The organism is Salipiger sp. ABF4_146 (genome assembly GCF_056161345.1).
In genome coordinates this window covers 388,978-444,726 of the sequence record NZ_JBSWYX010000002.1, presented here as the reverse complement: position 1 = coordinate 444,726, position 55,749 = coordinate 388,978, and the positions used below count along the sequence as shown (strand labels likewise).

Sequence of the window (55,749 nt, the reverse complement as noted above, 5' to 3'; positions counted from 1 at the left end):
CGCAAGCGCCAGATCGCGGCGGGCTACAGCATCGAGGAACTGGAGCAGTCGCTGTCGGCGATGGCCGAGGACGGCAAGGAAATGCTCGCCTCGATGGGCGACGACACGCCGTCGGCGGTTCTGTCCAAGAAGTACCGCCCGCTCAGCCACTTCTTCCGGCAGAACTTCAGCCAGGTGACCAACCCGCCGATCGACAGCCTGCGCGAATTCCGGGTGATGTCGCTGAAGACCCGCTTCGGCAACCTCAAGAACGTGCTCGACGAGAGCTCGTCGCAGACCGAGATTCTCGTGCTCGACACGCCTTTCGTCGGCAACGCGCAATTCGACGAGCTGACCCGCCATTTCAACGCCGGGCTGGTCGAGATCGACTGTACCTTCCCCGCCGGTGCCGGCGAAGGCGCGCTGCGTGACGGTCTGGCGCGCATCCGGGCCGAGGCCGAGGACGCGGTGCGCTCGGGCGGTGGCCACATCGTGCTGACCGATCACCATCAGGGCGACGGCAAAGTCGCCATGCCGATGATCCTCGCCACCTCGGCGGTGCACAGCTGGCTGACCAAGAAGGGCCTGCGGACGTTCTGCTCGCTGGGTGTGCGCTCGGCGGAATGCATCGATCCGCATTACTTCGCGGTTCTCGTCGGCTGCGGCGCGACCATCGTGAACCCCTATCTGGCCGAGGACAGCATCGCCGACCGCATCGAGCGTGGCCTGCTGGACGGTTCGCTGACCGAGAACGTCGCGCGCTACCGCGAGGCGATCGATCAGGGCCTGCTGAAGATCATGTCCAAAATGGGTATCTCGGTGATCTCGTCCTACCGCGGCGGTCTCAACTTCGAGGCCGTGGGCCTGTCGCGCGCCATGTGCGCCGAGTATTTCCCCGGCATGCTGTCGCGGATCTCGGGCATCGGTGTGCACGGCATCCAGCAGAAGGCGGAAGAGGTGCACGCGCTTGGCTTCAAGGGCGGCCGCGACGTGCTGCCGATCGGCGGCTTCTACAAGGCCCGCAAGTCGGGTGAGACCCACGCCTGGGGCGCGCAGTCGATGCACCTGATGCAGGCGGCCTGCAACAAGTCGAGCTACGAGCTGTGGAAGACCTACTCCAAGGCGATGCGGGCCAACCCGCCGATCCACCTGCGCGACCTGCTGGACTTCAAGCCGATGGGCAACGCGATCCCGCTCGAAGAGGTGGAAAGCATCACCTCGATCCGCAAGCGCTTTGTCACCCCCGGCATGTCGCTCGGCGCGCTGTCGCCCGAGGCGCACAAGACGCTGAACGTGGCGATGAACCGCATCGGCGCCAAGTCCGACAGCGGTGAGGGCGGCGAGGATCCGGCACACTTCGTGCCCGAGCCCAACGGCGACAACCCCTCGGCGAAGATCAAGCAGGTGGCTTCGGGGCGCTTCGGTGTGACCGCCGAGTATCTGAACCACTGCGAAGAGCTTGAGATCAAGGTCGCCCAAGGCGCCAAGCCCGGCGAGGGCGGCCAGCTGCCCGGCATGAAGGTCACCGACCTGATCGCCAAGCTGCGCCATTCGACCAAGGGTGTGACGCTGATCTCGCCGCCGCCGCACCACGACATCTACTCGATCGAGGATCTGGCGCAGCTGATCTACGACCTCAAGCAGATCAACCCGCGCTGCAAGGTGACGGTGAAGCTGGTGGCCTCCTCGGGCGTCGGCACGATCGCTGCGGGCGTGGCGAAGGCCAAGGCCGACGTGATCCTGATCTCGGGCCACAACGGCGGCACCGGTGCTTCGCCGGCGACCTCGATCAAATACGCGGGTCTGCCGTGGGAAATGGGGCTTACCGAGGCGCATCAGGTTCTGGCGATGAACAAGCTGCGCGGCCGCGTGACGCTGCGCACCGACGGCGGGCTGCGCACCGGGCGTGACATCGTCATGGCCGCGATGCTCGGCGCCGAGGAGTTCGGCATCGGCACCGCCGCGCTGATCGCCATGGGCTGCATCATGGTCCGCCAGTGCCAGTCGAACACCTGCCCGGTGGGCGTCTGTACTCAGGACCCGGAACTGCGCGACAAGTTCACCGGCAACGCCGAGAAGGTGGTGAACCTGATCACCTTCTACGCCACCGAGGTGCGCGAGATTCTCGCCTCCATCGGCGCGCGCTCGCTGAACGATGTGATCGGCCGTGCCGACCTGCTGAGCCAGGTCAGCCGCGGCGCCGAGCATCTCGACGATCTCGACCTCAACCCGCTGCTGATCCGTGTCGATGGCGCGGACGACATCGTCTACGACCGCAACAAGGGCCGCAACGAGGTGCTCGACACGCTCGACGCCGAGATCGTCCGGGACGGCAGCCGCTTCCTCGAGGACGGCGAGAAGATGCAACTGTCCTACGCGGTGCAGAACACGCACCGCACCGTGGGCACGCGCACCTCGAGCCACATCGTCAGCAAGTTCGGCATGCGCAACGCGCTGCAGCCCGACCATCTGCACGTGAAGCTCACCGGCTCGGCTGGCCAGTCTCTGGGGGCCTTCGCGGCGCCGGGGCTGAAGCTGGAAGTGTCGGGCGATGCCAACGACTACGTCGGCAAGGGCCTGTCGGGCGGCACCATCGTGGTGCGTCCGCCGATGATGTCGCCGCTGACCGCGTCCGACAACACGATCATCGGCAACACCGTGCTCTACGGCGCCACCGACGGCTACCTCTTTGCCGCCGGCAAGGCGGGCGAGCGCTTCGCGGTCCGCAACTCGGGCGCGCAGGTGGTGGTCGAGGGCTGCGGCACCAACGGCTGCGAGTATATGACCGGCGGTGTCGCCGTCATCCTCGGCCCGATCGGCGCCAACTTCGGGGCCGGCATGACCGGCGGCATGGCGTATCTCTATGATCCCGAGGGCCTCGCAGGGGACCTGATGAACATGGAGAGCCTCGTGTCCTGCCCGGTGCGCGAAGAGTACTGGGAAGCCGAGATGAAGGGGCTGATCGAGCGCCACGCGCAGGAGACGGGCAGCCGCAAGGCGCTGGATATCCTGCAGAACTGGGAGACCGAGAAAGGCAACTTCCTGCAGGTCTGCCCCAAGGAGATGCTCAACAAGATCGCCCATCCGCTGGGCATCGAGCAGGACATGGCGGTGCCGGCGGAGTAATCCGCAGCCGCCTACCAGAACCGCAGCGCCCGGGCCATAGGCCCGGGCGTTTCCGTTCCAGCACGGCGCGAGATGCTTTCCCGCGCGCGCCGCCACGTGTAAGTCTGGCCTCATGGCGCGAGCAGCAAAAAAGACCACAGGCAAATCGAAGAAAACCGGCAAAACCGCAAAGGCGGGCAGGGCGGCACCGCGGCCCCGGCCGCTGCGCGCGCTGCTGCGGCGGGCGGTGCAGACGGCGCTGCTGCTGGTGGCGCTGGTGGTTCTGGCGGTGTTGAGCTACCGGTTCATCAATCCGCCGGGCACCTTCTACATGTGGAGCGAGGGGCGCCGGCTGGGCGCGCCGGTGGCCTACGATTGGGCCGATGCGGAAGACGTGGCGCCGGTGATGATGCGGGCCCTGGTGGCTGCCGAGGACGCGAATTTCTGCACCCATTGGGGCTTTGACATGCGCGCGATCCGCGCGGCCATCGCCGAGGGGGGCAACCGCGGCGCCTCGACGATCAGCCAGCAGGTGGTGAAGAACGCCTTTCTCTGGCAGGGGCGCAGCTGGCCCCGCAAGGCGCTGGAAGCCTCGATCACCCCGCTGATGGAGGCGCTCTGGCCGAAGCGGCGTATCCTCGAGGTCTATATGAACATCGCCGAGTTCGACGCGGGTGTTTTCGGCGTCGACGCGGCCGCGCGGCATTATTTTGGCGTCGCGCCAGCCGAACTGAGCGCGGCGCAGGCGGCGCGGCTGGCGGCGATCCTGCCCGACCCCAAGGACCGCTCCGCCGCCCGCCCGTCGAACTTCGTCGAGCGCCGCGCCGCGCAGATCCGCGACGGTGCGGCGACCATCGCCCGAGACGGCCGGGCGGGGTGTTTCGAAGACGGCTGAGCCGCGGGCTTCTTCTCTTGGCAAATACGCCGGGGGAGGCGCGCGCAGCGCGGCGGGGGCAGCGCCCCCAAAACCCGCTCGCCGCAGCGCCGCGGAATGTGGCGCGCGGCACGGCTGCTCCGGCCATCACCCGCCCGTGTCCGCATGCCCTGTTGTATCGGCGCCGCTTTCGCGGCAAACAGGCGAGAGATTTCCCACAGCATCCGGAGCCGCATTTCTATATGGCCAAGCTTTACCACGTGCCGCTTTCGCCGTTCTGCCGCAAGGTTCGCCTGAGCCTCGCCGAGAAGAAGATCGAATGCGAGCTGGTCGAGGAACGCTACTGGGAGCAGGACGCGGATTTCCTGCGCCGCAACCCGGCGGCCAAGGTCCCGGTGCTGCGCATCGACGGCAAGACCATGGCCGAAAGCGCCGCGATCTGCGAATGGCTCGAAGAGAAATATCCCGAGCCGGCGCTGCTGCCGCGCTCGCCCGACGCGCGCTACGAAGTGCGCCGGCTGGTCGGCTGGTTCGACGACAAGTTCCACAACGAGGTCACCTCGAAGCTGCTCTACGAGCGGGTGAACAAGAAGATCATGAAGACCGGCTTTCCCGACAGCAAGAACGTCAAGGCCGGGGCGAAGGCGATCAAGTATCACCTCGATTACATGGCGTGGCTGCTCGATCACCGGCGCTGGCTGGCGGGCGATGTGATGACGCTGGCCGATTTTGCCGCCGCCGCGCATCTGTCATCGCTCGATTACATCTCGGATGTGGACTGGAACCGCTCGGCGGTGGTCAAGGACTGGTACGCCAAGATCAAGTCGCGCCCGGCCTTCCGCTCGATCCTCGCCGACCAGATCCCCGGCTTCCCGCAGCCGGCGCATTACGCCGACCTCGACTTCTGAGGCCCGGTACCCGGTTTGGCCGCGGCAGTGGGGGGGCGCTGCCCCCTCGGCGCTGGCGCGCCTCACCCCCGGGATTTTTTCGTCTAGACGAAGAGGGACGCAGGTGGACGATCTGAAGGAGCGCCTGGTGCGCGAAGCCGCGGAGGTGGGCTTTGCCGCCTGCCGTGTCTGCCGCCCATGGGACGTGCCGGAGGCGGCGGGGCGTCTGGCGGCGTTTCTGGAGGCTGGCTACCACGGGCAGATGGGCTGGATGGCAGAGCGCACACAGTGGCGCGGCGATCCCTCTGCGCTCTGGCCCGAGGCGCGCTCGGTGATCATGCTGGCCGAGAACTACGGCCCGGAGCACGACCCTCGCGCGGTGCTGGACCAGCCCGAGCAGGCGGCGATCTCTGTCTATGCGCAGAACCGCGATTATCATGATGTGGTGAAAAAACGGCTGAAGCGGCTGGGGCGCTGGCTGATCGACGCGGCGGGCCGCGAGGGTGACGCGCCGCAGATCAAGGTTTTTGTCGACACGGCGCCGGTGATGGAAAAGCCGCTGGGGCAGGCCGCAGGGCTGGGCTGGCAGGGCAAGCACACCAATCTGGTGAGCCGGGATCTGGGCTCGTGGTTCTTTCTGGGGTCGATCTTCACCACGCTTGAGTTGCCGGTGGACGGCGCGGAGCGCGACCACTGCGGATCGTGCCGCGCCTGCCTCGATGCCTGCCCGACCGCAGCCTTTCCGGCCCCCTATCAACTGGATGCGCGGCGCTGCATTTCCTATCTGACGATCGAACATCACGGCCCGGTCGACGAAGAACTGCGCGCGCTTCTGGGCAACCGCATCTACGGCTGTGACGACTGTCTTGCAGCCTGCCCCTGGAACAAGTTTGCCGAGCGCGCGGCAGAGGTGAAATACCACGCCCGCGACGATCTTCTGGCGCCGCCGCTGGCGGAGCTTGCGGCGCTGGATGATGCGGGGTTCCGGGCGCGGTTCTCGGGCTCGCCGATCAAGCGCATCGGCCGCGACCGTTTCGTGCGCAACGTGCTTTACGCCATCGGCAACTCCGGACGCGGCGATTTGCGCGCCGCGGCGCAGGCGCTCTGCGACGATCCGGACGAGACCGTGCGGGATGCGGCGCGATGGGCGGCGGCCCGTTTGCAGGGCCTCTAGCGAAACCGAGGCGCCGAAACCCGAAGCGCCGGTGCCGAGGGATGGCACCGGCGCCCACGAGGGTCTTGGTTCCGGAGGCTCTGACAGGATAGATACGTGCCTCCTGCCCGAAAAGATGGGCCTGAGGGGGCGCCGCCGCAATGGCGTTCACGCGAAAGCGACAGCGCTGTGCGGCGCCGGTCGGTGCGGGCTGGGATTTGCACGAAAAGGCCCCCCATGCGCTGAGGCATGGAGGGCCGCCGGGAGGTCTGAGGTAAGCCCCGGATCGCGCGCCCTGCGGCGCGGATGGCTGCGATCAGGCGCGGTCGTCGATCAGCAGTTCGAGCGAGCCGGTGCCCGAGGCGTAGATGCCGATCACATCCTCGGGCGACAGCCCTTCGTCTTCCAGCATGCCGCTCAACGTGTCGTTTTCGGCCAGCAGGTCGCGCAGCGCGTTGAGCTCGGGGCCAGCTTCGGCCAGCGCGTCGTCGAGCGCCACCGCGCCCTCGTTGGCCTGCCCTTTGAGCTCGCTGACGTGGGTCATCTTCGCCTCGGTGGCGTTCGACACGGCAGAGGGGTCGGCCATCGACAGATCGGCGTTGCGCAGCGAGGAGATCGCCTGACCGAAGGTCTGCGGCGCGTCCGCGGCGAGATCGGCCGTGGTCATCGAACCGGTGGGGCCGCTGTCGGCGATGCCGGACCCGGCGGCGCCGGTGGTCTCGCTCATCTGCGGCGAGGACATCGGCGCATCGCCGTCGCTGGCGGGGTCGACGCTGGTCCCCATGTCCTGCGCGAAAGCGGCGCCCGAGAGCGAGGCGGCGGTGAGCACGGCAAGGCCGAGCTTGCTGGTCGAACGGAGGGTCATCGGCTGTCTCCTTTGCATCCTATGGTCCGTTTGCTGGTCGGTTTCCGGCGCGGAGTGGTCGCGCCGGTCAGGGAGGTAATGCGCGAGAGGGCGGTTCGGATCCCTGACCGGGGCTTGCCGGCCCGCACCGGCGGCGGATTGCCGGAACGCCCCCTGCCGGGACGGCGGCGAAGCGCCGGTTCCAACGGGCGGCAGGGTGGCAGGGGGGCAGGGCTTTTGCGGCGCTCAGCGCAGCAGCCGGTAGCTGCTTTGGGTGAGGCCGGTGGGAAAGGCGCGGGTGCCGAGGTGCTGAAGGCGGATGTCGCGGGGCAGGTCGCCGAACAAGGGCAGGCCGCGCCCCAGCAGAATTGGGATGCGGCTGAGCACCACATCGTCGATCAGCCCGTCACGCAGGAAAGCGCGGATCACCGCGCCGCCGTCGATGTAGAGCCGCTGCCAGCCGCGTAGCGCGGCGTGATGAAGCACTTCGGCGGGGGTGCCCTGAAACAGATGAACCTTTTCGGGAAGGCTGTCAGGCGGCGCGACGTGCAGGCTGCTGGAGAGCACGAGGACCGGCAGTGTATAGGGCCAGACGCCAAAGCCGCGCACCGCGTCGAACGTGCCACGGCCCATCACGATGGCGTCGATGCCCGCGATGAAATCGGCATAGCCGTAGTCCTCTGCAGGATCGGTCACCAGATCGAGCCAGTCGAGCCCGCCGTCTTCGCGGGCGATGAACCCGTCGAGGCTGGCGGCAATGAAGACGTGACAGCTTGGCATCCGCGTCCTCCCGCGCTTGGGCCAACCGCAACTCCAGCATGCCGTCTGCGCGTGGTCGAGACAAGCACGCTGGGGCTTTGCATTGGCGGCCTGTGGCCCCATCTTAGGGACAAGACCAAGACTGGAGGGTTCCAATGGCGACCTATGAACGCAATCCCGACGTGATCGCGACGCTCGATCCCGAGCAATACCGCGTCACGCAGGAAAACGGCACCGAACGGCCGGGCACCGGCAAGTATCTCGACAACAAGGCGCCCGGCATCTACGTCGACGTCGTCTCGGGCGAGCCGCTGTTCGCCTCGTCGGACAAATACGAAAGCGGTTGCGGCTGGCCCAGCTTCACCAAGCCGATCGAGCCGGCGCATGTGGCGGAGTTGCGCGACACCACCCATGGCATGATCCGCACCGAGGTGCGTTCGACCCATGGCGATTCGCATCTTGGCCATGTCTTCCCGGACGGTCCGGTGGATCGGGGCGGGCTGCGCTATTGCATCAACTCGGCCTCGCTGCGCTTCGTGCATCGTGACGACATGGAGGCCGAAGGCTACGGCGCTTATCTTGATCAGGTGGAGGATGTGGCATGAGCTTGGAACGCGCAGTTCTCGCAGGCGGCTGTTTCTGGGGCATGCAGGATCTGATCCGCAAGCTGCCGGGCGTGGCGGAAACCCGCGTCGGCTATACCGGCGGCGACGTGCCCAACGCCACCTACCGCAACCATGGCACCCACGCCGAGGGCATCGAGATCTGGTTCGACCCGGCGCAGACCTCTTACCGGCGGCTGCTGGAGTTCTTCTTTCAGATCCACGATCCGACCACGCTGAACCGGCAGGGCAATGATCTGGGGATGAGCTATCGCTCGGCGATCTATTATGTCGACGAGGCGCAGAAGGCCGAGGCGCTGGAGACGATCGCCGACGTCGAGGCCTCGGGCATCTGGCCCGGCAAGGTCGTGACAGAGGTTGAGCCGGTGGGGGATTTCTGGGAAGCCGAGCCCGAGCATCAGGATTATCTGGTGCGCTATCCCGGCGGATACACCTGTCACTTCCCGCGCCCCGACTGGGTGCTGCCGCGGCGCGACGCGGCGGAATGAGCGCCTCGCACGAGGCTGGCAGCGTCCGTCCGGGTGGCCCTTGTGGGGAACCCCGGCACGGGCGCTGGCGTTGGCTGCGTGAAGCCATTTTGGAAACAGCTTTGAAGGGCAGCGCAACATGACCAGCAGCGCGGCGCAGGGATCTGCGGCACGGGGCACATCACGGCCGGTGGGCGAAATCGTCGACCGGCTGCAAGAGGCGGCCTCGGGCGACAAGGTGGCGCTGCGCGACCTCGTGCGGAGCTTTGGCGAAAGTTCGTTCCTTCCGGCGCTGATGGTGCCAGCGCTCTTGGTTGTCTCGCCGCTGTCGGGGATCCCGCTGTTCTCGACCTTTTGCGGGCTGCTGATCGCTTTCATTTCCGGCCAGATGCTGGTGTCCCGCCGCTATCTGTGGCTGCCCGACTCGTTGATGAGTCGCAGTTTCGACGGTGAGAAGGCGCGCAACGCGATGGACAAGCTGCGGGTGCTGAGTGACTGGCTCGACAAGCATGCGCGTCGGCGGCTGCGGGCGATGACCTCGGGGCCGATGCGCAAGCTGCTGCAGACGATCTGTGTGGTCTGCGGGCTGGCCATGCCGTTTCTGGAGCTTGTGCCGTTCTCTTCTTCGATCCTTGGTCTGACAGTGCTGTGCTTTGCGACCGCGATGCTGGTGCGCGACGGGCTGTTCGCCACGGTCGGCTGCGTGACGCTGGCGGCGGCGGTGCTGGTGCCGCTGATGGTGGCCGGGGTGATCTGACCTGTGCGCCGTTCATGGCCCCGTCAGGGCGTCGCGGAGGTGTTGAACACGCTGATGATCAGCAACGCCGCCGCGGCGAGCGCACAGAACAGCACGACCGATTTCCAGCCGCGTTTGCGTGTGTCCGGCGTCTCTGGCAGAGGCTCCGGGCGACCTGAAGCGCCGGTGTCACCGGGACCTGCCCGCACCTCTTGGGGATGGGCAATGTCGTGTTCTCGCGTGCTGTCAGACCGGCGCTTGGTCGTATGCTCTGTCATCGGGAACCCTCCTTGCGGTGGCGCGTGTTTTCCCAGTGCTCTTTTTCCCAGTGCTCTTGCAGGTTCAACGCAGCGATGCCGCGGTGGTTCCTGTGGGTCGGGGAGGGCTCAGCCCTCGGCCCGCGCCCAGCCGTATTCGCCAAAGCGGTAGAGGCGCCGCTCGGCCTCGTCAAAATGCCCATGCTGGGCGACCATGCGGCGGATCTCGGCGCTGTGGCTGTCGAGATCGAGAATGGCGAAATCGTTCTCCTGGCCCCGGCGGCGGGTCGACAGCCCGGTTCCCACATGCACCTGCAACACCTGCGCACCATGCTTGCGTGACAGGAACGGTTCGGTGCGCCAGCGGTGCAAATGCCCCGACAGGACCAGATGCGCGCCGCATTCCGACAGCCGCTCGATCGCCTGATCGGCATCTCGCATCAACGACTTGTCGACGTCGGCGTCCTGTTCGAAAGGGTGATGAGCGAGCACGACGTTGATGCCCTTGCTCTCGCCAAAGATGCGGCAGGCATTGCGCATCTGCAGCCAGCGCACCTTGCCGCGTTGCCAGCGGAAGCGGTCGACTGTGTTCAGCCCCACGACGGTAAGCCCCGGCAGGCGCTGCACCGGCATCATGTCGTCACTGATGAAGCGGCGATAGCGGCGGTAAGGGCGGATGAAGCGCAGCCAGAGATTGTCGAGGGAGACGTCGTGATTGCCCGGCACCGCCATCCACGGCGCGGTGAGCTTACGCAGGAAGGCGCGCGCCTCACGGTATTGGCTGCGGCGGGCGCGCTGGGTGAAATCGCCGGTGACCGCCACGAGATCGGGCTTCGCCCGGTTGACCGCGCGAAGCAGCGGATCAAGAAGCTCTGGCGCGTCACGGCCGAAATGCAGATCGGAGATGTGGATCAGTCTGGTCATGCCGCGGATTGCTCAGGGGGCGTGTTCTCGGAAGGCACCACCACGCGTAGCGGCGCGTCGCGGCGACAAAAGCGGATCGGAGTGTCCATGAGTTCCTTTTCGCCGTCGCGGGCGACCAGCGCCCTTGGGCGGCCTGTGTGCAGGGTGATGTCGCGCCCGGTGACGACGCTGAACTCCTCGCCCTTTTGCGCCTTGCCGATGGCGAGGCGATAGGACGCCCGGACCAGATCCCAGCGGCTGTTGCCTTTCGAGGTGAACAGCACAAAATCGCCGTTGCGGATGGCGTCCGCGCCGTCGAGGTTGAACTGCTCAAGCTGGTATGCGCTGTTGGCGACAAAGGCGAGGGGCGTGCGGATGCGGCTCTTGTGGCCATCGACCGTGACGTCCATGCGCAGCGGATGGCGGAACCCGGCAAGTGCAAGGATCACCGACCAATAGGCGGCAACGCGTGACCGGCCCCAGCGCTGGTACACGCCTTCGCGGGTGCGCAGGATCAGCGGGTAGATCCCGAGGCTGGCGTTGTTGAGGAAAACCTCTCCATTCACTTCGCCAAGGCTGATCTCGCGCAGGCGGCCGGTGGCCAGCACCTTTATCGCGCCCTCGGCGTCTTCGGGAATGTCGAGGCCGCGGGCGAAATAGTTGAAGGTGCCCTGAGGGATGACGCCCATGGTGATGCCGGCCTCATGCGCGGCAGCGGCGACCGCACCAATCGTGCCGTCGCCGCCCGCAGCGACGAGAACGCCACAGCCGTTTCCGGCTGCCTTGCGCGCGGTTTCGAGGATTGGCTTTTCGGGTGTGAGGCCGATCAGTTCCGCCTCGAGGCCGTTCTGCTCGAAGAGGTCGGTCAGCTCCTGACGGCGGCTCTTCTTGTCGGGGTGGTCCCCGGAATGTTCGTTCAGAATCACACAGATCTTGCGTTGTTCCGGCACCGGCGCAGCCTCCTTCGGGGTTCATACCTTCAACGCGGTGGCCGTCTGGGTGGTTCCCGGTTTGGTGGCCCGTCTGGTTCCCAGTTTCGTTCCCAGTTTCGTGCGCGATGCGGCGGCATCCAAACGGTCAGCACGCGGGAATGCCCATGGCGATCAATTGCGCGCCGCTGAGGCGCAGCGGCGAGTCACGGGCAAAGCGACCCTTGGACATGAACCAGTGCCGCAGCGCAGGTGGGTAGGTGGCTGCCATTTCGGTGGACCAATGCTCAAACCGGGCGCGCATCATCCTGCCCGACAGATAGTGCGGCCCATGAAAGCCGAAGCTGGTGTGCGGCGTGACGCAGACATTGCCCGCCCCGAGCAACAGGGTGCAGGCAGAGTTGCAGAATTGCCCGCGCAGTTCGACCCGGGTGCCCTGCGCGCGCAACTGGTGCACTTGCTGTAGGCGGGGGCGCAGCGGCCCGCCGGGATCATCCCGGATCACCAAGCGCGGCGTTTGCGGAGCCGTGCGCGGCGTGACCGGCGCTGCGGGGCTGGGCCGCAGGAGGATGGCCGGGCCGAAATCCGGGGTCCGGTCCTGCGCGGCGAGCGGCGTGGCCAGCGGTGAGGCCAATGCGAGGGCGCAGATCAGCCACCCCAGCAAGCGGCGGGCCACCCGGCGCAACCCGTTCGGGCGCAGGCGGGCGGCGCAGAGAGGGGCGGTGGCATGGTCGCTGGCGAGGGCGGTGGCGTCGTCGGGCAAGCGGCAACCTCGGGCTTGGCTGGATGGGTGAGCTATAGGCAGCCCGCCCTAAGGTTCGGTTTATCTGCCACGGCGCGGCGCTCTTTGAGCGGCATCAGCCGGCTGTGGATTGACGTTACGGCGGCTTCTGCGCAGGTTGCACAGATGACCGACAGCACCTCTTCCGCCGATCCCGCGCAGACCGCATCCGCCGCACCCTCCGAGGACGGGCGGCTGCATCTGCGCAATGTCGGGATGCGCGGCTGGCTGCACGCGCTGTGGCGCACGTGGCAGCGCATGGACGAGCGCAACCTTGGCCTGATTGCTGCGGGCGTGGCGTTCTACGCCTTTCTGTCGATCTTCCCGGCGATGGCCGCGGTGATCGCCATCTGGGGGTATTGGGCCGACCCGATCGCCATCGCCGAGCAGATGGAACTGCTCACCGAGATGATTCCCGAGGTCGCCTATCAACTGATCGACACACAGATCACCCAGCTGATCTCGACCAACCGGTCGACCCTGCAGTGGGCCTCGATCCTGTCGATCATTCTTGCGATCTGGTCGGCGCGGGCCTCTGTGGCGGCGCTGATCCGGGGGCTCAACACGGTGACCGAGGCGCCGCACAGAATGAACCCGGTGCGCCGGGTGCTTGTTGCCTACGGGATGACGGCGCTGCTGGTGTTGGTCGCGCTGCTGGCCTTCGCCGCCGTGGTCGTGATTCCCGTGGGGCTGGCGTTTCTCGGGCTGCCGATGTCGATCGAGATCGCGGTCGAGGGGGCGAAATGGATCGTGCTGCTGTGCGTGGTCTACCTTGCGGTGGCGCTGGTCTATCGCTTTGGTCCCAACAAGCGCCACTCGCGCATGCCTTGGCTGACGCCGGGCGCGGCGATCGCGGTGATCGCATGGGCCATGGGGTCTTTCGCGCTGGCCAGCTACCTGCGCAACTTCGATCGGCTGAACGAAGTCTACGGCTCGCTCGGGGCGGTGGTGGCGCTGCTGCTGTGGTTCTACATCAGCGCGCTGGTGACCCTGCTGGGCGCGCAGCTGAACACCGAGCTGCTGCGGGTACTGACGGCGCGCAGAGCCGCCGAGAAAGCGGCCGCCGCAACGCATGCCAAAGACGCCGGGCAGACCCTGGAAGGGCCGCCGGAAGAAAACTGAAGTCTTTGCGGAACCTTTCTTTTCCCGGGGTGTTTGCATCTCAAGGACGCACGATCAGTCCTGTCCCTGTTCCCGGGCTGCCACCTGTCCCGACTTCCCTCATGTGGCCCGGGCCCTACCAAGGCTCCACCTTTCCCCGGGTGGAGCCTTTTCTCTTGTCGTGGCCAGAAATTCTGGAGGCTCAGGGTTGGTCCGCGCTGGCCAGCGCGGCGCTGCCGAGCGCGGCCTCCATTTCGGCGACGGCGGCGACGATGGGGTCCTGACGCACCGTGGTAAAGCCATCCGACGCGCGGGCCAGATCCTCGATGGTGACCAGAACACAGGTCAGAACCAGCGAGAAAACCATCGTTCGCCATGTCAGTTGCCGCCCTTGCAGCGCAGTGCGGTTGCCAAGGATGAAGACGCCGGCGCCCGCCGAGAAAGCCAGCAGTCCCCAGACGCCGGGCGATATAGATTTCGACGCCGCGGCCACACGGCGGCTGTGCGCGTCAAGCACTTCGGTAACGCCGCCGGCGACAAAGGTTTGGACCGGGCCGGGCACTTCCGGGCCGAGCGCGGCTGTGACCGCTGGCCAGAGCTTGGCCTGTGCCTCGGCCGAGCGGGCGAGCACGGCGTCGACCCGTGCGGGCGTTGCGCGGTACCCGGCGGGAATGACGCGCGTGCGAGCGTACTCCAGCAGCGCCTCCTGCAGCGGTCTTCCTGCGCCGTTGGGCAGCAGGTCGGCGCGCAAGAAGGCCGTGCCAAGCGCCGCACCTTCCTCGACAACGGCGCTGGTGCTGTCCTCGCGCCAGCTCAGGGTCGCGCTGAAGGTGAAGCCAAGCAGCAGGCCGAGCAGCGCCAGCAGCGCCCCCAGCGAGGCCTCTCCGGCGAGCGGCGCGCTGGCATCGCCGCTTGCGCGGCGGCGCATCTCGAAGCTGCCGAACCGGAACCCGGCATAGGCGCAGGCCGGCAGGGCCAGCAAAAACAACAGAATGATCAGCCAGAACGGGATGGGATGTGTTGCGATGCTCACCGGAAACACCCGAAATCAATAAGGCCCGCGCAGGATGCACGGGCCTCCGACCGGGGACGCGTCTCCTCCGCCGAATGATGATCCCTCATCCGGCGCATTTCTCAAAGCATTCTTTGCACCTAGCCGATCTGTCGTCGCCGTGGCCCCGCGGCTTTAAGCGCCAGCCGGCGCGGGGATCAGTCGCTGACGCGCCGGGCGGCCATCGTTTTGCGGCCCTCGCCGAGGATGTTGAACAGGTTGAGGACGATCACCGTGGTGGGAATGGCGACGATGCCGCCCAGTGGGCCCCAGAGCCACAGCCAGAACACCAGTGAGACGAAGATCATGAACGGGTTGATCTGGATGTGCTTGCCGACAAGGCCGGGGGTGACAAACTGCGCCTCGCACATGTTGAGCGCAAGGTAGATCGCCGCCGGGGCAAAGCTCATCAGCCCGTCGAAGGCGACCAGCCCGTTCAGCAAGAGCCCCGCGACCATCGCGGCGGGTCCGACATACAGCACGAAGTTCAGCAGCGCCGCGGCGATGCCCCAGATCGGCGCGCCCGACATGCCGATCGCCATCAGCCCACCGGTGACGGCGAAGCCGAGCCCGATATTGATGGCGGTGATGGTGGCGAAATAGCGCGACACGGCGGTTTCAGCAGCGCAGAAGCGGTCCAGCATCACCGCGGTCGTCGTGGTGTCGCCGATGCGGCGGGACATCCAGTTGTAGATGTTCCAGCGCGTCAGCAGGAAGAAGAACAGCCCGCCGAAGAACACCAGAGCCTGCGCCGCGATCACCGGGGCCATGTAGAGCGCATCCGTGACGGTGGGCAGGGCCCCGGCTTCGTCGCTCTGCTCGCGCGCGGCGCCGAGTGCCTGCTCGACCTCGTCGATGCCGCGAATAAGGTCGCGGTATTCGAACAGGAACTTGCGGACCTCGTATTTCACCGTCGGAATGCGGTCGATCGCCGAGGTGATATAGGGCTCGACAAGGAACCCGAGCGCGGCGACCCCGAAGAAGATCAGAAGAATGAGGGCGATGGCCGCGATCCCGCGCGGCAATCCGAGCTTGGCGAGCCGGTCGACCACCGGCGCGAAGATCACGCCGACGGTGATGGCAAGCAGCAGCGGGGCAAAGATGTCTTCGGCGAGTTTGAGCCCCGCGAGAAGAGCGAGGCCGGCGAGGATGGCGGCGCTGACTCGGATAACGGGATCGTGGCTGGGCGCGCGGTTCATGAAATGCTGGGTCTCGAATGTGGCGTCATGCCACTCAACCGCGAGCGACCGCTTTGGTTCCTCGCTTGAGCCCGCACCTATCCATCTTTACGCAAAGGCACCTAGGACCGGGGCGGGGCCCCGGTCCGGCGTCTGCCTTATTCCGCGGCGCGCGCCAGCACGTAACGGTTGCCGGGCTCGGAGATGCCGAGGTTGCCGCGCAGGGTGCTGGCCTCGTACTCGTCCCGGAATAGCCCGCGGCGGCGCAGTTCGGGGACCACCAGCCGGGTGAAATCCTCCAGCGAGGAGGGCAGCGTCGGGAACATCAGGATGAAGCCGTCGGCGGCGCGGGTCTCGAACCATTCTTGCATGAAGTCGGCGATCTGCGTCGGCGTGCCGGTCAGCCCGTTGCCGGTGTGGCGGCGGGCATAATGCGTGATCAGCTCGCGCATCGTGTGGCCTTGGGTGACGAACTCCTTCAGTTCGTCGAACAGCGCCTTCGAGCCTTTGGCCTTCTCTGGCATACGCTCCATCGGGAAGGGCTTGTCGAGATCGACGCCGCGCAGGTCCGCTTCAAGGAACTCCTGCAGCATCAGCAGCCCGACGTCGGGGTGCATCAGGTCGACAAGCTGCTGCTCTTTGGCTTTGGCCTCTTCCTCGGTCTCGCCGACGTTGATGACGATGCCGGGCATGATCTTCAGATCGTCCTCGTGGCGGCCGTATTTGGCCATCCGGCCTTTCACGTTGGCATAGAAGGCGCGGTTCTTTTCAATGTTGGAGGCCAGCGAGAACACCATCTCGGAGGTGCGGGCCGCCAGTTCCATGCCGGGCTCCGATCCACCCGCCTGCGCGATCACCGGGCGGCCCTGAGGGGTGCGCGCGATGTTCAGGGGGCCGCGCACCTGAAAGTGTTTGCCCACGTGGTTCAGTTCGTGAAGCTTGTGCTGGTCGTGGTAGACGCCGTTTTCGCGGTCCAGCAGCAGCGCGTCGGGCTCGTAGCTGTCCCACAGGCCAAAGACCACGTCGACAAACTCCTCGCAGCGCTCGTAGCGCTCGGAGTGCGGCGGCAGGCCTTCGCGGTTGTAGTTGTAGCCGGTCTCGTCGTGGTCCGAGGTCACCACGTTCCAGCACATCCGCCCGCCCGACATGTGGTCGGCCGAGGCGTAGAGCCGGGCGATGTTGTAGGGCTCGTAGTAAGAGGTCGAGGCGGTTGCGACGAAGCCCAGCTTCTCGGTGTGCTGTGACAGCGCGGTGATCGCGGTGATCGGCTCGAAGCGGTTCATCTTGGTGGGCTGGCGGGCGAGGGCGGCGGGATCCCCGATGGCGGCCGCCGGGCTGTCTGCAAAGAACATAAAGTCGAGCTTCGCCGCCTCGGAGATCTGCGCGACCTTCTTGAGATGCGAGAGGTCATTGGCGCCATGCACGTCGCTGCCCGGGTGCAGCCAGGCGGCCGGGTGGAAACCGAAGGTATAGACGAATGTGCCGAGTTTGAGCTGATCGGGGCGCGACATGAGAGATCCTCTGGCAAGCGAAAGATGCAGCGAGAATGTCGCTTGGCGGGGCGCGGGACAAGCAGGGCACGGCTGCGCATTGGTTTAGTTTTTCTAAAGTGAAGGGGTTGAGCGAGGCGCCTGTCCGCCCGGCTCTCCTTGCGCCTGTTAGATAGGCACCTCGGCGCCAGCCTGCGGGTTTTCTCAAGGGCTCGATTGACAGGTGATTTATTGTATAGACATAAAGACGCAACGACCGGGAGAATCGAGATGACAAAGCAACAGGTGCTGCGCGGCGGGACTCTGGTGACGCTGGAAGGGGAGAAGGGCTACGGGCTGCTCGAGGGCGGCGCCGTGGCTATCGACGGCGGGGTCATCGTTTGGATCGGTCCGACGGCCGATCTGCCCGCAGACTACGCAGGCTGGGATGTGACCGAGCTTGAGGGCCGTCTGGTGACGCCCGCGCTCACCGACTGCCACACGCACCTCGTCTACGGCGGCTCGCGCGCCCGCGAGTTCGAGATGCGCCTTGAGGGGGCCAGCTACGAGGAGATCGCCCGCGCCGGAGGTGGCATCGCCTCGACCGTGCGCCATACGCGCGAAACGGACGAGGCGGCGCTGATCGCACAGTCCTTGCCGCGGCTAGAAGCGCTGCTGGCCGAGGGGGTGACCACCGTCGAGATCAAGTCCGGCTACGGGCTCGACCGCGAGACCGAAATGCGGATGCTGCGCGTCGCGCGCAAGCTGGCCGAGCTGCGTCCGGTCAACGTGGTGACCACCTTCCTCGGTGCGCACGCCATGCCGCCGGGGTGGGAGGCGACCAAGGCAGAATACATCGAGCAAATCTGCCTGCCGACCCTGCGCGCGGCTCATGCCGAGGGGCTGGTGGACGCGGTCGACGGGTTCTGCGAGGGCATCGCCTTTTCCGCTGCCGAGATGGAGCCGGTCTTTGCCGAGGCGCAAAAGCTCGGCCTGCCGGTCAAGCTGCACGCCGAGCAGTTGTCGCATCAGGGCGGCATCCAGCTTGCGGCCAAATACGGCGCGCTTTCGGCCGATCACGTGGAATACGCCACCGAGGCCGATGCCAAGGCCATGGCGCAGGCGGATATGGTCGCCGTGCTGCTGCCCGGCGCCTTCTACGCCATTCACGAAACGCAGGCGCCGCCCGTCGCGGCCTTCCGCGAGCACGGCGTGCCCATGGCGCTCTCGACCGACGCCAACCCCGGCACCTCGCCGCTGACCTCGCTGCTGCTGGCGATGAACATGGGCTGCACGCTCTTCCGCATGACGCCGGAAGAGGCGCTGCGCGGGGTGACCGTCAACGCTGCGAAGGCGCTCGGCTTCACTGACCGTGGCCGCATCGCCGCCGGTCAGCGCGCGGACCTGAACATCTGGAACACCGACAGCCCGGCAGAACTGTCCTATCGCATCGGGTTCAACACGCTTCACGCCCGTATCTTTGGAGGCCAAGTATGATCCTCACCCCCGGCGCCGCCACGCTGGCGCAGCTTGAACAGCTTTGGCGGAGCGATGCGCCTGCGCGTCTCGACGCAGCGGCGCGCCCGGCCATCGCCGCTTCGGCCAAGGTGGTCGCCGATGCCGCCGCCGGCTCCGAGGCGATCTATGGCGTCAACACCGGCTTCGGCAAGCTCGCCTCTGTGCGCATCGCGCCCGAGGACACCGCGACGCTGCAGCGCAACCTGATCCTGTCGCATTGCTGCGGCGTCGGCGAGCCGCTGCCGCGCGCCACCACCCGCCTTATGATGGCGCTGAAGCTGCTGAGCCTCGGGCGCGGTGCCTCGGGCGTGCAGGTGCAGACCGTCGATCTGCTGGAGGCGATGCTCGACAAGGGCGTGACCCCGGTGGTGCCCTGTCAGGGCTCGGTCGGCGCCTCGGGTGATCTGGCGCCCTTGGCGCATATGACCGCCGTGCTGCTTGGGGCAGGGCAGGCCGAGGTTGACGGCGAGGTGCATCACGGCGCCGAGGCGCTGGCGCTGGTCGGGCTGGAGCCGGTGGTGCTGGGGCCGAAAGAAGGTCTCGCGCTGATCAACGGCACGCAGTTCTCGACCGCGCTGGCGCTGGTCGGGCTGTTCGAGGGCTGGCGCAACGCGCAAACCTCGATCGTCACCGCCAGCCTCACCACCGACGCGATCATGGGCTCCACCGCACCCACCCGTGCCGAGATCCACACGCTGCGCGGCCACCGCGGGCAGATCGAGGTCGCGGCGGGCATCCGCGAGTTGATGGAAGGCTCGGAGATCCGCGAGAGCCACCGTGAGGGCGACACCCGCGTGCAGGATCCCTATTGCATCCGCTGCCAGCCGCAAGTGGCGGGCGCTGCCATCGACCTGCTGCGCTACGCCGCCACGACGCTGGAGATCGAGGCCAACGCGGTCACCGACAACCCGCTGGTGCTGGGCCAAGACGGGGGACCGGGCAACATCGTCTCGGGCGGCAATTTCCACGCCGAGCCGGTGGCCTTTGCCGCCGATCAGATCGCGCTGGCGCTCTCGGAGATCGGGGCCATCGCGCAGCGTCGCGTGGCACTGATGGTCGATCCGGCGATGAACCACGATCTGCCGCCCTTCCTGACACCCGCGCCGGGGCTGAACTCGGGCTACATGATCGCAGAGGTGACCACCGCCGCGCTGATGTCCGAGAACAAGCACCTCGCCAACCCATGTTCGACCGACAGCACGCCGACCTCGGCCAACCAAGAGGATCACGTGTCGATGGCCGCCCATGGCGCGCGCCGTCTGGGGCTGATGAACCGCAACCTGTCGGTGATCCTTGGGGTCGAGGCGCTTTGTGCCGCGCAGGGCGTCGACTTCCGCGCGCCGCTGAAGACCTCGCAGCGTCTGGCCCGTGTGATCACGAAGATACGCACCCGCGTCGCGCCGCTGGAGAATGATCGCTACCTCGCGCCCGACCTTGAGGAAGGCGCGATCTTGGTGCGCGACGGCGCCCTGCTGGATGCCGCAGGACTGGAGGAAAAACTGTGAGAAACGAGCCCGTCACCGTCACCCGGGGCGACAGCCCCATCGTCCTTGGCCTGCCGCACACCGGCACCTATTTGCCCGACGAGGTCTTTCGCAAACTCACCCCGCGCGGGCAGGAACTGAGCGACACCGACTGGCACATCCACAGGCTCTACGAAGGGCTGCTGCCGGGCGCGACGCTGGTGCGCGCCACCTTCCACCGCTACGTGATCGACGCCAACCGTCCGCCGGATGGCGCAAGCCTCTACCCGGGGCAGAACACCACGGGGTTGGTGCCGCTGACCGATTTCGATGGCACGACGATCTGGCTCGAAGAGCCGGACGAGACGGAGATCGCCGCGCGCCGCGACGCCTTCCACGCGCCCTATCATGCGGCGCTGAAAGCCGAATTGGAGCGGGTGCGGGCACAGCACGGCGTGGCGATCCTTTATGATTGCCACTCGATCCGCTCGCACATCCCGTTCCTCTTCGACGGCAAACTGCCCGATTTCAACATCGGCACCGCTGGCGGCACCACTTGCGCCCCATCGATTGAGGCCGCCGCGGTGGAGGTCTGTGCCGCCGCTGATGGCTATACCTCGGTGCTCAACGGTCGCTTCAAGGGCGGCTGGACGACGCGCAATTACGGCCGCCCCGAAGAGGGGGTCCACGCCATCCAGATGGAGCTGGCGCAGGACACCCACCTCGAAAGCGAGGTGGCCCCCTACGCCTATGACGAACGCAAGGCCGCGAAACTGCGGGTCCACCTTGCCGAGTTGCTGCAGCGGATCGAGGCGCTTGCGCCGGCGCTGACCCGATAAGAGGAGATACCCAGATGACCAACCCCCGCCACAACCTGCGCGATGTCTTCCCCGCGACCGGCACCGAAATCACCGCCAAAAGCTGGCTGACCGAAGCGCCGATGCGGATGCTGATGAACAACCTGCACCCCGACGTCGCCGAGAACCCGCACGAGCTGGTGGTCTACGGCGGCATCGGCCGTGCCGCTCGCACATGGGAGGATTTCGACCGCATCGTCGCGTCTTTGCAAAACCTCGAAGAAGACGAGACGCTGCTGGTGCAATCGGGTAAGCCCGTGGGCGTGTTCCGCACCCATCCCGACGCGCCGCGCGTGCTGATCGCCAACTCCAACCTCGTGCCGCATTGGGCCAACTGGGATCACTTCAACGAGCTCGATAAGAAGGGTCTGGCAATGTACGGCCAGATGACCGCGGGCTCGTGGATCTACATCGGCGCGCAGGGCATCGTGCAGGGCACCTACGAGACCTTCGTCGAGGCGGGCCGCCAGCACTATGACGGCAACCTCAAGGGCAAGTGGATCCTCACCGGCGGCCTTGGCGGCATGGGCGGCGCGCAGCCGCTGGCGGCGGTGATGGCCGGGGCCTGCTGCCTTGCGGTGGAGTGCGACGAGACCCGCGCCGATTTCCGCATCCGCACCCGCTATTGCGACGAGAAGACCCATTCGCTGGACGAGGCGCTGGCGATGATCGACCGCTGGACCAAGGCGGGCGAGGCCAAGTCGGTCGCGCTGATCGCCAACGCCGCCGACGTCTTTCCCGAACTGGTGCGCCGCATGCAGGCGGGCGAGTCGATGCCGAACGGGCGTCCCGACATCGTGACCGACCAGACGTCGGCGCACGACCCGGTGCACGGTTACCTGCCAAAAGGCTGGAGCGTCGCCGAGTGGCGCGAAAAGCAGGAGAGCGATCCCAAGGGCGTGGCAAAGGCCGCCAAGGCCTCGATGCGCGACCATGTCGCGGCGATGGTCGACTTCTGGAACGCAGGTGTGCCGACGCTCGACTATGGCAACAACATCCGCCAGATGGCGCTGGAAGAGGGGCTGGAGAACGCCTTTGCCTTCCCCGGCTTCGTGCCCGCCTACATCCGCCCGCTGTTCTGCCGCGGCGTTGGCCCGTTCCGCTGGGCGGCGCTCTCGGGCGATCCAGAGGACATCTACAAGACCGACCAGAAGGTGAAGGAGCTGATCGACGACCCGCACCTGCACAATTGGCTCGACATGGCGCGCGAGCGCATCGCGTTTCAGGGCCTGCCGGCGCGCATCTGCTGGGTCGGCCTCGGGTTGCGCCATAAGCTGGGCCTCGCGTTCAACGAGATGGTGCGCAACGGCGAGCTGAAAGCGCCGATCGTCATCGGCCGCGACCACCTCGACAGCGGCTCGGTGGCCTCGCCGAACCGCGAGACCGAAGCGATGAAGGATGGCTCGGACGCGGTGTCCGACTGGCCGCTGCTCAACGCGCTGCTCAACACCGCCTCGGGCGCGACATGGGTGTCGCTGCACCACGGCGGCGGCGTCGGCATGGGCTTTTCGCAGCATGCGGGCATGGTGATCTGTTGCGATGGCAGTGAAGCGGCCGACAAGCGTCTGGCGCGTGTGCTCTGGAATGACCCGGCGACAGGCGTTATGCGGCACGCGGATGCGGGCTACGACATCGCGCTTGACTGCGCCCGCGAGCATCAACTCAACCTGCCGGGGATCCTGGGGTGACACAGCACGAGACCGCCTTCGCCGAACTTGAAACTGCCTTTCCGGGCCGGATCGAACGCAGCGAGGCGGTCCGCGCGCAGCATGGGGCAGGGGACAGCTGGCATCCGGCAGCGCTGCCCGACGCTGTGTTCATGGCGCAAAGCACCGAGGAGGTGGCGCAGGTCGTCCGGATCTGCGCGGCCCATGGCTGCCCGATCGTGCCCTTCGGGGCGGGCAGCTGCATCGAGGGACAGGTGAACGCCACCCAAGGCGGTCTTTGCATCGACCTTTCGCAGATGGACAGGGTTCTGCGCGTCAGCCCCGAGGACATGGATTGCACCGTGCAGGCGGGCCTCACCCGGCAGCGCCTCAACGAAGACCTGCGGGCGACGGGCCTGTTCCTGCCCATCGACATCGGTGCGCATGCGACGCTGGGCGGCATGGCCTCCACCCGCGCCTCGGGCACGATGACCGTGCGTCACGGCACCATGGCCGATCTGGTGATGGGGCTGACTGTGGTGCTGCCCGACGGGCAGATCGTGAAGACCGGCGGGCGGGCGCGGAAATCCTCCTCCGGCTATGATCTGACGCATCTGTTCCTAGGGGCAGAGGGCACGCTGGGGATCATCACCGAGCTGACCCTGCGGCTCACGGGTATCCCCGAGGCGTCGAAGGCCGGGCTCTACAGCTTTGCGACCATCGAGGCCGCGACGCAGACCGTCGTCGAGGCGCTGCAGTTCGGGCTCTGCCTGAACCGCATCGAGCTGATGGACGCGCTGCAGGTCAAGGCGATCAATGCCTACAACAAAACCGACCTGCCCGAGCAGCCGACGCTGCTGGTGGATCTCGCAGGGTCCGAGAGCCAAGTCAGCACCGACCGCGACACTTTCGATGCGCTGGCCGAAGAGAACGGGGCCGACCTGCATCTGGTCGACACCCCCGAGCGATACGCCGAGGTCTGGGCGCTGCGGCATTCGGCGCTCTATGCTGCGCGCGGGCTTCGGCCCGGTTGCAGTTCGCTGTCGACCGATGTGTCCGTGCCTGTCTCGGAACTGCCGCGCATCCTGACGGAGATCGAGGCCACGCTGACGGAAGAGGGCATCGTGGCGCCGATGCATGGGCATGTGGGCGACGGTAACTTTCACCTCGTGATGCTCTTCGATCCGGACAGCGAGGAAGAGAAAGCGCGGGTGCAGAAGGTGCATGGCCAGCTGGTCGCCCGTGCCATCGAACTGGGGGGCACCGCCACCGGCGAGCACGGCGTGGGGCTGGGCAAGAAGGGCTACATGGAGGCCGAGCATGGTGCCGCGCTGGCGCTGATGAAGACACTGAAACGCGCGGTGGACCCGGCCAATCTGATGAACCCCGGCAAGATCTTCGATCTGTAAACCGACCGTTTGACGCGGAGTGCGTGCCTGAATTTTGTGCATTTGCACTTGCCTGTCACAAAGCCGCGTGAGAAGGCCGGACAGCAGGGATTGACAGAGGGAACCAGCGTGGTCCCTTTTTGTATAGTCAAAATCGGAACTCGGCCCAGAAACTGGCTGGGACCGACAACAGGGAGACTACTGTACATGCGCAACAAAGTCATCTCCGCCCTCACGGGCGCGGCGCTTCTGATGGGTGGGGCCGTTGCGGCCCAAGCGCAGGACGCGCTTGCCCGGATCCAAGAAGCCGGCGTGATGAAGGTCGGGACCGAGACCGCTTTCGCCCCCTTCGATTATATCGATGCGGGCGAGCACACCGGTCTCAACATGGACATCTTTGCCGCCATTGGTGAAGAGCTTGGCGTCGAGATCGAGTGGATCACCCTCGATTGGGCCGGCGTTCTGCCCGGTCTGGAAGCAGGCCAGTTCGATGTGGTCGCGGGCCCCGCAACCATCACCTCGGCCCGCATGGAGCGCTACCGCTTCACCCCGCCGATCGCGGAGGCCACCGTGGCTCTGCTGAAATCCGCGAACGACGATTCGATCAGCGCCCCCGAAGACATGGCTGGCAAGGTGATCGGTGCTGGTCACGCCACGGCGCAGCTTGCACAGCTCGAAGAGTATGGCGCGACGCTCGACCCGGCACCGGAAACCCGTGACTACGTTTCGTTCAACGAAGCCTATGCCGACCTCGCAGCGGGCCGCATCGCCGGTGTCGCCAACTCGCTGCCGAACATCGCCTTCGTCGCGGCGCAGCGTCCCGAAGTCTTTGAAGTGGTCGCGCCCTTCGGCACCAAGACCTACTTCGGCTTCCCCGGCCTGAAGGACGACGATCACGCCTCGCTGATGGATGCCATCGACGCCGCGATCCTGAAGATGAAGGAAGATGGTCGCCTTGGCGAGCTGCAGCAGAAGTGGTTCGGCCAGACCTTCGACACCCCCGACGCGGTGACCGACCCCAACATCTAAGGCTTTCCCGGCTGGCCCGTTCTACGCGGGCCGGCCCTTTCGGCCTGACCGGCGGAGGGTCATCCGGCCACCGCCGGTCTTTTTCAGCCGGTCTTTCCTAGCCGGTCTTTTTCACCCGCAACAGACGCCAAGCCCGAGGCCCTTCCCGGACAATGAGCTGGAAACTCTTCACCCTGCTGCTCGAAGCCTCGCTGATGACCATCTGGGTCAGCGCGCTGTCGATCGCGATCGGCCTAGCGCTGGCGATCCTGCTGTCGGCGGCGAATCTGTCGGGCATCCGCCCGCTGCAATGGTTCGCGAAATTCTTCATCTCCTTCTTCCGCGGCACGCCGCTGCTGGTGCAGTTGCTGTTGCTTTACAACCTGCTGCCGGTGATCGGGGTGCAGATCCCCTCGCTGGTGACCGCGGTGATCGGCCTGTCGATCTGCACCGCCGCCTATCAGGCCGAGAACCTGCGCGGCGGCTTCGAAGGCGTGCCCACAGGTCTGGTCGAAAGCGCCGACATGGCGGGCTTCACCAAGAGCCAGACCTTCTGGCACATCCGCGTGCCGATCGCGCTGCGGCTGACCCTGCCGGCGCTGATCAACGAGGCGATCCTGATCCTCAAGGCCTCGTCGCTGGTGTCGGTGGTTGGCCTGATCGAATTGACACGCATGGCGCAGAACCTTGTCGCCTCGACCTTCATGCCGCTGGAAATCTACGCCAGCGCCGGGCTGATCTATCTGGTCATCAACCTCGTGGTCGCCACGGCGGGCCGCCAGCTTGAACGTCGCCTGCCGGGCGTGGGAGGCACCTGATGGGGTTCGATTTCGACGTTATCCTGTCGAAGCAGGACGAGCTGCTTTCTGGCATCGCCATGACGATCTTTGTCTGGGTGGTCGGTACGCTGGCCGGAGCTTTGATCGGCTTTCTGGTTGCGACCGCGCGCCGCTATGGCGGCACCTTCGTCGACAAGGCGCTGACCGTGCCGATCGAGGTGATCCGCGGCACGCCCTTCCTAGTGCAGCTGTTCCTGCTCTACTTCGGTGGACCCTACATCGGCCTGTCGCTGGACGCGCTGCCCGCAGGCCTGATCGCGCTGAGCATCTATGGCTCGGCCTATTTCGCCGAGATCTTCCGCGCTGGCTATCAGTCCGTGCCGCCGGGCCATGTGGAAGCGGCGGAGTGCCTGGGTTTCACCCGCTTGCAGGTGATCCGCAACATCCTGCTGCCTGAAATGGCGCTGCTGGTGATTCCGCCGTCGGTGAACATGGCGATCATCTTGCTGAAGGAAACGGCGCTGCTCTCGCTCATCACGGTGCCCGAGATGACGATGACCGCCAGCGCCATCGGCTCGCAGGAATACGCCTTTGTCGAGGCGATGGTCCTGATCGCGCTCGTCTACTGGGTGCTGGTCGAACTGGCGGGCCTGCTTGGGCGGCTCGCGGAAAAGAAACTCTCTAGGTACAGGCTGGCAAAGGCATGAGCGACAACGCGATCTCCGTTCAGCATCTGGTGAAACGCTTCGGCGAGACGACCGTGCTCGACGACATCTCGCTGGAAATCCCGCGCGGGCAGGTGTCCTGCCTGATTGGCCCCTCGGGCTCTGGCAAGTCGACGTTGCTGCGCTGCATGGCTTTTCTTGAGGAGGCCACCGACGGCTCGATCTTCATCGAGGGGGCGCCGCTCGGGTTCGTCTATGATGGCGCCGGCAAGCGCCAGCGCCAGACCTCGAGCGACCTGCGCAAGGTGCGCTCGCAGATCGGCATGGTGTTCCAGCAGTTCAATCTGTGGCCGCATATGACCGCGCTTGGAAACGTGTCGGCGGCGCTGCGCCGCGTGCGCAAGATGAGCCGCGCCGACGCCGAGGAAAAGGCCATGGTGCAGCTGCGCAAGGTGGGGCTGGAAAACCGGGCAGGGCACTACCCCAGCCAGCTTTCCGGTGGCCAGCAGCAGCGCGTGGCCATCGCTCGCTCGCTGGCGCTGGAGCCGAAGATCATGCTGTTCGACGAGCCCACATCGGCGCTCGACCCCGAGCTTACCGGCGAGGTGCTGAACGTGATGCGCGGGCTGGCGGCCGAAGGGATGACCATGGTCGTGGTGACTCACGAGATCGGCTTTGCCGCCACCGTGGGCAATCAGATCAGCTTCCTCGATCAGGGCAAGCTGTTGTTCACCGAGGCGCCGTCCAAGGCCTTTGCCAAGCCGCGCCATCCGCGGCTTGAGCAGTTCCTCGACACCTATCTCGACCGCGGCGCTTCGACGCTGGTCTGACGGGGCAGGGCATGAGCAAGGACACCGCCCCCAGAGCCTCGCTGCACGAGCGCATCCGCAGCGATCTGGAGGGCAAGATCCTCTCCGGCGCGTGGCCGCCCGGCCACCGCGTGCCCACCGAGCAGGAGTTGCGGCTGGAATACGGCTGTTCGCGGATGACCGTGAACAAGGTGATGACCCAGCTCGCCAATGCCGGGCTGGTGCTGCGGCGGCGCAAGACCGGCTCGATCGTCATGCCGCAGCAGAGCCAGAACGCGGTTCTGGAAATCAAGGACATCAAGGACGAGGTCACCGTGCAAGGCGCCGCCTACCGTCACGAGGTGGTGGCCCGGGAACTGCGCGCGGCGAAGGAGGGCGAAGCCGAAGAGCTTGGCGTCGCGCCGGGTGCCAAGGTGCTGGCGCTGACCTGCCTGCATTTTGCCGACGACGCCCCGTTCTGCCTCGAAGACCGGGTGATCAATCTCGAGGTGGCGCCGGATGCCGAGGCCGAGAGTTTCACCGATCTGGCGCCGGGCGTCTGGCTATTGCAGCACATTCCGTGGAGCGAGGCCGAGCACACGATCGCCGCAGTTGGCGCATCGGCGCGGGTGGCCGAGCTTCTCGATCTGTCTCTTGGCGCGCCCTGTCTGGTGATGGAGCGCCGCACGTGGCGGCAGGGCGAGACCGTCACCGAGGTGCGTCTGACCTATCCCGGCGCGGCCAATCGGCTGAGTGCGCGCTTCACCCCCTCGCTGCCCGGCTAGGTTTGGCGCTGGCGGTCAGCGCCGCCGCGCACCATCCAAAAACAGGGTGATGGCCCGATCGCGGCGCGCGGCGCGGGCCTCTGGGGTCGAGCAGTAGCGGGCGGGGTCGAGCAGCTTGTGAATGCCGTTGCCGAAAGCCATGTCCATCAGCATCTCTGCCGCCGGTTCGTAGCATTCGGGGCTGAGTGCCAGGTCCCCCGCGTCCGTGGCGTCGGCCAATTCGCGGGCGATCTGGCCGCGCAAGGCCAGAGCGCCGGTTTCGAGGATACTGCAGGCAAGCTTGGGGTAGGTCGGGGCCGAGGTGATCATCGCGCGCAACAATTCCAAAGGCGCCTCGTTGATGTTGGGCTCCTCGTTGAGCGTCAGCAGATGGCGCAGCCGGTCTTCCAGCGGGGCATCGGCGTGTTGGCTGTCGCGGGTGCGGAACAAACGCGTGCCGATGCGTGCAAAACAGGCACCCAGCAATTCTTCGCGACTCTCGAACATCGTGTAGATGGTGCGCTTGGACATATGCACTTGCCGCGCGATGGCGGCGACCGAAACATCCTCCAGACCACGCTCGGCAATCATCTGAGTCGCCGTCGAAAGAACCAATTCCTCCCGCGTTTTCTGGTCCATCTGCACCGGGCGGCCGCGGCGGCGCGGTGCAGAGTCATCATCGGCGGGGCAACTGGAATTGGTCATTGGTGTCCTTGGGTCACATTGGTCTGTCTAAATAGCAACACTGGCACATCTGGGCGCTTTACAAAACGGTTGAGTTTCCTTATCGCGATTCAGGACCTTTGCGCAAGATGCGCCTTATTTCTTTCCGGAGCCCCTCCATGTCGAACCGCACCGCTTCAAGCCTGCTGCGGCCCCTTGCCCTGCTTGGCGCCCTATTCCTCGCCCCTGCCGTGTCCGCCCAGCAAGAGGGGGAGGCACCGCCGCAGCCGGTCACCGTGGTGACGCTGGAGGCGCAGGACGTAACGCTGACGACCCAACTGCCGGGGCGGGTGCAGGCCTCTGGCGAGGCCGAGGTGCGGCCTCAGGTCGGGGGCATCATCGTCGAGCGCCTGTTCGAAGAGGGCAAAGACGTCAGCCGGGGCGATCCGCTCTACCGCATCGATCCGGCCAGCTACGAGGCAGCCAAAGCCTCTGCCGAGGCGAGCCTCGTACAGGCACAGGCGCAGGCGGCCTCCGCCGAGCGCGAGCTTTCGCGCCAGCAAGAGCTGCGCGAGCGTTCGGTCACCAGCCAGCAGACGCTGGACGACGCGCTTGCCGCACGCGACGTCGCCGAGGCGGCGGTGAAGGTCGCCGAGGCGCAGTTGCTGTCGTCGAACATCGACCTTGAGCGCACCACCATCCGTGCGCCGCTGTCGGGCGTCGTTGGCCTTTCGGATGCGACACAGGGTGCGCTGGTCACCGCTGGCCAAGCGTCGCCGCTGACCACCATCCGCGCGCTCGACTCGGTGAACGTGGACGTGACGCAATCGGCCGCTGAACTGCTGCGCTGGCGCCGTTCGGGGCAGGCCGCCGCCGAAGAAAGCGAGGCGATGGTCAGCCTGCGCCTTGCCGATGGCGAGGTTTATGAGCACACCGGTCGCCTTGCCGCCGCCGAGCCGCATGTGAACGAGCAGACCGGCGTTGTCGTGCTGCGTCTGGAGTTTCCGAACCCTGATCACTTCCTGCTGCCCGGCATGTACGTGCAGGTCGAACTGCCGCAGGGCACCGTCAGCGACGCCGTGCTGGTGCCGCAAGAAGGCGTTACCCGCGACCGCCGCGGTCGTCCGGTTTCCATGGTGGTGAACGCCGACAATCAGGTGGAAAGCCGCCAAATCACCATCCAGCGTGACCTCGACAACACCTGGGTTGTGACCGAGGGCCTGAGCGCCGGGGACCGCGTGATCGTCGCCGGCCTTCAGAAAATCTCTCCCGGACAAACCGTGACCCCGCAGGAGCGCGACGCGACCGAAACCGCCGCCGTCGATCCCGGCGCGGCCTCCGAGTGACCCGCGGACAAGGAGCCCACTGATGGCACGTTTCTTCATTGACCGCCCGGTCTTCGCTTGGGTGATCTCGATCCTCATCATGGGGATCGGGGTGCTCTCGATTATCACTCTTCCTATCGCGCAATATCCCGAGATCGCGCCACCGTCCGTGCGCATCAGCGCGCAATACCCCGGCGCTTCGGCCGAGACCGTGGCCAATACCGTCACGCAGATCGTCGAACAGCAGATGACCGGTCTCGACGGCATGCGCTACATGAACTCTTCGTCGACCTCGGCGGGCACGGCCTCGATCACCCTGACATTCGAGTCGGGCACCGACCCGGACGTGGCGCAGGTACAGGTCCAGAACAAGCTATCACAGGCCACCGCGCTGCTGCCCGAGACGGTGCAGCGGCAAGGGGTCACCGTCGAGAAGGCCTCGTCGTCCTTCATGATGGTGATTGGCCTCATCTCCAACGACGGCAACATGGATCAGGCCGACCTGTCGGATTACCTGAACTCCAATCTGGTTGACGAATTCAGCCGCATCGAAGGTGTCGGCGGGGCGCAGGTCTTTGGCGCGCAATACGCCATGCGCATCTGGCTCGACCCGTCCAAGCTCTCGGCCTTCGAGATGACGCCATCGGACGTGGTCAGCGCGGTTTCGGCGCAGAACGCGCAGATCTCGGCCGGTGCCTTCGGCACGCTGCCGGCGCCCGAGGGCCAGCAGCTCAACGCCACAATCACCGCGCAGTCGCTGCTGAGCACCCCCGAAGATTTCCGCAACATCGTGCTGCGCTCGGAAACCGATGGTGGCCTCGTGCTGCTGCAGGACGTGGCGCGGGTGGAGATCGGTGCCGAAAACTACTCGACCATCGCGCGCTACAACGGCAAGCCCTCGTCGGGCATGGCGCTGCAGCTTGCGTCCGGCGCCAACGCGCTGGAGACCGCCGAACGGGTGAAGGAGCGCATCGAGGAATACGCCGAGTTCTTCCCCGAGGGCGTCAGCTACGTCATTCCCTATGACACCACCCCGTTCATCGAGATCTCGATTCACGAGGTGCAGAAGACGCTGATCGAGGCGATCATTCTGGTGTTCTTCGTGATGCTGCTGTTCCTGCAGAACCTGCGGGCAACGATCATCCCGACGCTGGCCGTGCCAGTGGTTATCCTCGGCACCTTCGCGATCCTTGCGCTTGCGGGCTTCACGATCAACACGCTGACCATGCTGGCCATGGTGCTGGCCATCGGCCTGCTGGTCGACGACGCCATCGTGGTGGTCGAGAACGTCGAGCGTATCATGGAAGAAGAGGGGCTCGGGCCGCGCGAAGCGACCCGCAAGTCGATGGGGCAGATCACCGGCGCGCTGATCGGTATCGCGCTGGTGCTCTCGGCGGTGTTCGTGCCGATGGCCTTCTTCGGCGGCTCTACCGGGATCATCTACCGGCAGTTCTCGATCACCATCGTATCGGCCATGGGCCTGTCGGTCGTCGTCGCGCTGACCCTGACCCCAGCGCTTTGCGCCACCATCCTCAAGCCGAAGAAAGGCCACGGCGCAGGCCGCGGTCCGGGCGCTTGGTTCAACAAGGGCTTTGACAAGCTGACCGGCGGCTACGCCGGCACGGTGGGGCACATCATCAAGCGCCCGCTGCGCATGATGGTGGTTTATGCCGCGCTTGGCTACGGCATGGTGTTCTTGTTCAACAGCACGCCCACGGGCTTTCTGCCGAACGAGGATCAGGGCATCCTGATGACCCTGATCCAAGGGCCGACCGGGGCCACCGCCGAGCGGACGCTCGACGTGGTGGAGCAGGTGCAGGCGCACTTCCTTGAAAACGAGTCCGAAGCGGTGGAATCGGTGTTCGGCGTGGTCGGTTTCTCGTTCGCAGGGCAGGGGCAGAACATGGGTCTGACCTTCGTGCGGATGAAGGACTGGGAGGAACGCCCGAGCCCTGCGCAGAGCGTGCAGGCGGTTGCGGGCCGGGCCTTCCCGGCGTTCATGGGCATCCGCGACGCGCAGGTCTTCCCGATCGTGCCGCCCGCGGTGATCGAACTGGGCAACGTTTCGGGCTTCGACTTCTTCCTGCAGGCGCAGGGCGGGCAGACGCACGAGCAATTGCTGAACGCGCGCAACCAGATGCTGGGGATGGCCGCAGAGAGCGATCTGATCGCATCGGCACGTCCGTCGGGTCTGGAAGACGCAGCGCAGTTCAACCTCGACATCGACTGGCGCGCTGCCGGTGCGATGGGCGTCACCCCGACCAACGTCGGCAATACGCTGTCGATCGCATGGGCCGGTCAGTATGTGAACGACTTCAACGACAACGGCCGGATCAAGCGCGTCTACGTGCAGGGCGAGGCGGACAGCCGCGCCACCCCGTCTGACCTCGAGAAATGGCGGGTGCGCAACGCGTCGGGCGATCTGGTGCCCTTCGCCAACTTCACCACCGAGGATTGGACCTACGGGCCGCAGGGTCTCAACCGCTACAACGGCGTGCCGTCGATGCAAATCCAGGGCTCGCCCGCGCCGGGCGTGACCACGGGTGAGGCGATGGCCGAGATCGAGCGTCTCGCAGGTCAGCTGCCACCGGGCTACCAGATCGCTTGGACCGGCCTGTCGCTGGAAGAGCGCGACTCCGGCGGCTCGGCCCCGCTGCTTTACGGGCTGTCGCTGGCGGCGATCTTCCTGTGCCTCGCGGCGCTCTACGAAAGCTGGAGCATTCCGTTCTCGGTGATGCTGGCCATGCCGATCGGCGTGCTGGGCACCATGGGCGCGGCCTATTGGTTCGGCTTCGAAAACGGCGTGTTCTTCCAGGTCGGTCTGCTGACTGTCATTGGCCTCACAGGCAAGAACGCCATCCTCATCGTGGAGTTCGCCCGAGAACGCTACGAGGAGCACGGCGAGCCGCTGCTGGTCGCGGTGAAAGAGGCGGCGCGTCAGCGCTTCCGTCCGATCATCATGACCTCGCTGGCCTTCTCGCTGGGCGTGGTACCGCTGGTGCTGTCCAGCGGCGCGGGCGCTGGCGGGCGTCAGGCGGTGGGCTCGGCGGTGCTTGGCGGGACCATCACCGGCACCGTGCTGGGCGTGCTCTTCGTACCGCTGTTCTTCGTCGTGGTGGTCAAGATCTTCGGCCGCAAAAAAGAACGGGAACTGGCCGCGAAGCGGGCCGAAATGGCAAGCTGATCGCTGCCGGATGACAATTAGAGAGAGCGGGTCTTCGGGCCCGCTCTTTTGCTTTTGGAGAAAGAGGCGGTCGGCGCAGAGGCGGCACTGAAATGCCGCCTCGCGCTTTACGTTGGCGCGTTGTGGCGCAAGGTTGGAGCCGTTCGCAATCCGGAGCCCTGCTGATGACCGACCACACGCTTGCCGCCACCCCGCAGACTGTCCACTGGGGCCGCTTCTGGTCCGAACTGCCGCCGGTTCTGCACGCCGCGCCGGGCGACCGCGTGACCATTCAGACGTTCTCGGGCCGCAAGGAAGTGCTGCCCAAGGAAGGCTCCGGCATGACCGTCGCGCCCGAGCATCGCGACATCCTCGCGGCCGACATCGCGGGGCAGGCGCATCTGCTCACCGGCCCGGTGGCCATCGAAGGCGCGATGCCGGGGGATGTGCTGAAGGTCGAGATCGAGCGCATCGAGCTGGGCGCCGACTGGGGCTTCAACGCCGTGCGCCCCGCCTCGGGCACGCTGCCGGGAGAGTTTCCGGTCTCGCAGTCCGCGCTTACGCTTATCCCGATCGACCGCGAGGCACGCAGCGCGCGGCTGCCTTGGGGCGCCACGCTGCCACTAGCGCCCTTCTTCGGGGTCATGGGCGTTGCACCGCCGCCGGAATGGGGCGAACTGACCTCGATCCAGCCGCGACTGCATGGCGGCAATATGGACCTCAAGCTGCTGACCGAGGGCACCACGCTTTATCTGCCGGTGCACACCGAGGGCGCGCTCTTTTCCTGTGGCGACGGGCATGGTTGCCAAGGCGATGGCGAGGTCTGCATCACCGCGCTGGAAACGGCGCTTACCGGCACCTTCCGCTTCGATCTGCTCAAGGGAGAAAGCATCGACCTGCCGCGTGCCGAAACCCCGACCGAGCTTATCTCGATGGGGTTTCATGCCAGCCTCGACACGGCGCTGCAGATCGCCCTGCGCCAGATGATCGCGATGATCCGCCAGCGGGTGGAGATCAGCGAGACGGAAGCCTACCAATTGTGCTCGCTGGCCGTCGATTTCGCCATCACCCAGTCGGTGAACCAAGAAAAGGGCGTGCACGGGCGACTGCGCAAGGGGCTGCTGAAAACGGGCTGAGGGGCGTCAGGTCAGGGCGGCCTGCCGCTCGAGGCTGCTGGCGATCAACTCGGGCGTCTCTGGCCAGTCGATGAAGGCGGGCAGCACGGGGCCTTCGAAGCGGGCTTCATCAAGCGCCTCGGGCACGTCTTCGAGCATGTGCCCGGCGTTCAGCGCGAATTGCGGCAGGCAGATCGCCTGACCCAGCCCTTCAGCCTGATCGCGCAGGAACGGCGGCTCTTCGACGTAACCCGCGCGGGCGTCGGCAAACCCTAGCGCGGCATGCAGTGCCGCGGCAAAGTCGCGCGCGCTCTCGGCGCTGGTGCGCGACACGGCGCTGCCATGCGCGGCGACCAGCAGGGTGGTCTGCGCCGCCTGCCAGCCGCGGTCGTCCAGCGTCCGGCGCAGCGCCTGCGCGGCGCTGTCGACAAGGCTGGGTTCTGTCCCGAAAGGCTCGAGCACCCGCAGCCCGAGCGGCGCCGCGCGTTCTGCCAGAACCTTCTTGGTGAAATAGCCTCGCGCCATGAAATACGGATAGATCCACGGCTGCCCAAGCTCGGCCACCGCGGCGTCGAAGGCACCCTCCTTGGCCAGCGTCGCGCCACCAATGCGCCAGCCGGGCAGCTGCGCAGCAATCCGGGCGGCGAGGTCTTTCAGTGCCGCCTCCTGCGGATCGGGGTCGGAGGGGCTGCCATGGGCGACGATCAGGGCGGTGCGTGTCATGTGGCTCTGTTTTGTATGGCTATGGGTACGCCCCAACGTAGGGCCGCAAGTGGTTTCGGAAACTTTTGCCGGCTTTCAAGGACGCGCCCGCTGCTAGTCGCGGAAAGCACTGGCGAAGGGCTCGGGCAGATCGAACTCCTGCAGCACCCGGGCGCGGCCCTCGGGCGACATCTTGAGCGCGGTCTTCTCGACGATGCGTTGCAGGCCGTCGGCATCTCGGCCCTCGGCGAAGGGCGAGAAATACCACTTCAGGAAGGTGAAGCAGATCACGTCCTCCAGCGCCTGCACCTCGGCGTCGCGCTTGATACCTTCCTTGCGCAGCAGCACGCCGACGCGCTCTTGGTCAGCGGCCGGAAAACCGGCCTTCGACATCATACCCGCCAGCCGCGCACCGTGACGGCGGCCCTGTTCCTTGCGCCATGCGAAATAGCCGGGGCGATCCATTGGGTAGGCGTCGCGCGGCAGCAGCCAGCGTTCGACATGCTGGCCCCGCGCGGCGATCTGCAGCACGTCCGAGGCGTCGGGAAACAGCCGGGCCAGTTCCGAGCTCATCCGCTCACCGTAAAGCTGGGCTGCGGGGCGGCCCTCTTCCTGCGTCGGATCCTTGGCGTTTGCGGCGTCGATCTCGTCGAGGACGTCTTGCAGTGCGCTCATGAACGGGCTCCTTCGAGGGTCAGGGACAGGCGGTGTCACCGTCAAACTCGCATGGCCGTGCCATGGGTGCAACGCTTCGTACCTCGCTGGCGGCGGCAGAGTGACGCGCGGCGCCTTATGCGGTTGAAACCTATGCGCGGGATGTATCTCATTGAGCCGACGCGAAATTTGATGCGGATCCACCATGGCGCAACCTCCCGAGACCAGCCGGACCACAGCCGAATCCCTGCTCGATCCACCGGCGCAGCGCCGCCTTGGCAGCGCGGCGCGGCTGTCGGCGCTGGCTGCGGCGATCTGGCTGCCGCAGGCCGCGGCACTGGCGTGGGGGATCGCAGGCTGGGCCACGGCGGCGCCGCTGTCGCGCACGCTGTGGGCGGCGCTGGCCTTTGCTTTGCTGGGGCTGCTGCGCGCGTGGCTTGACCGGCGCGCGGCGCGATTGGCCTATCACGCCGCCGATGAGACCATTCACGCCCACCGGCAGGCGCTGCTCGATCGTGAGACCCTGCGCAATGGCGGCGCCTCTTCGGCGGCGCTGGCGGCGCTGCTGACCGAGAAGCTGGCGGTTCTGGGCCCGTGGATCACCCGGTACCGGCCCGCAATGGCACGGGCGCGGCTGCTGCCGCTGCTGTATCTGGCGGTCGTCCTGCCGATTTCTTGGGCGGCGGGGCTGGTGCTGCTGGTCGCGGGGCCGCTGATCCCGCTGTTCATGGCGCTGGTGGGCATGGCCGCGAAGGATGCGAGCGAAAAGCAGATGGTTGAGGTGGGCGCGATGAACACGCTGCTGATCGACCGCATCTCGGCCTTGCCCGACCTGCTCTTGCTCAATGCCGCCGAAGCCTCGCGCGCCGAGTTTGAGGCCCGGGCCGAGGGGCTGCGCGCGCGCACCATGGCGGTGCTGCGGGTGGCCTTCCTGTCGTCGACGGTGCTGGAACTCTTCTCGGCGCTGGGGGTCGCGCTGGTGGCGGTTTACGTCGGGTTTTCCCTGCTCGGTGAGATCACCATCGGCACGTGGGGCCTGTTCGGCCCGCAATTGACGCTGTTCCAAGGGCTCTTCCTGCTGCTGCTGGCACCGGATTTCTTCCAGCCTCTGCGCGATCTTGCCGCCGCGTGGCATGACAAGGCGGCGGCTGAGGCGGTGGCGGACGAACTGGCGCGTGCCGAAGCCGCGCCAGCGGTCGCTGTGCTGGGGCAGGGGGGCAGCGCGGCGTCGCTGAGCGGACCGGCCTCCGTCTCGTTGAGCGGCGTACGGGTCCAGCGCGGCGCTCAGGAGATCGCGCTGCCCGACCTTTCGGTTGCGCCCGGCGGATCGCTCGCGCTTTGCGGGCCGAGCGGCGTGGGGAAGTCCACCGCGCTCGATCTCATCGCGGGGCTTCTGGCTCCAAGCGCCGGAGAGCTGCGGGTGGCAGGACAGGTGCTAAACGAGGCGCGTGCCGATGTATGGCGGGCGCGGCTCGCCTATGTGCCGCAGCAGGTGCATATTCCCGACGCCACGCTGCGCAGTTTCCTCAGCGGTGCCGCGGATGGCGAGGTGCCGATGACGGCATTGCGCCGGGCGCGGGCCGCGCGCATCGTGCAGGCGCTGCCAGAGGGGCTGGAGACGGTGCTGGGCGAAAGCGGTGCCGGGGTTTCCGGCGGCGAAGCGCGGCGGCTGCTGCTGGCGCGGGCGCTGATCCGTGGCGCAGACGTGATCCTCGCCGACGAGCCGACCGCCGATCTCGACGCGGCCACCGCGGCGGCGATCATCGAGGTGCTGTGCGATCTGGCCGCCGAGGGGCGCACGGTCATCGTCGCCACGCATGATCCGGCGATGGCCGGGGCGCTGGCGCAGCGCATCGATCTGGAGGCGGTCCCATGCTGAAGCTGTGGACGGTTCTGCGCCTGCTGTGGCGCGCGCATCCCTTCGCCATGTGGCGCGGCGCGCTGCTGGCGGTTCTGGTGCTGCTGATGGGCGCTGCGCTGCTGGGGCTTTCAGGCTGGTTCATCACCGCGACCGGGCTGGCGGGGATCGCCGGCATCGGCATCGCTTTCGACGTGTTCCGCCCCAGCGCCGGGGTGCGCGGGCTGGCGCTTGGCCGGGCGGCGGCGCGCTATGGCGAGCGGCTGCTGACCCACGATGCGACGCTGCGGGCGCTGGCCTCGCTGCGGGTGACGCTGCTGAAGCGGCTTGAGCGGTTCCCGGTGGCCGATCTGCGGCGGTTGCGCGGCGCCTCAGGGCTGCTGCGGATCACGGCTGATGTGGATGCGCTCGACGGAGTGGTGCTGCGCCTTGCGTTGCCGGTGGCCGCGGCGCTTCTGACCCATGCGGCGGTGTTCCTTGGGCTGTGGGCTTTGACCTCGCACGCGCTCGCGATCTCGGTCTTGGCGGGCTACCTGCTGGGCGGCGGCGTGGTGCTTTGGCGCGTCGGGCGCGCGACGCTGGGCCTTTCGGCCACCGCCGAAACCGCCTCGCAGGACCTGCGCCGCCGCGCCATTGGACTGTTCCGCGGGCGGCGCGAAGCGATCTTGCAGGGCGCGCTGCCGCGCTGGCGGGCCGGGCTGGACGCTGCCGAGGGCGAGGCGCGTGCCGCAATGGACCGGCTCGACGCCATCGATACCGGCGCGGGGCTGGTGTTGTCGGGGTTGGTGACGCTGGTGGTGGCGGTGGCCTTCGCGCTGGGGGGCTGGCTGGTCAGCGGCAGCGATCTTGATCCGGCGCTTGCCGCCATCGGGGTCTTCGTCGCGCTGGCGCTTGGCGAGACGCTGCTGCCGCTGCGCCGGGGCATGGCAGAGATCGGGCGTATGCGCGACGCTGCCGAGCGCGTGCTGGCCGCGCCACCGGAGCGGCCCGAGCCCGCCCCTAGTGTCGCTCCGGAGGGGGCCGCGGACGCGGTGCTGGAACTGCGCCACCTGTCGCTGGCCCGGCCCGGGTGGAGCCGGCTTTTGCTGCACGATCTTTCCTTCACCTTGCAGCCGGGCGAGATGCTGGCTCTGCGCGGGGCTTCGGGGCTGGGCAAGTCCACGCTGCTTGACGTGATCGCGGGGCTGGAGCCGGTGACGGCGGGCGATCTGCTGCTGCAAGGCCGCCCGCTTGGCGGCTGGCCGGAAGCCGAACTGCGGGATGTGCTGACGCTGGTGCCGCAGCGCGCGGCGCTGGTGTCTGGCACGGTGCTGGACAATCTCGCGCTGGCCCGTCCGGGGCTTGCGGAGGCCGAGGCGCAGGCGGCGCTGGAGGCTGTACAGCTCGCCGACACTGTCGAAACGCGCGGCGGTTTGCATTCACCTTTGGGTGAGGGCGGAGCGGGGCTGTCGGGGGGACAGGCGCGGCGGCTGGTGCTGGCGCGAGCCCTGCTGCGTCGGCCCGCGCTGCTTTTGCTGGATGAGCCCACAGAGGGGCTCGATGGGCCTATGGCGCGGCAAGTTATTGCAGGTATAAGGAAATTTCTGCCGCATGCGGCGATCATCACGGCGTCGCACCGCAGCGCGGAGCTTGAGGCCGCCGATCATGTGATCGATCTGAAAAGATATATCCCAGAAATATGATGGACTTGATGCAGATCAATCCGCTGCCACGACAGCTGGGTGTAGCAGGGCGTCGAAAAGGTGTCGCTTGGTTACGAGTATCCGCCCACCTCGATTTTCAATGTGCAGGCCGAGAGGCAGGGGACCGCTGCGTGTGATCACATGCCGCCCGGCCGCAAAACCTGAGGAGTACTGACATGGAGCTCGATGTTGTCGAGCTGTCGCGCCTGCAATTTGCAATGACGGCGCTCTACCACTTCCTCTTCGTGCCGCTGACGCTGGGTCTGTCGATCCTCGTGGCGATCATGGAGACGGTCTATGTGATGACGGGGCGTCCGATCTGGCGGCAGATGACGAAATTCTGGGGCACGCTGTTCGGGATCAATTTTGTTCTCGGCGTGGCCACGGGGATCACCATGGAGTTCCAGTTCGGCATGAACTGGAGCTATTACAGCCATTACGTGGGCGACATCTTCGGCGCGCCGCTGGCGGTCGAGGGGCTGATGGCCTTCTTCCTTGAGGCCACTTTCGTCGGCCTCTTCTTCTTCGGCTGGGACCGGCTGTCGCGCGTGGCGCACTGCATCGTCGCGTGGCTGGTGGCGATCGGCTCGAACTTTTCGGCGCTGTGGATCCTTATCGCCAACGGCTGGATGGTCAATCCGGTCGGCGCCGAGTTCAATCCCGAGACCATGCGCATGGAGATGACCAACTTCTTCGACGTGGTGTTCAACGAGGTGGCGCAGGCGAAATTCGTGCACACCGTCTCGGCGGGCTACATCACAGCGTCGATTTTTGTGCTCGGCGTCTCGGCCTGGTACATGCTGAAGGGCCGGCATGTGGAACTGGCGCGCCGGTCGATCTCGGTCGCCGCCTCCTTCGGTCTTGCCGCCTCGCTGTCGGTGGTCGTGCTGGGCGACGAGTCGGGCTATTCGGCCAGCCACACCCAGAAAATGAAGCTCGCCGCGATCGAGGCGATGTGGGAGACCGAACCCGCGCCCGCGCATTTCACGCTGGTCGGGTTTCCGGATCAGGAGGCGCGTGAGACGCACTATGCGGTGCATGTCCCATGGGTCATGGGCCTGATCGGCACGCGCTCGCTGACGCAGGAAATCCCCGGCATCGCCGAACTGGTCGAGGAGTCAGAGGTTCGTATCCGCTCTGGCATGCTTGCCTATGACGACCTGATGACCATCCGCGAGCAGCGGGACGCGACCCCCGAAGCGGTGCGCCAGAGCTTTGAGGCGCGGTCGGATGATCTGGGCTATGCGATGCTGCTGAAGCGCTACGTCGATGACCCGCGCGAGGCCACCGAAGAGCAGATCAAGATGGCCGCTGACGATACCGTGCCGGGCGTTGCGCCGCTGTTCTGGTCGTTTCGAATCATGGTCGGTCTCGGCTTTTCGTTCATCGCGCTGACCGGGCTGTTCTTCGTGCTCAGCAACTTCCGCCGTGGCGCCTATCCGCGGTGGGCGCTGATGCTGGCCGTGGGGTGGATCCCGATGCCGTGGATCGCCGCCGAGATGGGCTGGATCGTCGCCGAATACGGGCGCCAGCCGTGGACGGTGGACGGCATTCTGCCGACGGCGCTGTCGGCCTCGCATCTGAGCGTCGGCGATCTGCTGTTCACGCTGGCGGGCTTCGCGCTCTTCTACACCGTGCTGTTCATCGTCGAGATGGGCCTGATGCTGAAATACATCCGCAAGGGCCCGCAGGAAGACGTGGAAGAGACCGAAAAATGGATGGCGCGCCACGAGCACCGTCTACGCACCCATGACGGCAAGGGTCCCTTTGCCGAAATGCCTGCGGAGTAACTGTCATGATTTTGCATGAACTCATCAACTTCGAAATCCTGCGACTGATCTGGTGGGCGCTTCTCGGGGTGCTGCTGATCGGCTTTGCCCTCACCGACGGCTTCGACATGGGGGTCGGCGCGCTGCTGCCCTTCGTCGGCCAGACCGACGTCGAGCGTCGCGTGGTGATCAACACCATCGGCCCGGTCTGGGAAGGCAATCAGGTCTGGTTCATCTTGGGGGGCGGCGCGATCTTCGCCGCGTGGCCACCGCTCTACGCGGTCAGTTTCTCGGGGTTCTACCTGGCGATGTTCGCCATCCTTGCGGCGCTGATCCTGCGGCCCGTGGGGTTCAAGTACCGCTCCAAGCGCGACAGCGCCAAATGGCGGGGCGGCTGGGACTGGGCGCTGTTCGTCGGCGGCGCGGCTCCGGCGCTGCTGTTCGGCGTCGCGGTGGGCAACGTGCTGCTGGGCGTGCCCTTCCACCTGACCGAAGACCTGATGCCGATGTACGACGGCAGCTTCTACGGCAAGTTTCTCGGATTGCTGCGTCCCTTCGCGCTGCTTTGCGGGGTGGTGTCACTGTCGATGCTGATCATGCACGGTGCGGCGTGGCTGTCGGTGAAGACGCAAGGCATGATCGCCTTCCGCGCCCAGCGGATCGGCACGGTCGCCGGGCTGATCGCCGCGGGAGGCTATGCGCTGGCGGGGCTGTGGCTGGCCTTCGGCATAGACGGTTTCCACATCACCTCCGAAGTGGTCATGGACGGCCCCTCGAACCCGCTCTTCAAAGAGGTGGCGCACGAAGGTTCTTGGCTGACGGCTTATGCCGACCGTCCGTGGATCATCGCCGCGCCGCTGCTTGGCTTTGTCGGCATGCTTATGGCGGTGCGCGGACTGCGCGACGGCATGGAGGTCTCGACCCTGCTGTGGTCCAAGCTGGGCATCTTCGGCGTGATCGCCAGCGTCGGTCTGACCATGTTCCCCTTCATCCTGCCGTCCACCGTCGATCCGCGCAGTTCGCTGACCGTCTGGGACAGTTCGTCGTCGCATCTGACGCTCTTCGTGATGCTGGTCGCGACGGTGATCTTCCTGCCGCTGATCCTCGTCTACACGGCATGGGTCTACAAAGTGCTCTGGGGCAAGGTCACCGAAGACGACGTGACCGGCTCGCATAGCGCCTACTGAGAAAGGAGACAGCCCGATGTGGTATTTTGCATGGATGCTCGGCCTGCCGCTGGCGGCGCTTTTCGCGGTGCTGAACGCGATGTGGCTGGAACTGCGCGAGGACGCGCGGATGATCGACGAGGCGGAGAACGGCGAACGTCGCTGATCCGACCCGGATGCAACCAACGACAAAGGGCGGCCCCGGCGGGCTGCCCTTTTGCATGTGGCAGGGACAGTGCGCAGTCGGAGGCTTGGCGGCGCAAGATGGCCGTGCTGAGATCCCGCAGACCCGCCGGAAGGACCTAGAAGATGGCGTCTCTTCTCGACCAGTGGCGCCAGCGCATCCGCGAACTAGAAGACACGCTGGCGGCCGAGCTTAACCGCACCCGCGCTATCCGGGCTTTCGCGATTTCGGCGAGAACGGTTGCGCAGGGCGCGCCGTGATACGTCACAACACGGAAGGTTTCGCGGGGATCGCCGCAATCGAACGAGGCCCTGCGGTCTAGGGCGGTCTAGATCTCGGGGGCGGGCAGCCTCCGGTGACGCATGTCTGAGAAAGATCCCGGCCGGTGGGGTGGACGTCGATCACTACCCGGCTGCGCGTCCGCGGCTGGGGAGGGATGGCGGCACGGTCACCCGTTCCGCACGCGATCCCAGAAGGCGGATTTCCTCGCGTGGGTTTTACGCACATCCTCGAGATAGTCCGCGTGCGACAAGTGTATGCCGTAGTCGAGAATCTCGGCGTCCGCGGCGGCACAGTCCATAAGATGCCGGGCGGCGTGGCCGTAGCGCCCGGAGCGGGCCCTACCCAGCGCGAAGTCGATCATCGCGCGCCACAGCAGCACGGCGGCGAGCGGGTGGCCGGGGGCGAGGGCGTCGGCGAGCGGGGTCAGCACCTCATAGGCATCGCCATCGATCTCCTCACTGCGGGCCTCGACAAGCTCGGCGGCCAGCGGCAGATCGGGGGCCTGCAGGCAGTAGGCCAGCGCCTTCTCGACGGGGGTGTAAGCAAGGACGATCCGGCGCGCGGCGTCCTCGGCCTCGATGTCCTCGAAGTCGGGCAGCAGCTTGAGGTGACGGCGCAGCGCGTCGGGGCAGAGGCGGCGCTCGAAGCGTGACCAGAGTGCGGAGCGCAGGTCGTCCTTGCGGCCGAGCGCCTCAAGGCAGGCGAAATGCGCCTCGTCCAGTTCGGGCGTGTCGAACCACGGATCGCCGCTTTCGCCGGGCAGGGCAGCCTCGATCAGCCGCAGAGCGTCTTCGGGGCGACCCGCTGCCAGCAGCCGGGTCGCGGCGGAGGGGGCGATGGTCGTGTAGGTCAGCTGCTCGGGGCTGTATTGCGCCAGCCAACTGTCCACGTCGCCCTCGGCATCGGCCACGTCCTGCAGGATCATCTCTGCCGTGCGGTTGCGCCCGGCAAGGGCGCGCTCGGCGCGGGCATCGCGGTCGGAGATGAAATCGTAGCGGGCGAGGTCTGCCTCGGTCAGCGGCGCTTCGCAGGCCGCTTCGGCGAGCGCCTTGAGGCGGGCCAGACCGGAGCCGCCGAGCGCATCGGCGAGGGCCGGGATCGCGTAGTCGAAGGCGCCGTAGCCGTCGTCGCGGATCGCCTCGAAGACGGTTTCGGCCAGCGCTTCGGGGTCTTTGGTCAACTTCGGCGCGGTCCGTCCGATCGCCGCCATCGTCTCGCGCATGACATCGCCGATGGTGCCCCAGCTGTCGTCGGTGCGCTCATGGATGCCGGCGGCGAGCTGCAGTTGTGCCCAGAGCAGATCGAAAGCCGCGTCCGGTGCATCGGGCGCGATGCGGGTCTCGATGAGCGTCGTCAGCTCTACCAGTTCCTGCGCCAGCTTCTTTTGCGCCTTGCGGGAGATGAAGCTGCGGCCGCGGCGGATCGAGGCGAAGCGTTTGCGCACGTCGGCGGTGATCGCCTGCGGCCCCTGATCGGCCGAAAGCACCATGCGCACCCGGCGCTGGCGCGCCGCGTCACCCTTCACCGCCTCGAGCAGCAGGTCGGCCAGCGTGTCGGCACCCAGCTCAAGGAGGTTCTTCTTGTTCAGAGCCTTGCCTGCCATCGGGGTCCTCCTTGCGGTGAAGCATCCTTGCGCGGGATCATGCGTCTGGCGGTGCACTTTGCAAGCATGTCCCAGATATGGAAAGAGCGCCCAGTGGGCGCCCCAGATCTTGATTGAGCCTTGGCGTCGCGGTCTTTGCCCCGATCTACAGCGTCAGTGCGTCCAGACTGCGCGGCGGTCGACGGCGAAATTTTCGGCATAGCCGCGGGCGCGGACGTTGGGCTTGCGCTTGTTCGGCTCGTTCACCTGCGCGTCGATTCCATGCTCGGCGGCATAGGCGAGCGCCGCTTCCTTGCTGTCGAACGTCAGCCGAACCTGGCTCTGGGTGTCCGAAGACGACGTCCAGCCCATCAGCGGATCGACCTCGCGCGGCGAGGCCGGGAAGAACTCGAGAATCCAGTGCTTGGTCTTTGCCTGGCCCGAAGACATGGCCGTTCTGGCCGGCTGGAAAATCCGTGCGCGCATGTGGTCCCTCCTGACGATCTTTTGCGTTATCGGGAATTTGCGGGCGCAGGGCAAGAGATCGTGGCAATCGAGCGTATCAAATCTTCTTGCAGGCGCGGCGGGCGACGTGCCGGTGCTGCGAAAGGCAGCCGGCCACGGCGCGCTTTGGGGAGCGAGGAACGTGCGGGCGGGCCCGGCGCCTTTCGCCCGGAAAAGCGTAAAGGCCGGCGCAAGGTCAGCAATGGGCGTTTTTGTGTAAGCGAGAGGCACGGGCCATTTGTCGCTGGTCGTCGTGCCGGTGCCAAGTCAGCTTCGGCTGTGATCCCGGCGGCGGCTCGATTATACATGCGAGCAGGGGAGGCGCTCCCCGTCACATCACGCCGGTCCCGGACATCGCTATTGTGGTGGGCGGGGCGTGGCAAGCCCTTGAAAATACCGCGCGGCGCGACACGTTTTGCGGGCGTCCGGAGGTTCGTTCATGCCCTATGCCCATTCCGACAAATCAGAAGCCATGCTGCATTCGCCCGCGCCGGACGTCCGGTCGCGGGAAAAGCTCGAAGGCGGCATCAGTTTTCGCATGCAGACAGAATTCGCCCCGGCGGGCGATCAGCCGACGGCCATCGCCGAGCTGGCGCAAGGGGTCAGCGACGGCGAGCGCAGTCAGGTGCTGCTTGGGGCGACCGGCACCGGCAAGACCTTCACCATGGCCAAGATCATCGAGGAGACGCAGCGCCCGGCGATCATCCTTGCGCCGAACAAGACGCTGGCGGCGCAGCTCTACGGCGAGTTCAAGGGGTTCTTCCCGGACAACGCGGTCGAGTATTTCGTTTCTTACTACGATTACTATCAGCCCGAGGCCTATGTGCCGCGCTCCGACACCTACATCGAGAAAGAATCGCAGATCAACGAGCAGATCGACCGGATGCGGCACTCGGCCACCCGCGCGCTGCTGGAGCGCGATGATGTGATCATCGTCGCCTCGGTGTCGTGCATCTACGGTATCGGCTCGGTCGAAACCTACGGCGCGATGACGCAGGATCTGCACGCGGGTGAGGAATACGATCAGCGCAAGATCATGGCCGATCTGGTGGCGCAGCAGTACCGCCGCAACGATGCGGGCTTCTCGCGCGGGGCGTTCCGGGTGCGCGGCGACAGTCTCGAGATATGGCCTGCGCACCTCGAGGACCGGGCATGGAAACTCTCGTTCTTCGGCGAGGAGCTTGAAAGCATCACCGAGTTCGACCCGCTCACCGGCGAGAAGACCGGCAGCTTCGAGCGCATCCGCGTCTATGCGAACTCGCACTACGTCACGCCCAAGCCGACGATGCAGCAGGCGGTCATCCAGATCAAAAAGGAACTGCGCCAGCGCCTCGACCAGCTGGTCGCCGAGGGCAAGCTGCTCGAGGCGCAGCGATTGGAGCAGCGCACCAACTTCGACATCGAGATGCTGGAGGCCACCGGGGTCTGCAACGGCATCGAGAACTACTCGCGCTACCTGACGGGCCGCGCACCGGGCGAGCCGCCGCCCACGCTCTTCGAGTTCATTCCCGACCACGCCATTGTCTTCGCCGACGAGAGCCACGTCTCGGTTCCGCAGATCGGCGCCATGTACAAGGGCGACTATCGGCGCAAGTTCACGCTGGCCGAGCACGGCTTCCGCCTGCCGTCCTGCATGGACAACCGCCCGCTCAAGTTCGAGGAATGGGACGCCATGCGCCCGCAGTCGGTCTTCGTATCGGCGACGCCGGCGAACTGGGAGATGGAGCAGGCGGGCGGCGTCTTTGCCGAGCAGGTCATCCGTCCGACCGGTCTGCTGGACCCCAAGGTCGAGATCCGCCCGGTGAAGATGCAGGTCGACGACCTGCTCGACGAGATCCGCAAGGTGACCGCCGATGGCTACCGCACGCTCTGCACCGTGTTGACCAAGCGCATGGCCGAGGATCTGACCGAGTATCTGCACGAGCAGGGCATCAAGGTGCGCTACATGCACTCGGACATCGACACCATCGAGCGGATCGAGATCCTGCGCGATCTGCGGCTTGGGGCATTCGACGTGCTGATCGGTATCAACCTGCTGCGCGAGGGGCTCGATATTCCCGAATGCGGGCTGGTCGCCATTCTCGATGCGGACAAGGAGGGCTTCCTGCGCTCCGAAACCTCGCTGATCCAGACCATCGGTCGCGCCGCGCGGAACGCCGAGGGCCGGGTGATCATGTACGCCGACCGGGTCACCGGCTCTATGGAGCGCGCCTTGGCCGAGACCGAGCGCCGCCGCGAAAAGCAGCTTGCCTACAACGAAGAGCACGGCATCACCCCGGCGACGGTGAAGAAGAACGTCGATGACATTCTGGCCGGTCTCTATCAGGGCGATGTCGACATGAACCGGGTGACCGCGCAGATCGATCCCAAACAGCAGGGCTCGAACCTTGAGGCGGTGCTGGACGGGCTGCGCAACGACATGCGCAAGGCCGCCGAGAACCTTGAGTTCGAAGAGGCGGCCCGCCTGCGCGACGAGGTCAAACGGCTCGAAGCGGTGGACCTTGCGATCCACGACGACCCGTTGGCGCGGCAATCGGCGGTGGAAGCCGCTTCGGAGGCCGCAGTGAAGTCCAAGGGGCGGTCGACCGCGGGACGCCCCGGCCAGCGAGGCGGAAACGTGAAGCGGCGCAAGAAGTAGGGCGCGGGCCAAGCATGAAAAAGCCCCTCACGGCATTCACCGTGAGGGGCTTTCTGTTCTTTAGGGGGGATGTTAGCCCTGATCGTCTTCCGGCGGGTTCACGTCGATGTCGGGCATGGTGACCTCGGCCTCTTGCGTGTCCACTTCGACGTCGACATCGGGCACTTCGACGGTTTCTTCTTGTGTGCCAACGTCGATGCTGCCGACGTCTGCCTCGACCTCGGGCAGTTCGCCGCTTTCGACGGCCACATCCACGTCGGGCAGGGCGCCCTCGTCGGTGACATCGAAATCAACCATATAGGCGCCAAAGCCGACGACGACGGCGGCCACGGCAACGGCAGCGATGATGGGTCCTTTGCGCATAACTCTTCCCTTCCGAATGACTGTGCTGGTCACGGCGTTTGCCGCCGCGTTCGGTAAAGGAACCGTGAGTCGCAAGAATTGGTTCCTGAAATATTCATCGGAACCAATGTGTTGCTCAATGCGTTTGAGCGCGTTCGCGCTGCCGGTTGCTTAGCCGCAGAACACCCGCATGATCTGGCCGGCGCTGTCGGTCTCGATGTTCAGCCGGTCGGGGCGGAAGTCCATCGTCATCGGCTGGCCGGGCCCGAGGATGCGCAGCTTGTCCCCGGCGGTGAGCCCAAGCTCTTCGACGGGCTGGCCGATGCGAGTCTGGTAGACCGAGGCGCCGCAGGTGTCGTCGTCGGCGGACGTTTCGCTTTCGCTGCATGCGGCCAGAGCGGCGCAAAGGCAGGCCATCGTGGCGAGCGGTTTGATCATCTTTTCTTCTCCTGCGCGGGACGCTTTGGCCCTAGATAGGTCACGCGATGGTGTGGCTCAACTCGCCGTTGCAGCAAAGGTCTATCTCGACCCGTGCGTGGATCGGCGCTAACCTGCTGATATGCGAGCGTGGTTCATGATCCCCCTTCTGGCCCTCGCGGCCTGCGGCACGCCTTACGAGCGGTGCAACCGTGACGCGGCTGCGCCGTATCGTGATGCGCTGGAAGAGCGCGAACGCATCGCCAAGGATCTGGCGCGGGGCTTCACCTACAGCACCGAGTGGGAAACCCGCATGCGCTGGGACGTCTGCGGCAGCTACGACGGTCGGCTGCGCTATTGCTGGCGGCGCGACACCGATCCGGTGACGCGCCGGGTGCCCATCAACGCCGAAGCGCTGCGGATGCGGGATGCCGAGATCGAGGAACAGCTTCCGCAGCTGCGGCGCGAGGCCGCGCAGGCACAGGCGATCTGCCGTCAGCGCTATCCGGTCGAGGTCACGCCGCCGCCCGGCGGCGGCTGAGGGGCCGCGCCGCCGCCCCTCCTGTCCGCTTCAGACGGGTTTCTTGCGCAGTTCTGGATGCGCCTTGAGCACCAGCCCGAAGATCACCAGCGCGACACCGGTCGACAGCAGTTCGACCGAAAGCAGCACTCCCAGCACAACCGCCGCCGACGACGGGAAGTTGGTGAAGATCATGATCGCGAGGATCACCGAGATCGCGCCGCTGATGATCATCGCCAGCTTGAACCGGCTGTCGGTGACTGAGAAGGCGTAGATCACCTTGGTCACGCCGCTGACAAGGAACATGATCGCTGCCACCAGCGTCAGCGAGATCAGCCCTTCGAGCGGGTTGGCCAGAAAGCTGATGCCAAGCCAGAGGTAGATAATGGTCAGCAGGATCGCCAGCAGCCGCTCGCGCATGCGCGTCACGCGGAAGATACTGATGGCCTGAACCACGCCAAGGATGAGCAGGAACCACGCCACCAGAGTCTGCGCCGTGACGGAGGCGGCGAAAGGGTTAAACAATGCGATGATCCCGCCGAGGATGCTCGCGATACCGATGATAATCCACCAGAGCCAATGAGACATTTTGAAATTCCTTCAGTGTCCTCCGACATACTGCCGGTGATCTGACGGTGCGCCGGTGGCTGGTGTTCTGTCAACTCCCGGTTAACGCGACAAACTTTGGCTGTCGCCCGGCTGCGTTGCGCTGCGGGCCGCTAGGGCTGGGATCGGGCTGAGACCGGCGCAGGCATGTCCGTGGTGTCGACACGTTCCGCAAGCAGCAGGGCCAGCCAGCGCGTCGCTTCGAAGCTCGACAGGACGATGGTAAGGATCGAGGTCAGCGGCACTGCGAGGATCGCGCCCGGAATGCCCCAGAGCGTCGTCCAGAGCGCCAGTGCGAGCAGCACGACGAAGGGGCTGAGGTTGAGTTGCCGACCGATCAGCCGCGGCTCGATGATATTGCCCAGCGTGACCTGAACCGCCGTCAGCGCGGCACAGAGCGCAACCGTTGTCCCGATCGAGGCAAACTGCGCCAGCGACAGTGCCACCGGAAACAGCACCGCCAGCAGCGAGCCGACATAGGGAATGTAGTTCAGCACCCCGATCACCACCGCCCAGAACAACGCGAAATCCACGCCGAAGGCCCAGAGAACCCCGTAGGAGATGGTGCCCAGCACCACGTTGATCAGCGTCTTGAACGCCAGATAGCGACTGATCTTTTGGTTGATCGTTCCCAGCACCTGCAGCACGTTCTCGGTCTGCTCGGGGCTTTTCAGCGCGGCTGCAAGGCGGCGCTGGAACGAGCCGCGCTCGACTGTGATGAAGGCGGCGTAGATCACCACCAGCAGCACCACCGACCCGAGGTTGGTGAACCCGCCCAGCACTGCCAGCGACAGCGCCCGCAGGTTGATCTGGCCAAGCGTCTCGTCGCTGATCTTTTCCCACAGCGCGTCGCCTTCGAAATGGAACTGCACCGCCAGCCCCTCGACCATGGTGCGCAGGTTCTCTTCGTAGCTTGGTGCAACCGCGAGGATCTCGCGCACCGTGGCCGAGATCACGGCCGCCAGCACCAGCACCAGTGCGGCCACGGTGATCAGCAGCAAGAGCCGCAGCACGCGATGCGGCAGCAGGTGCAGCCCGGGCAGGCGGCGGATCCCGGCGGCGGTCGATTCCAGCAGGTAGACGAGGATCGCCGCGGTGACTATGGGGATCAAGATCGTCCGCCCCAGAAACAGGATGGCCCCAAGCGCCAGCACGAAGATGGTCGCCAGAACGAGTGTCTGGAAGGTGATGTCTTTCATCGGGGGCATCGCGGTCCTTGGCGGGTCATCCCCGCAGTGGGACCGATGCCGCGGGGCATGTCAACGCAAGGGGGATCACAGTTGCCCGCCGATCGGCAGCACGCCGAGGAGCGGCGAGGTGAAGGCGCGCATCGCAGACAGCGTCGGGGCGCTGCGATAAAGTCGCCAGCGGTTGCCCGCATCGTGCTCCAGCCAGTCGATGCCGCCGCTGCCGTCAAGGCGCAGGCGGAAGGCGGCGTCTGGCAGCATGGCCTTGAAGTTGCGCGCGGCCTGCGCGGCAAGGCGCGGTGAGTCGACGAGGATGCCCATCTCGGAATTGATCCGCACCGAGCGCGGGTCCCAGTTGAACGAGCCGATGAAGAGCTTCCGCTCGTCCAAGACAAAGGCCTTGGCGTGCAGCGCCGAGCGCGACAGCCCGAGGCCGGAGAGCGTGCGGTCGGGGCGCGGCTTTTCGGCTCGCAGTTCCCAGAGGTCGACGCCGGCGGCAAGCAGGTTGGGCCGCGAGTGCGCGTAATGGGCATAGACAGACGGCACGTCGGTGGCGTCGAGGGAGTTCGTCAGAACCGTCACGTCCACGCCGCGCTCCTCCAGATCCCGCAACAGCGCGACGCCACCACTGCGCGGCACGAAATAGGCGGACACCACAAGGAACTCATGCTCGAGCGCGGCAATTTGCGGCAGCATGGCGCCGCTGAGCGTGGCAGCACGGGGCAGATCGCCGGCGGCCTTCGCGGGGGGGTCGGCCACCAGCGTTGCCTGTGCGGCTTCAAGCGGGGGAGGGCTGCGTTTGAAGCCCGCCACACGCTCTTCCAGCGCGGCGCCGTAGGGCATGCCACGGGTCTGCTGGGCGTGCAGCGCCAGCCGATCGCGGGTGGTGGCGAGATCGGGATCATCTTCGCGGGTCGTGATCAGCGCCGAGGCGGGAATGGCATAAGGGCTGTTCCAATAGCCGTCAAAACTCGCCGCCACTTCACCCACAACCGGCCCCGCCGCCAGAAGATCAAGGTCGTCATAGTTCGAATCCTCGTGCGCCGAGAAATACTCGTCCCCGATATTGCGCCCGCCGACGATGGTAATCCGGCCATCAAAGGTCATCGATTTATTGTGCATGCGCCGGTTGATCCGGCGGAACTCAAGCAGCGCGGAGAGCGCCTTGCCGCGCGAGCGCAGGAACGGGTTGTAGAGGCGGACCTCGATATTGGGGTGGGTTTCGAGCGCCCGGGTCGCTGCGTCGTAGCCGCGCGTGTCCATGTCGTCGAGCAGCAGCCGCACGCGCACCCCGCGATCGGCTGCGCGCAGCAGCGCATCGGCAAAAAGCCGTCCCGAGACATCGTTGTGCAGCAGGTAGTATTGCGCATCGATGCTGGTTTCGGCCCGGTCAGCCAGCGCGATGCGCAGCGACAGCGCATCGATGCCGTCTGCGATGATCCGGACCCCCGACTTGCCGTCGGCCCGGCCCTGCCAGCGCTGCGTCATCTGTGCCAGAGGTGCGGCCCCCGAACTGGTCAGCGCGCTGCTCATCTGCTGTGGCACCTGCGGTGGCGCGCCCGTGCAGGCTGACAGTCCAAAACATGTCACGAGCAATACGAGCAGGAACCGGAACATGAGCGCCTCGTGTCTTTGGTGGTGCAACCGTGCCGGTCAGGCTGGGCCAGCGGTGCCGCTGCGGCAAGGCCCAAGGCCGGACACCGGGCGCTTCTCACTCCAAGCGCGGCATTCGCGCCGCAGGCCGGATCGGTCATCTTGCGTCGGTGCAACGTCAGTCGATCGGGTGCCGCTAGGCTCTGGGCAAGCCTTGAGACTTGCGGTATCGCTGTCGCGCGCGGCCCCTTAGCTCAACTGGATAGAGCAGCTGACTTCTAATCAGCAGGTTGAGGGTTCGAGTCCTTCAGGGGTCGCCAGCACATCCAAACAATCGCCCGCTTTGGCGCCTCATACGCCCGCGCGTCCTGCCCCGGACACCGTTTTGCGCTGCGCTGCGAGTCGGCATCTGCCCCCGTAAATCCATAGCCGTTCTGGAATTTGCGCTGTTTTCACGCCGCAGAACTTAGAAAAGTTAATCATAAGTGAACAATTCACGACCGCTTCACTGCGAAATCTTGTGCCAATCACGCCTGCTTCACGCATCGCCGGCAGATTAAGTTTACGTTTCGTAAAGCGCGGACGTCTGTAGGGCCAAGCACCGGAGAGGGGATTTGCGATGATTGGGCGAATCGACACCGACAGAGATAGATTTCAAGTGATTGCCGGAGGCCGTCGTCCCGGACGGGCGGTGCCTCCCTGTCTGCACCTGCCGGCGCCGCCACGTCTGGACTCTGCAGAGCTGGCGGCGGAGCTTGCCGAACTCTATGCGATGATGTTGCTGCGCGACACGCCGTTCACCGCCATGCAGGACCCGCATCACGCGGTATGGATCGACGGCAGGACGCGCTTCACGCTGCACGAGTTGCTCTGCGAGATGCGCAGTCTCAGCTGGTACGATCAAGAGCGCCGCACCGCTGCGCCGGGCAGCGCCGGAGCGCAGCGCCGCAGCTTGAGACTGAATCGCGAGGGGCAGTTGACGCTATGCAGCATGTATCGCGGGATGCTGGCACCCGCTGCATCCGGCCGCTCGGCGCTGTCGCTGTTCCATTGGGTCGACCGAAATGCGCCGGGGCTGCAGGCCGAGCCAAGTGCATCGCCCGCGCCGGATGCGCCGATGTCGGCATGGGTCGACTGGGTCGGCAGGCAGTCGGGCGCCGCCCTTGCGCAACCGGGCGCAAACGCCGCAGGGCTGTCGCCTCTGGTCACCCCGCGCGATCTGGTGTTTCGTCTGCGCAAGAGCCACCCCTGCCGTGTCTACTACAACGCTGCGCTGATGCTCTTGGCGCGCGGTTGCGATTTTGATCCGGGGCTGGCGCCAAGCGGAGACGCGGACCCGATCAGCGCGCAACGGCTGCTGGCGCTGATGGCCGAGGCGGCGGAGCGCGGGTCCGAAGCCGTGCTGCGGATGCGGGCGCGTAGCGACCGAAACAGTGCCCCGGCCGTGACCGCAGGGCGTCTCTCCGGCCTTCTGTCGCGTGATGAACTGCCGTCGGAGGGGGCGCAGGATCTGCGCGCCGCCGCCGAAGAACTGCAAACCTACGCGCCGAACCTGTTGCACTGGGTCGACCGGGCGAACGCGATGCAGGCCGGCAAGGCCCGCCCCACCGGGCGCTTTCTGCTGCCCGGGATCGAGATCGACGGTCTGCCCAGCCACGCCTCGGATGTCGCGCTCAAGGTGGTGGTGGCCGGAGCGCTGTCGACTCTGTTCAAGGCGCTCTTCGATACCCGTCCGGCGCCGCGCCTGCGCATGGCGACCGACCCCGCGCCGGGATTCGAGCCTGGCGCCGAGGCGGACCAGCTTGCCGCCGACGTTGCGCTGTCCGCGGCGGTTGGCGGCGCGCAGTTTCAAGCCGAGAACCATCATTACTTGCGCGTCGGCGAGGCGCTTGCGCTGCAGGTGCTGCATGGCTGGCTCGGTCGGCTGACGCAGGGCGTGTCGATGGATCTGACGGATTTCGACGGCTGCGCGCTGCGCATCGAGAGCCATCTGAACCAGGCCGGCAGCCCCGAGGTTGCGCTGCGCCGCGAAGGGCGCCCGGTGCGCTTCCCGATGGTGGCGGACCGCCCCAGCGCGCATCTGGCGGTGATCTGACACCCGCTTGATGCCGATCAAGGTGGCGCGCCAGCGGGCGAGGCACTCTGCATGCAGCCACAGGAGGCCCGCCATGCTGAGTCCCAGACATAAAGCCACCAGCCGCGCCATCGCACGCACTGTCTTCCCTTTGAATCCGCTCGCCATGACGCTGCCGCTGCTCGCGGCGGCGCTGCTGGCCGGGGCGGTGGCCGCCGGGCAGCAGGACGCCGACCGGGGGCAGGGCCTTTACGCATCTCATTGCGCCACGTGCCATGGCATTGAGGGGCGTGGCGATGGGCCGATGGCCGGGGTGCTGATGATTAAGCCGGTGAACCTGAGCGAGCTGAGCGCGGCGAATGGCGGGAGCTTCCCGCTGGAGCGGGTGGTCAAACGCATCGACGGGCGCGACCCGCTGGTCAGCCACGGCTCTCCGATGCCGGTCTACGGCGAGTTCTTCAGCTATCGGGCCGACACCGTTGACCTAGACACCGAGGTGGCGACGACGCAGCCGGTGGCCGATCTCGTGGCCTATCTGATCAGCCTGCAGCGCGGCGAGTAGGCGCTTAGCTGCCGTTACGAAAACTTCGTTGGTTCCGGCAGGAACCGCGCCCGTCATCCGGGGGTTTCTATTCCATACGCAACCTCAGGAGGACCCGTCATGAACTGGGACCAAATCGAAGGCAATTGGACCGAATTCAAGGGCAAGGCGCGCGCGCAATGGGGCGAGCTGACCGAGAATGAGGTGCAGGAAGCCAAGGGTGACCGCGAGCAACTTGCCGGGCTGATCCAGAAGAAATACGGGATCGCCAAGGAAGAAGCGGAAAAGCAGGTCGCTGAGTGGCAACAGAGCCTCTGAACGCGCCGTGAAAGAGTGACAAGGCGGGGCCATCCGGTCCCGCTTTTTGCTGCGCGGGTGGTGGCGTCAGTGGCAGATGTTGCGGGTCTCTGCGCCTTTCCACGGGATCACCACATCGGCAGATTGCAGCACCTGGTCGAGCCCGCTGATGGGCATTTCCTCCGAGATCATCGCGCGCAACCGTGAGGTACGCGGCGCACCGGGATCGAGCATCTGGCAGCAGACGTATTCCTCGACGATGGCGCCCTGCTGTTCGTAGCCGTAATCGAGGAAGCGGGCGGTTCCGTCGGGGTCAAAGAGATACGGGTCAGCCGAAACCTGATGCTCTGTCGCGGCCTTCAGCGGGGTGTAGCCGGTGCGGGCACGGTTCTGCCATTGCCAGACGTGAGTCATCTCGTGCGCGAAGAGCATCGCGCCGTAAAGGTTCAGCCGCTCGGGATAGCTGGCCATATAGTCGTCGAGGAACACGTCCTCGCGATAGAAGATGTGGTTGAACAGGGTCAGCGCGGCTGGCGAGACGGTGACTGTCTCGCCTTTCGATGGGGGCCAGATCCGTTCCATACAGGTTAGGCGTGGGCGCACAGGGCGTTCAAACGTCACGGCGCGGGAGGCCAACCCATCGTGAAACCGGACTTTCCCGGTGTCGATTTGCGGCCCCTGCATGGCCTTCAGGAAGGCCGCTTCGTTTGGCGTCAGAGGCCGGCCGCAGGCGGCGAACCCAAGCAGCGAAATAAGCAAGAGGGCGTGGGCGATGAAACGGCGCATGCGCAAAGACTGAGCCGTTTTCCGGAAAGGGTTCAAGGGGTTTGCTGTGCAATGGCGAAATTGCCGGGCGGCAGGCCCGAGATCTCGAGGATCAGCTTCTTCTTGACCGCGTCGGCAAAGCTGGCAC

General features: G+C 66.1%; 53 protein-coding genes and 1 tRNA gene (2 of these 54 cut by a window edge). 33 read left to right on the top strand and 21 right to left on the bottom strand.

The features are described from left to right. The 4 genes from gltB to queG all read left to right on the top strand — a co-directional run. Positions 1-3,105, top strand: partial view of a glutamate synthase large subunit gene (gltB, locus tag ACXAJT_RS04930; RefSeq protein WP_475233394.1) — the 3' portion only. The gene continues 1,437 nt to the left of window position 1, outside the view; only the last 3,105 of its 4,542 coding nucleotides appear in the window; the start codon falls outside the window, past its left edge; it ends in the stop codon at positions 3,103-3,105. A 112-nt stretch (positions 3,106-3,217) separates the two neighbouring features. After that, on the top strand, positions 3,218-3,979 hold the full coding sequence (gene mtgA, locus ACXAJT_RS04925; RefSeq protein WP_475233392.1) for a monofunctional biosynthetic peptidoglycan transglycosylase: 762 nt from the start codon (positions 3,218-3,220) through the stop codon (positions 3,977-3,979). A gap of 221 nt (positions 3,980-4,200) precedes the next feature. After that, positions 4,201-4,866 (top strand): FtsZ-binding protein FzlA, encoded by a 666-nt coding sequence (gene fzlA, locus ACXAJT_RS04920; protein WP_475233389.1) that lies wholly within the window; start codon positions 4,201-4,203, stop codon positions 4,864-4,866. A gap of 103 nt (positions 4,867-4,969) precedes the next feature. Then, positions 4,970-6,019 carry a tRNA epoxyqueuosine(34) reductase QueG gene (gene queG / locus ACXAJT_RS04915; RefSeq protein ID WP_475233387.1) on the top strand — a complete coding sequence of 350 codons (1,050 nt, stop codon included), beginning with the start codon at positions 4,970-4,972 and terminating at the stop codon, positions 6,017-6,019. Between the two features lie 295 nt (positions 6,020-6,314). Here queG and ACXAJT_RS04910 read toward each other — a convergent pair whose 3' ends face one another. After that, positions 6,315-6,863: a hypothetical protein gene (locus tag ACXAJT_RS04910; RefSeq protein WP_475233385.1), complete on the bottom strand. Its 549-nt coding sequence runs from the start codon at positions 6,861-6,863 to the stop codon at positions 6,315-6,317. 225 nt (positions 6,864-7,088) lie between these two features. Next, positions 7,089-7,622, bottom strand: coding sequence for a dihydrofolate reductase family protein (locus ACXAJT_RS04905; protein WP_475233384.1), 534 nt, complete (start codon positions 7,620-7,622; stop codon positions 7,089-7,091). A gap of 134 nt (positions 7,623-7,756) precedes the next feature. Here ACXAJT_RS04905 and msrB point away from each other — a divergent pair, with 134 nt between their 5' ends. The 3 genes from msrB to ACXAJT_RS04890 all read left to right on the top strand — a co-directional run bounded on the left by msrB (position 7,757) and on the right by ACXAJT_RS04890 (position 9,448). Next, complete coding sequence (gene msrB, locus ACXAJT_RS04900; protein ID WP_475233383.1) at positions 7,757-8,206, top strand: peptide-methionine (R)-S-oxide reductase MsrB; 450 nt, start codon at positions 7,757-7,759, stop codon at positions 8,204-8,206. Continuing rightward, entirely contained in the window at positions 8,203-8,712 is a 510-nt protein-coding gene (gene msrA / locus ACXAJT_RS04895; RefSeq protein WP_475233382.1) for a peptide-methionine (S)-S-oxide reductase MsrA, read from the top strand. Before msrB ends, msrA begins: the two co-directional genes overlap by 4 nt. Before the next feature lie 118 nt (positions 8,713-8,830). Continuing rightward, complete coding sequence (locus ACXAJT_RS04890) at positions 8,831-9,448, top strand: exopolysaccharide biosynthesis protein (RefSeq protein ID WP_475233381.1); 618 nt, start codon at positions 8,831-8,833, stop codon at positions 9,446-9,448. A 23-nt stretch (positions 9,449-9,471) separates the two neighbouring features. Here the strand turns inward: ACXAJT_RS04890 and ACXAJT_RS04885 are convergent, their stop codons facing one another. From ACXAJT_RS04885 to ACXAJT_RS04870, 4 genes are all read right to left on the bottom strand, one after another. Continuing rightward, positions 9,472-9,705, bottom strand: a complete 234-nt coding sequence (locus ACXAJT_RS04885) for a hypothetical protein (protein ID WP_475233380.1) — start codon at positions 9,703-9,705, stop codon at positions 9,472-9,474. Between the two features lie 108 nt (positions 9,706-9,813). Continuing rightward, on the bottom strand, positions 9,814-10,608 hold the full coding sequence (locus ACXAJT_RS04880; protein WP_475233379.1) for a metallophosphoesterase family protein: 795 nt from the start codon (positions 10,606-10,608) through the stop codon (positions 9,814-9,816). Then, complete coding sequence (locus ACXAJT_RS04875; protein WP_475233378.1) at positions 10,605-11,513, bottom strand: diacylglycerol/lipid kinase family protein; 909 nt, start codon at positions 11,511-11,513, stop codon at positions 10,605-10,607. Before ACXAJT_RS04875 ends, ACXAJT_RS04880 begins: the two co-directional genes overlap by 4 nt. A gap of 151 nt (positions 11,514-11,664) precedes the next feature. Further along, entirely contained in the window at positions 11,665-12,279 is a 615-nt protein-coding gene (locus ACXAJT_RS04870) for a hypothetical protein (protein ID WP_475233377.1), read from the bottom strand. 144 nt (positions 12,280-12,423) lie between these two features. On the opposite strand from ACXAJT_RS04870, the gene ACXAJT_RS04865 reads away from it, so the two are divergent. Next, the gene (locus ACXAJT_RS04865; RefSeq protein WP_475233376.1) at positions 12,424-13,419 is read left to right on the top strand and encodes a YihY/virulence factor BrkB family protein; all 996 of its coding nucleotides are present in this window, start codon (positions 12,424-12,426) and stop codon (positions 13,417-13,419) included. Positions 13,420-13,600: 181 nt separating this feature from the next. Here the strand turns inward: ACXAJT_RS04865 and ACXAJT_RS04860 are convergent, their stop codons facing one another. The 3 genes from ACXAJT_RS04860 to ACXAJT_RS04850 form a co-directional block, all read right to left on the bottom strand. Further along, positions 13,601-14,431: a bestrophin-like domain gene (locus ACXAJT_RS04860; protein WP_475233375.1), complete on the bottom strand. Its 831-nt coding sequence runs from the start codon at positions 14,429-14,431 to the stop codon at positions 13,601-13,603. A gap of 176 nt (positions 14,432-14,607) precedes the next feature. Then, the gene (locus ACXAJT_RS04855) at positions 14,608-15,648 is read right to left on the bottom strand and encodes an AI-2E family transporter (protein WP_475233374.1); all 1,041 of its coding nucleotides are present in this window, start codon (positions 15,646-15,648) and stop codon (positions 14,608-14,610) included. 137 nt (positions 15,649-15,785) lie between these two features. Further along, positions 15,786-17,138 carry an LLM class flavin-dependent oxidoreductase gene (locus ACXAJT_RS04850; protein WP_475233373.1) on the bottom strand — a complete coding sequence of 451 codons (1,353 nt, stop codon included), beginning with the start codon at positions 17,136-17,138 and terminating at the stop codon, positions 15,786-15,788. 249 nt (positions 17,139-17,387) lie between these two features. Between ACXAJT_RS04850 and hutI the strand changes: the two genes are divergently transcribed. The 10 genes from hutI to hutC all read left to right on the top strand — a co-directional run bounded on the left by hutI (position 17,388) and on the right by hutC (position 27,993). After that, positions 17,388-18,593: an imidazolonepropionase gene (hutI, locus tag ACXAJT_RS04845; RefSeq protein ID WP_475233372.1), complete on the top strand. Its 1,206-nt coding sequence runs from the start codon at positions 17,388-17,390 to the stop codon at positions 18,591-18,593. Beyond that, positions 18,590-20,119 carry a histidine ammonia-lyase gene (hutH, locus tag ACXAJT_RS04840; RefSeq protein WP_475233371.1) on the top strand — a complete coding sequence of 510 codons (1,530 nt, stop codon included), beginning with the start codon at positions 18,590-18,592 and terminating at the stop codon, positions 20,117-20,119. The genes hutI and hutH overlap by 4 nt, the downstream gene beginning before the upstream one ends. After that, a complete protein-coding gene (gene hutG, locus ACXAJT_RS04835) occupies positions 20,116-20,916 on the top strand; it encodes an N-formylglutamate deformylase (protein WP_475233370.1) in 801 nt (266 codons plus the stop codon). Before hutH ends, hutG begins: the two co-directional genes overlap by 4 nt. A gap of 14 nt (positions 20,917-20,930) precedes the next feature. Then, positions 20,931-22,622: a urocanate hydratase gene (gene hutU, locus ACXAJT_RS04830; RefSeq protein ID WP_475233369.1), complete on the top strand. Its 1,692-nt coding sequence runs from the start codon at positions 20,931-20,933 to the stop codon at positions 22,620-22,622. Beyond that, positions 22,619-23,989: an FAD-binding oxidoreductase gene (locus ACXAJT_RS04825; RefSeq protein ID WP_475233368.1), complete on the top strand. Its 1,371-nt coding sequence runs from the start codon at positions 22,619-22,621 to the stop codon at positions 23,987-23,989. Before hutU ends, ACXAJT_RS04825 begins: the two co-directional genes overlap by 4 nt. Before the next feature lie 186 nt (positions 23,990-24,175). Further along, positions 24,176-24,997, top strand: coding sequence for a transporter substrate-binding domain-containing protein (locus ACXAJT_RS04820; protein ID WP_475233367.1), 822 nt, complete (start codon positions 24,176-24,178; stop codon positions 24,995-24,997). A gap of 152 nt (positions 24,998-25,149) precedes the next feature. After that, positions 25,150-25,794: an amino acid ABC transporter permease gene (locus tag ACXAJT_RS04815; RefSeq protein ID WP_475233366.1), complete on the top strand. Its 645-nt coding sequence runs from the start codon at positions 25,150-25,152 to the stop codon at positions 25,792-25,794. After that, complete coding sequence (locus tag ACXAJT_RS04810) at positions 25,794-26,462, top strand: amino acid ABC transporter permease (RefSeq protein ID WP_475233365.1); 669 nt, start codon at positions 25,794-25,796, stop codon at positions 26,460-26,462. The genes ACXAJT_RS04815 and ACXAJT_RS04810 overlap by 1 nt, the downstream gene beginning before the upstream one ends. Beyond that, a complete protein-coding gene (locus tag ACXAJT_RS04805; protein WP_475233364.1) occupies positions 26,459-27,250 on the top strand; it encodes an amino acid ABC transporter ATP-binding protein in 792 nt (263 codons plus the stop codon). Before ACXAJT_RS04810 ends, ACXAJT_RS04805 begins: the two co-directional genes overlap by 4 nt. Before the next feature lie 11 nt (positions 27,251-27,261). Beyond that, on the top strand, positions 27,262-27,993 hold the full coding sequence (gene hutC / locus ACXAJT_RS04800) for a histidine utilization repressor (protein ID WP_475233363.1): 732 nt from the start codon (positions 27,262-27,264) through the stop codon (positions 27,991-27,993). Positions 27,994-28,008: 15 nt separating this feature from the next. Here the strand turns inward: hutC and ACXAJT_RS04795 are convergent, their stop codons facing one another. Beyond that, positions 28,009-28,611 carry a TetR/AcrR family transcriptional regulator gene (locus ACXAJT_RS04795; RefSeq protein WP_475233584.1) on the bottom strand — a complete coding sequence of 201 codons (603 nt, stop codon included), beginning with the start codon at positions 28,609-28,611 and terminating at the stop codon, positions 28,009-28,011. 203 nt (positions 28,612-28,814) lie between these two features. Between ACXAJT_RS04795 and ACXAJT_RS04790 the strand changes: the two genes are divergently transcribed. The 3 genes from ACXAJT_RS04790 to ACXAJT_RS04780 all read left to right on the top strand — a co-directional run bounded on the left by ACXAJT_RS04790 (position 28,815) and on the right by ACXAJT_RS04780 (position 34,259). Continuing rightward, positions 28,815-29,981, top strand: a complete 1,167-nt coding sequence (locus tag ACXAJT_RS04790) for an efflux RND transporter periplasmic adaptor subunit (protein WP_475233362.1) — start codon at positions 28,815-28,817, stop codon at positions 29,979-29,981. Positions 29,982-30,003: 22 nt separating this feature from the next. Then, on the top strand, positions 30,004-33,144 hold the full coding sequence (locus tag ACXAJT_RS04785) for an efflux RND transporter permease subunit (RefSeq protein ID WP_475233361.1): 3,141 nt from the start codon (positions 30,004-30,006) through the stop codon (positions 33,142-33,144). A gap of 164 nt (positions 33,145-33,308) precedes the next feature. Next, the gene (locus ACXAJT_RS04780; RefSeq protein ID WP_475233360.1) at positions 33,309-34,259 is read left to right on the top strand and encodes an acetamidase/formamidase family protein; all 951 of its coding nucleotides are present in this window, start codon (positions 33,309-33,311) and stop codon (positions 34,257-34,259) included. Between the two features lie 6 nt (positions 34,260-34,265). Here ACXAJT_RS04780 and ACXAJT_RS04775 read toward each other — a convergent pair whose 3' ends face one another. Together ACXAJT_RS04775 and ACXAJT_RS04770 are read right to left on the bottom strand one after the other, a co-directional pair. Next, complete coding sequence (locus ACXAJT_RS04775) at positions 34,266-34,961, bottom strand: CbiX/SirB N-terminal domain-containing protein (protein WP_475233359.1); 696 nt, start codon at positions 34,959-34,961, stop codon at positions 34,266-34,268. Positions 34,962-35,054: 93 nt separating this feature from the next. Next, a complete protein-coding gene (locus ACXAJT_RS04770; protein WP_475233358.1) occupies positions 35,055-35,615 on the bottom strand; it encodes a DUF4202 domain-containing protein in 561 nt (186 codons plus the stop codon). A 184-nt stretch (positions 35,616-35,799) separates the two neighbouring features. Here ACXAJT_RS04770 and cydD point away from each other — a divergent pair, with 184 nt between their 5' ends. The 6 genes from cydD (at position 35,800) to ACXAJT_RS04740 (ending at position 42,513) form a co-directional block, all read left to right on the top strand. After that, positions 35,800-37,473, top strand: a complete 1,674-nt coding sequence (cydD, locus tag ACXAJT_RS04765) for a thiol reductant ABC exporter subunit CydD (RefSeq protein WP_475233357.1) — start codon at positions 35,800-35,802, stop codon at positions 37,471-37,473. Next, complete coding sequence (locus ACXAJT_RS04760; protein ID WP_475233356.1) at positions 37,467-39,134, top strand: amino acid ABC transporter ATP-binding/permease protein; 1,668 nt, start codon at positions 37,467-37,469, stop codon at positions 39,132-39,134. Before cydD ends, ACXAJT_RS04760 begins: the two co-directional genes overlap by 7 nt. Positions 39,135-39,310: 176 nt before the next feature. Further along, positions 39,311-40,924: a cytochrome ubiquinol oxidase subunit I gene (locus tag ACXAJT_RS04755; RefSeq protein ID WP_475233355.1), complete on the top strand. Its 1,614-nt coding sequence runs from the start codon at positions 39,311-39,313 to the stop codon at positions 40,922-40,924. Between the two features lie 5 nt (positions 40,925-40,929). Further along, on the top strand, positions 40,930-42,090 hold the full coding sequence (gene cydB / locus ACXAJT_RS04750; RefSeq protein WP_475233354.1) for a cytochrome d ubiquinol oxidase subunit II: 1,161 nt from the start codon (positions 40,930-40,932) through the stop codon (positions 42,088-42,090). 16 nt (positions 42,091-42,106) lie between these two features. Continuing rightward, positions 42,107-42,235, top strand: coding sequence for a cytochrome bd-I oxidase subunit CydX (cydX, locus tag ACXAJT_RS04745; RefSeq protein WP_475233353.1), 129 nt, complete (start codon positions 42,107-42,109; stop codon positions 42,233-42,235). A 143-nt stretch (positions 42,236-42,378) separates the two neighbouring features. Further along, a complete protein-coding gene (locus tag ACXAJT_RS04740) occupies positions 42,379-42,513 on the top strand; it encodes a hypothetical protein (RefSeq protein WP_475233352.1) in 135 nt (44 codons plus the stop codon). A gap of 188 nt (positions 42,514-42,701) precedes the next feature. Here the strand turns inward: ACXAJT_RS04740 and ACXAJT_RS04735 are convergent, their stop codons facing one another. Beyond that, a complete protein-coding gene (locus ACXAJT_RS04735) occupies positions 42,702-44,138 on the bottom strand; it encodes a DUF6880 family protein (protein ID WP_475233351.1) in 1,437 nt (478 codons plus the stop codon). A 153-nt stretch (positions 44,139-44,291) separates the two neighbouring features. Beyond that, entirely contained in the window at positions 44,292-44,603 is a 312-nt protein-coding gene (locus ACXAJT_RS04730) for an ETC complex I subunit (RefSeq protein ID WP_475233350.1), read from the bottom strand. Positions 44,604-45,060: 457 nt separating this feature from the next. Here ACXAJT_RS04730 and uvrB point away from each other — a divergent pair, with 457 nt between their 5' ends. Further along, positions 45,061-47,259, top strand: coding sequence for an excinuclease ABC subunit UvrB (gene uvrB, locus ACXAJT_RS04725; RefSeq protein WP_475233349.1), 2,199 nt, complete (start codon positions 45,061-45,063; stop codon positions 47,257-47,259). Between the two features lie 72 nt (positions 47,260-47,331). On the opposite strand, the gene ACXAJT_RS04720 is transcribed toward uvrB, so the two are convergent. Further along, positions 47,332-47,622, bottom strand: a complete 291-nt coding sequence (locus ACXAJT_RS04720; RefSeq protein ID WP_475233348.1) for a hypothetical protein — start codon at positions 47,620-47,622, stop codon at positions 47,332-47,334. 150 nt (positions 47,623-47,772) lie between these two features. Next, positions 47,773-48,039, bottom strand: coding sequence for an I78 family peptidase inhibitor (locus ACXAJT_RS04715; protein ID WP_475233347.1), 267 nt, complete (start codon positions 48,037-48,039; stop codon positions 47,773-47,775). 136 nt (positions 48,040-48,175) lie between these two features. On the opposite strand from ACXAJT_RS04715, the gene ACXAJT_RS04710 reads away from it, so the two are divergent. Then, on the top strand, positions 48,176-48,559 hold the full coding sequence (locus tag ACXAJT_RS04710; protein ID WP_475233346.1) for an excinuclease ABC subunit B: 384 nt from the start codon (positions 48,176-48,178) through the stop codon (positions 48,557-48,559). A gap of 30 nt (positions 48,560-48,589) precedes the next feature. Here the strand turns inward: ACXAJT_RS04710 and ACXAJT_RS04705 are convergent, their stop codons facing one another. The 3 genes from ACXAJT_RS04705 to ACXAJT_RS04695 form a co-directional block, all read right to left on the bottom strand. Further along, on the bottom strand, positions 48,590-49,126 hold the full coding sequence (locus ACXAJT_RS04705) for an HdeD family acid-resistance protein (protein WP_475233345.1): 537 nt from the start codon (positions 49,124-49,126) through the stop codon (positions 48,590-48,592). A gap of 131 nt (positions 49,127-49,257) precedes the next feature. Then, entirely contained in the window at positions 49,258-50,343 is a 1,086-nt protein-coding gene (locus tag ACXAJT_RS04700) for an AI-2E family transporter (RefSeq protein ID WP_475233344.1), read from the bottom strand. Between the two features lie 75 nt (positions 50,344-50,418). Next, a complete protein-coding gene (locus tag ACXAJT_RS04695; RefSeq protein WP_475233343.1) occupies positions 50,419-51,864 on the bottom strand; it encodes a phospholipase D family protein in 1,446 nt (481 codons plus the stop codon). A gap of 303 nt (positions 51,865-52,167) precedes the next feature. On the opposite strand from ACXAJT_RS04695, the gene ACXAJT_RS04690 reads away from it, so the two are divergent. From ACXAJT_RS04690 to ACXAJT_RS04675, 4 genes are all read left to right on the top strand, one after another. Continuing rightward, positions 52,168-52,244 (top strand) — tRNA-Arg (locus ACXAJT_RS04690). 371 nt (positions 52,245-52,615) lie between these two features. Next, positions 52,616-54,019 (top strand): bromoperoxidase, encoded by a 1,404-nt coding sequence (locus ACXAJT_RS04685; protein WP_475233342.1) that lies wholly within the window; start codon positions 52,616-52,618, stop codon positions 54,017-54,019. Between the two features lie 145 nt (positions 54,020-54,164). After that, entirely contained in the window at positions 54,165-54,560 is a 396-nt protein-coding gene (locus ACXAJT_RS04680; RefSeq protein ID WP_475233582.1) for a c-type cytochrome, read from the top strand. Between the two features lie 99 nt (positions 54,561-54,659). Further along, positions 54,660-54,857: a CsbD family protein gene (locus ACXAJT_RS04675; RefSeq protein ID WP_475233341.1), complete on the top strand. Its 198-nt coding sequence runs from the start codon at positions 54,660-54,662 to the stop codon at positions 54,855-54,857. 66 nt (positions 54,858-54,923) lie between these two features. Here the strand turns inward: ACXAJT_RS04675 and ACXAJT_RS04670 are convergent, their stop codons facing one another. Next, on the bottom strand, positions 54,924-55,418 hold the full coding sequence (locus ACXAJT_RS04670; RefSeq protein WP_475233340.1) for a hypothetical protein: 495 nt from the start codon (positions 55,416-55,418) through the stop codon (positions 54,924-54,926). Between the two features lie 236 nt (positions 55,419-55,654). Then, a protein-coding gene (locus tag ACXAJT_RS04665) for a DUF1194 domain-containing protein (protein WP_475233339.1) crosses the window boundary here: on the bottom strand, positions 55,655-55,749 show its end. The gene runs 622 nt beyond the window's last position; 95 of the gene's 717 nt are visible here — the last part of the coding sequence; its start codon lies off the right edge, out of view — the gene reads right to left on this strand; it ends in the stop codon at positions 55,655-55,657.

What these genes read in the sequence shown, in the direction of transcription:
- mtgA (WP_475233392.1), top strand. Translation starts at nt 3,218, where the DNA reads ATGGCGCGAGCAGCAAAAAAGACCACAGGCAAATCGAAGAAAACCGGC.
- fzlA (WP_475233389.1), top strand. Translation starts at nt 4,201, where the DNA reads ATGGCCAAGCTTTACCACGTGCCGCTTTCGCCGTTCTGCCGCAAGGTT.
- ACXAJT_RS04910 (WP_475233385.1), bottom strand. Translation starts at nt 6,863, where the DNA reads ATGACCCTCCGTTCGACCAGCAAGCTCGGCCTTGCCGTGCTCACCGCC.
- ACXAJT_RS04905 (WP_475233384.1), bottom strand. Translation starts at nt 7,622, where the DNA reads ATGCCAAGCTGTCACGTCTTCATTGCCGCCAGCCTCGACGGGTTCATC.
- msrB (WP_475233383.1), top strand. Translation starts at nt 7,757, where the DNA reads ATGGCGACCTATGAACGCAATCCCGACGTGATCGCGACGCTCGATCCC.
- msrA (WP_475233382.1), top strand. Translation starts at nt 8,203, where the DNA reads ATGAGCTTGGAACGCGCAGTTCTCGCAGGCGGCTGTTTCTGGGGCATG.
- ACXAJT_RS04890 (WP_475233381.1), top strand. Translation starts at nt 8,831, where the DNA reads ATGACCAGCAGCGCGGCGCAGGGATCTGCGGCACGGGGCACATCACGG.
- ACXAJT_RS04885 (WP_475233380.1), bottom strand. Translation starts at nt 9,705, where the DNA reads ATGACAGAGCATACGACCAAGCGCCGGTCTGACAGCACGCGAGAACAC.
- ACXAJT_RS04880 (WP_475233379.1), bottom strand. Translation starts at nt 10,608, where the DNA reads ATGACCAGACTGATCCACATCTCCGATCTGCATTTCGGCCGTGACGCG.
- ACXAJT_RS04865 (WP_475233376.1), top strand. Translation starts at nt 12,424, where the DNA reads ATGACCGACAGCACCTCTTCCGCCGATCCCGCGCAGACCGCATCCGCC.
- ACXAJT_RS04855 (WP_475233374.1), bottom strand. Translation starts at nt 15,648, where the DNA reads ATGAACCGCGCGCCCAGCCACGATCCCGTTATCCGAGTCAGCGCCGCC.
- ACXAJT_RS04850 (WP_475233373.1), bottom strand. Translation starts at nt 17,138, where the DNA reads ATGTCGCGCCCCGATCAGCTCAAACTCGGCACATTCGTCTATACCTTC.
- hutI (WP_475233372.1), top strand. Translation starts at nt 17,388, where the DNA reads ATGACAAAGCAACAGGTGCTGCGCGGCGGGACTCTGGTGACGCTGGAA.
- hutH (WP_475233371.1), top strand. Translation starts at nt 18,590, where the DNA reads ATGATCCTCACCCCCGGCGCCGCCACGCTGGCGCAGCTTGAACAGCTT.
- hutU (WP_475233369.1), top strand. Translation starts at nt 20,931, where the DNA reads ATGACCAACCCCCGCCACAACCTGCGCGATGTCTTCCCCGCGACCGGC.
- ACXAJT_RS04820 (WP_475233367.1), top strand. Translation starts at nt 24,176, where the DNA reads ATGCGCAACAAAGTCATCTCCGCCCTCACGGGCGCGGCGCTTCTGATG.
- ACXAJT_RS04815 (WP_475233366.1), top strand. Translation starts at nt 25,150, where the DNA reads ATGAGCTGGAAACTCTTCACCCTGCTGCTCGAAGCCTCGCTGATGACC.
- ACXAJT_RS04810 (WP_475233365.1), top strand. Translation starts at nt 25,794, where the DNA reads ATGGGGTTCGATTTCGACGTTATCCTGTCGAAGCAGGACGAGCTGCTT.
- ACXAJT_RS04805 (WP_475233364.1), top strand. Translation starts at nt 26,459, where the DNA reads ATGAGCGACAACGCGATCTCCGTTCAGCATCTGGTGAAACGCTTCGGC.
- hutC (WP_475233363.1), top strand. Translation starts at nt 27,262, where the DNA reads ATGAGCAAGGACACCGCCCCCAGAGCCTCGCTGCACGAGCGCATCCGC.
- ACXAJT_RS04795 (WP_475233584.1), bottom strand. Translation starts at nt 28,611, where the DNA reads ATGGACCAGAAAACGCGGGAGGAATTGGTTCTTTCGACGGCGACTCAG.
- ACXAJT_RS04790 (WP_475233362.1), top strand. Translation starts at nt 28,815, where the DNA reads ATGTCGAACCGCACCGCTTCAAGCCTGCTGCGGCCCCTTGCCCTGCTT.
- ACXAJT_RS04785 (WP_475233361.1), top strand. Translation starts at nt 30,004, where the DNA reads ATGGCACGTTTCTTCATTGACCGCCCGGTCTTCGCTTGGGTGATCTCG.
- ACXAJT_RS04780 (WP_475233360.1), top strand. Translation starts at nt 33,309, where the DNA reads ATGACCGACCACACGCTTGCCGCCACCCCGCAGACTGTCCACTGGGGC.
- ACXAJT_RS04775 (WP_475233359.1), bottom strand. Translation starts at nt 34,961, where the DNA reads ATGACACGCACCGCCCTGATCGTCGCCCATGGCAGCCCCTCCGACCCC.
- ACXAJT_RS04770 (WP_475233358.1), bottom strand. Translation starts at nt 35,615, where the DNA reads ATGAGCGCACTGCAAGACGTCCTCGACGAGATCGACGCCGCAAACGCC.
- cydD (WP_475233357.1), top strand. Translation starts at nt 35,800, where the DNA reads ATGGCGCAACCTCCCGAGACCAGCCGGACCACAGCCGAATCCCTGCTC.
- ACXAJT_RS04760 (WP_475233356.1), top strand. Translation starts at nt 37,467, where the DNA reads ATGCTGAAGCTGTGGACGGTTCTGCGCCTGCTGTGGCGCGCGCATCCC.
- ACXAJT_RS04755 (WP_475233355.1), top strand. Translation starts at nt 39,311, where the DNA reads ATGGAGCTCGATGTTGTCGAGCTGTCGCGCCTGCAATTTGCAATGACG.
- cydB (WP_475233354.1), top strand. Translation starts at nt 40,930, where the DNA reads ATGATTTTGCATGAACTCATCAACTTCGAAATCCTGCGACTGATCTGG.
- cydX (WP_475233353.1), top strand. Translation starts at nt 42,107, where the DNA reads ATGTGGTATTTTGCATGGATGCTCGGCCTGCCGCTGGCGGCGCTTTTC.
- ACXAJT_RS04740 (WP_475233352.1), top strand. Translation starts at nt 42,379, where the DNA reads ATGGCGTCTCTTCTCGACCAGTGGCGCCAGCGCATCCGCGAACTAGAA.
- ACXAJT_RS04735 (WP_475233351.1), bottom strand. Translation starts at nt 44,138, where the DNA reads ATGGCAGGCAAGGCTCTGAACAAGAAGAACCTCCTTGAGCTGGGTGCC.
- ACXAJT_RS04730 (WP_475233350.1), bottom strand. Translation starts at nt 44,603, where the DNA reads ATGCGCGCACGGATTTTCCAGCCGGCCAGAACGGCCATGTCTTCGGGC.
- uvrB (WP_475233349.1), top strand. Translation starts at nt 45,061, where the DNA reads ATGCCCTATGCCCATTCCGACAAATCAGAAGCCATGCTGCATTCGCCC.
- ACXAJT_RS04720 (WP_475233348.1), bottom strand. Translation starts at nt 47,622, where the DNA reads ATGCGCAAAGGACCCATCATCGCTGCCGTTGCCGTGGCCGCCGTCGTC.
- ACXAJT_RS04715 (WP_475233347.1), bottom strand. Translation starts at nt 48,039, where the DNA reads ATGATCAAACCGCTCGCCACGATGGCCTGCCTTTGCGCCGCTCTGGCC.
- ACXAJT_RS04710 (WP_475233346.1), top strand. Translation starts at nt 48,176, where the DNA reads ATGATCCCCCTTCTGGCCCTCGCGGCCTGCGGCACGCCTTACGAGCGG.
- ACXAJT_RS04705 (WP_475233345.1), bottom strand. Translation starts at nt 49,126, where the DNA reads ATGTCTCATTGGCTCTGGTGGATTATCATCGGTATCGCGAGCATCCTC.
- ACXAJT_RS04700 (WP_475233344.1), bottom strand. Translation starts at nt 50,343, where the DNA reads ATGAAAGACATCACCTTCCAGACACTCGTTCTGGCGACCATCTTCGTG.
- ACXAJT_RS04695 (WP_475233343.1), bottom strand. Translation starts at nt 51,864, where the DNA reads ATGAGCAGCGCGCTGACCAGTTCGGGGGCCGCACCTCTGGCACAGATG.
- ACXAJT_RS04680 (WP_475233582.1), top strand. Translation starts at nt 54,165, where the DNA reads ATGACGCTGCCGCTGCTCGCGGCGGCGCTGCTGGCCGGGGCGGTGGCC.
- ACXAJT_RS04675 (WP_475233341.1), top strand. Translation starts at nt 54,660, where the DNA reads ATGAACTGGGACCAAATCGAAGGCAATTGGACCGAATTCAAGGGCAAG.
- ACXAJT_RS04670 (WP_475233340.1), bottom strand. Translation starts at nt 55,418, where the DNA reads ATGGAACGGATCTGGCCCCCATCGAAAGGCGAGACAGTCACCGTCTCG.